Genomic DNA, 57671 nt, shown 5'->3' on the forward strand with positions numbered 1-57671 from the left:
CGGCCAGTTTGTTGTCGTCCATGGCCTTCAGGATACCGGGCATGTTGTAGATGATGCCGGAAACAACCACTTTGTGGCCGTCGAACTTGCCGGCAGGAGCAGCTGCCAGTTCCTTGTTCAGTTCTTCCAGCTTTGCGGTGTATTCATCCTTCAGCATGAAGTAAGCGGCACGGAGGATGGCGGCACGGGTGGAAGCAGGGATCAGATCAGGATGTTCGTTGGCCAGTTTGCAGAATTCACGGCGGGCAGCACGGCTCTTGTTGTACACTTTGATGGCATTCAGGATGGCATCATTGGTGATTTCATGGCCGCAGATTTCTTCCAGATGGCCTTTCACTTCGTTGTAGGCATCATAGGTGAACTGCTTGCCGGCTGCAGTCTGACGAACCTGGGGATGAGCCAGGAAAATAACGGGCATCTTGTCCTTCATGGCCACTTTGATGTTCTGGCTCATGGGACGCAGGGTGTCGCACAGAACCGGGGTGATGATCCCGGACAGGCCGTCCAGGGTCCCGTCCAGCAGCATTTCCAGGGACTGCTGAGCCAGGGTGCAGTAGAAGGAAGCACAGTATTCCTTGGAACGGATTTCCTGCTTGCCGTTGCAGCCCCATACGCCCATGGGAACCATGCCTGCAGCATAGACCAGTTCTTCAGGCACATAGTAAGGCATGCAGCCAATGGCTTTTTTGCCCTGGGCTTTATAGTTGGCCAGCATGGTCTTCGGGCTGGCAGATACTTTTTTGAACTCTTCAATAAGTGCACTGATAGCCATTGTTATTTCCCCTTCTTTTCATCATTTGCTTCCATGGCTTCGACCAAGCCCTGAACACGGGTCTCATACTGAGCCGCGTTGAAGTTTCTCGGGTCAGCCTGGTCACCGTCGAATCCAGCAGTGGGGATACCCATGTCTTTGGTGAAACGACGCTGCATTTCAGGCATGTAGCCGCTCCAGGGTTTGCAGGACCGGTTGTAATGAACCAGTACCCCATCAACCTTGTTGTCCCGGATCAGGCCTTCACGCCAGGCAACACCCTGTTCAATGCTGACAGAGTTCGGAGCCTTGCAGTAGGCTTTGACCAGTTCGTCCAAGTTGTTGTACACGAACCCGAAAGCAGGGGCATACACAACGCCGGTGATGTTCAGGCCGTTGGCTTTCAGCGGTTTGAACAGGTTCGGCAGTTTCGGCCAGCAGGGGATCCCTTCGAACATGATACGATGCTGTTCTTTGAAGGGAGCGGTGGAAGTGCCTTCCTTCACATGCTGTTCCAGTTCCTTGGCCAGCAGTTCGAAAGCTTCAGCAGCTTCCACACGGCCACGGGCGGTTACCACGTCAGCCATATGGTTGAACAGGTCGAACCCGTTGAACGGAGCCGGTTTGTACTGCAGATAGTCGCAAACCTTCAACCAAGCTTTGGCGGTACGGTTGGCGTTCTGGCAGCACTGTTCGAATTTGTCTTCATCGAACTTCTTGCCGGTGATTTCTTCCATTTGACGGATGGCCGTATCCAGCTGGGACCGGATGTATTTTACGTTGGCTTCGTTTACATGGTCGAATTCGTTGTAAGGAACGTCGATCATGATCAAAGGAATGTTGTGCCGACGGGCAATGTCTTCATACCATTTGGTCATGCAGTTGCAGATGTTGTTGCAGCACAGCAGGAAATCCGGCTGAGGCATGGTCATCTGACGGTATTTGTGCAGTGCGTTCTGACGGCGGGTCTTTTCTTCCCCTTCCGGCAGGGCAGCGATTTCATAGATGTTGTCTACCGTAGCATAGGGTTTCAGGGTCTTGGGATCGATCACGGGTTTGCCGTTTTCGTCGAAGACTTTCTTCCCATCGGCATCTTTCATCTGTTTCCCGCTGTTGGGGTTGATGACATAGTTGCCGTCTTTGTCCATCTTATTGGCACCGCGGAAACCTGCGGAATAAGCCAGGGAAATACGGGCATAGCCGCAGATATCGTTGTCGTACCCCATATCTTCAGCAGCCTGGCACATCACTTCGCCGTCACGGTTGGCAGCGATGCCGGCAGCCTGGTTTTCAGGATACCCTACATGCAGACCGAAAGATTCTGCCAGTTCGCAGGGGAACTTGGAAGAGGACCAGCCTACTTTTTCTCCTCTTTCTTTGGCTTCCCGCAGTTCTCTGTAAACCTTTTCAACAACATCTCTCAATGCCTGAACGCCAGGGCTTACTTTCTTTGGCATAATGATCCTTCCTTCTTTACATGGTATGCAGCTTATTTGGCTGCTTTTTTATACGCGTACAAAGCGGCACCCAGGGCGCCGTTGTACTGAGCCAGGGGAGAAGTCTTGATTTCCACACCAAGGCCTTCTTCCAGAGCCTCTCTCACGCCATAGTTCTGGGCCACACCGCCGGTCATCACAACATCCTTCACAACCCCCACCCGGTTGGCAAGGCCAATGACACGGCTGGCCACGGAACGATGGATCCCGGCAATGATGTCGTCCTTGTCGGTTCCTTTGGACAGCTGGCTGATGACTTCACTTTCAGCAAATACGGTGCAGGTGGAGCTGATGGCCACCCGTTTGGTGGATTTGGCTCCCAGTGCAGCCAGGTCAGAAACCTTCACTTCCAGGATATTGGCCATAACATCCAGGAAACGGCCAGTACCGGCAGCGCATTTATCATTCATCTGGAAATTGGTCATGGTCCCGTTTTCCACATGGATGACTTTCACGTCCTGACCACCGATATCGATGACCGTATGGACGTTGGGCCAGATAAAGCTGGCGCCCATGGCATGACAGCTCAGTTCGCTCATCTGCTTGTCGGCAATGCCTTCCAGCGAATTGCGCCCGTAACCGGTAGCCAGGGTAAAGGCCATGTCTTCTTTTTTCATGTGGGCATTTTCCAGGACTTCCGCAATAGAACGTGCGGGACCGGAAGTTCCGGTCCCCACGTCTACCAGGGATTTTGCCACGATCTCTTTTCCGTCTTTCAGGATAATGCACTTGGATGCAGTAGATCCAACATCGATTCCCAAGGTATAGATACTCATTAAAACAGTTCCTCCGTAAGGATTATTTCTTTACGAAAGTCTCGAACTCTCTGATGGCACGAGGCAGCAGCATCTGATGGAACGGGCAGATGCTTTCCGGATTCTGATAAGCAGCTTCCGTGAAGGCTTCCACATACCCGCGGATTTTGTTCATGTCTACGATTTCGTCTACCAGACCCAGTTCGGCGCAGACTTTCGGACGAGATTTGGTGTAGAAAGCCTGGATCAGGTTGTTCATCTTGTCGATGGTCGGCTGCAGATCCTTGCCGGCTTTCCGGTCTTTGGCCAGTCTCCGGGAGTACATGGCGGTAGCGGCGGTTTCACCGTTCATAACGGCGATTTCTGTAGCGGCCGTACCGATGGAGAAGGCGTTGGTATCGTTGCCCTGAGGCCCGCCCAGTACATAGTGTGCAGCAGCGGTGCCCTTTCTCAGGGTGATTTCGAATTGAGGGATGTGGGAAGTCTGGATGGAGTAGATCAGGGACTGGCCCAGACCCAGCAGTTCAGCCTTTTCCGCATCGTTGCCCACATCGATCCCGGTGGTGTCCTGGATCCAGACAATGGGCAGACGGTCTCTGGCGCAGAGAGTGACGAATTCATTCATCTTCACCAGACCCTGACGGTACAGCTTGCCGCCGATACCCACAGAGCCGGCAGCCTTGTATTCAGGGTAGTTCATCAACAGGCCCTGGACGTTGGCCACAACGCCCACCAGCAGGCCGTTGACTTTGGCCAGGCCGGTAACCATTTCAGGACCGTAGCCTTTCTTGTATTCCCGCATTTCGCTGTTGTCGAACAGACGGCCGATAACATTGTAGATGTCATAAGCCCGTTTGTCGTTCAGGGGAACCATGGTGTACAGATCGTCAGCCGGGAATGCCGGTGCTTTCGGATCGTCCACCCGGAAGAATTCAGGATCGTATTTGGGCAGCATGCCTACATACTTCTTGATCCCTTCCAGAACGCCTTCTTCGGAAGCATAGACTTCCCGGATGAAACCGGTTTCGGTGTAGTGGATGTCGACAGCTCCCGGAGGTTCGGTCTTGCCGGTACGGTCCACCATGTCAGCGATTTCGTTGGCATATTCCAGGTCCACATGGCCTTTGGGGTTCATGCCGCCCATAATGCCGGCGCCGCCTACAGCCATGTTGGCTTTTTCATGGGCAATGATCACCGTGGGGCTGATGGAATGATAGCCGCCGCCGGCAGGGTTGGTGCCGTAGATGCCCACGATGACGGGAATGCCCAGCTGGTTCAGTTCAGCGTTCCGGAAGAAGGGAGTACCGCCGCCACGACGGTTGGGGTATACCTTTTCCTGTTCGTCGAACTTAACGCCGGAGCAGTTCAGCACATACACCAGAGGCACGTGCAGGGTCTTGGCAGTGTCGGAAGCCCGCAGCAGGCATTCAGCCTGGCCAGGGACCCAGGCGCCGGCCAGCTTCTTGTTGTCGGAAGCCACCACTACGCACCATTTGCCGTTTACACGGCCCAGGCCCTTGACGATGGCCACGGAGCCGTTCTTGTTGCCCTGAGGATTGAACAGGGTGTTCAGGGGTCTCCAGGAGCCCGGTTCCACCAGTTTTTCAATTCTCTGGAGAGCGGTCAGTTCCCCTCTCTTGTTTACATCAGCATCTGCCTTGCCGGCTTCCTGAGCGGCTTTGATCAGCTGATGGATCTCTTCTTCGATCTTTTTCAGCTGTTCTTCATTGGCGGCATCCACCTTTTTCAGGGGTTTGCCCACCTGAGGCATTTGTTGGAAATATCTAGGCATAGAGTAAAAACCCATTTAACTTCTTCCTCCCGAATGTCTTATTTTGCTTCCGGAGCAGGGACTTTGATGAAAGCCTGGCCCGGGTCGATTTCTTCACGGATCAGTTTGATAACTGCCGGATCCGGAGCTTCCAGTTCCACAGCCTTGGATACATCCAGGTCGAACCCGGTGTTTTCCAGGACGTCTTCCGGAGAAGAAGTGGGATAGTAGGCAGCCAGATACATCCGTTTGGTCTTTTCGTCGAATTTCAGGATCCCTTTGTCGGTTACTACCAGCTGAGGTCCAACATCGCCGGGCAGACCCAGTCTTTCACGTCCGCCAGGGCCGTCGATCCAGCCCGGGCTGGTCACATAGTCGATTTTCTGCATGAATCTGCGTTTTTCATGCTGCATCATAATGATGGTGTTGGAATAGGTGGCAATGCCGTTAGCGCCGCCGGACCCGGTGAAACGGGTTTTCGGATGATGGTAGTCGCCGATGGAGGTGGAGTTCACGTTGCCGTAGGGGTCGATCTGAGCGCCGCCGATGAAGGCGATCAGACGGTTGGCCTTGTGCAGGTATTCGTTGATTTCGAAGCCGACGAACCGGACATTCGGCCAGATGCAGCCGCAGTGAGCCATGAACCGCAGGTCACCAACGGAACGGGGAACTTCCACAGGGGAGCAGTCCATCAGACCGCTTTCCACGATGATGTGGCAGTCAGGAGCATAAACTCTCTTGGCCACGCTGGCGCCGATCAGAGGCAGACCGGTACCAACCGTTACAACCTGACCATTTTTGATCTGTTTGGCAATGGTCACAGCCTGCATTTCCTTATTGGTATAATTCGTGTAATCAGCCATTGTTATTTGTCCTCCTTCGTCATGTCAATGTGATAGCCCAGACCGGGAACAACCTTCAGGTTGATCAGACGAGTGGCACCCAGTTTGTTCAGGTATTCGTCATGATCCTTCAGGTCGAACACCCATTCTTTGCAGAAAGCATCGAAGTCTTCCTGGGTCTTGGAGACCTGGTCATAGACTTTCAGGAACGGGTTGTCGTAGTCATACAGGCCATAGCACTGAGACGGATGAGCACCGTAAGGAGCCAGGACAACGGCATCTACGCACATGCCGGGAATGTCGTTCTTGGTGGGATCTCTTCTGATTTCTTCATTGGAGATGATCTCTTCGCAGGTAACGATGGTGTATTTGGCTGCTTCCGCAATATCCACATCCTGGAATTTGCCGCCCCAGATGCGTACGGTGCCATCAGGAGAAGCCTGCTGAGCGTGGATGATGGCCACATCGATCTGAGGAACAGGAACAGCCACCACTTTTTCACCCGGTTTGAAGGGGTTGTCGATGTATTTGAACTTGTCATCAGGAACTTTGTCCAGGGTCTTCCGGACTTCCTTGCTGATGCCCCATTCATCGGTGAGGCCGGAGCCCTGCATCAGGGTTACAGGCAGGAAGGGCAGGCCCAGAGCAGCGGCATGCCACATCATGTAGATAACATCCTGGGAATAGTCTTCCATGGTCAGCTTGCCGGCTTCGAACCATTTTCTGAACCGTCTGGAAACGTTGGTTACACCGGAGTTGGCGGTATAGCAGTTGATGTAGGCTTTCACACGGCCGTTGCCGATCAGCATATCCCAGTCGCCGCCGGCAGCACCGCCCAGACCGGTCAGGTCCGTGATGCCCTGTCTCAGGATTTCAAACACAGCCGCATAGGGTTTACGGTCAGTCGTAAAGCCACCCAGAGCAATGTGATCACCACTGTGCACATACTTGGCGATTGCGTCTTTTAACGTCATTACTTTACTCAAAGCAAAAACCTCCTTAAAATCCTTCCTAGTTTGTGAAACTGCCGGAATCCTCCTCTAAGAAATAACCATCCCCCTTTGTGAATATTTTTTACATTCGCATTCCGGCTGAACCTACTGTATTCAGTGTACGGAATGATTATAACACAAATAATTTTTTTTTTAAATCTCCCGGGAGATTATTTGTAGATTTTTTTGCAAATATATAAAAATTCTAATAACTTATGAGAAAATTTCTCTTTTTGCACCTTTTTTATTGCAAAAGTTACACAAAAAAGAAGGTGTTTTCTCTGAAACACCTTCTTTTTCTTCAACCATGCATTGTCAATACAGTTTTTTTTGCCGTTCCAGCCACTTTTGAGCCGCCTGGGCCAGCTGTTCCGGATTATTTTCCAGCATCCGGTCCTGGACCCGCCGGAGGAGCACCGGCATCAGCTCCTTCAACTGGTCCGGGCGGGCCCCCAGGGTCAGAGCGTCCTTCCCGGAAAAGTCCAGATCGGAGGTGTGGACGGGCATGAGATAGGCCATCTTCACCAACCGTTTTCCGTACATCTGGGCATGGATCACGTCATTCTGGGCCGCATTGGTGGCGGCCACATCCGCCACGCACACGGCCGTAAGCTGTTTGAAGGCTTCCGCCATCTCCTTGTTTACCCGGAAATGGCCGCTGCGGGCCTCCTTCCGGAGCCAGTGCCAGGTCTTGCTGTCCTCCTGGGCGCTGATGAACCCGAAGTGCATGTGGTTCTTCACCAGCCAGGCCACCCGGTCCACCACCTCCCGGGGCAGCTGGAGCCGTTCCAGGATCTGCCGGGCCAGGGCGGCGCCCACCACTTCATGGCCGTGGTCGCAGGGCTGTCCTTCTTTGTTGATGCCCCGGACCCCTTCCAGGCCCTTGGCCACGTCATGGAGCAGGATTCCCCATCCCACTTCCAGGCTCCGGTCCCCTTTGTCCAGGGCCACTGCCGTGTGCTTCCACACATCATAGGGATGGAACTGGGGGTTCTGGCCTAATCCCACCAGATGGATCAGTTCCGGCAGGATGGGCACCGTTTCATACTGGCCTTTCCGCCGGACCCGGCAGCTCTCCGCCGCCAGTCCGCTTTTCACCATCAGGTCCATGCCTTCTCCCGCATAGGTCCCCATGAGCAGCTTGTTCAATTCTGTCCGCACCCGCTCCAGAGACAGTCCCGGCACCTTCTTCAGGTTCCGGCCCATGGCAGGCAGGATGGAAGGATCCGGAGCAAAGCCCAGCTGTCCCACGAACCGGCAGGCCCGGAACATCCGCAGGGCATCTTCCGAGAACCGCCGGTCCGGATCCCCCACAGTGCGGAGAACCCGGCCCCGCAGATCATCCAGCCCCTGGAAGCAGTCGGTGATGTGTCCGTTCTGGTCCACCGCCAGGGCATTGATGGTGAAATCCCGCCGGCTCAGATCCTCTTCCAGAGTCCTGCAGTACCAGACTTCCGCCGGCCGGTGGGCGTCAGCGCTGCCGTAGGTTTCATTCCGGTAGGCGGCCACTTCCACCCCGTGGCGCTCCACCCGGAGGATCACCACCCCGAAGTTCTGTCCCAGCTCACTGACCACCGGGATCCCCGCGTCTTCCGCGGTCCGGAGGATCTGTTCCGGCCGGGCGTTGGTGACCACGTCATAATCGTCCGGGACCCGGCCCAGGAGCATGTCCCGGACAGCGCCTCCCACCACATGGGCTTCGAACCCATGGGACTGGAGCACATCCATAACGGTTTTCACATAGGATGGAATCGTCAGTTTCATTCCCGGTCACCCTCTCTTCCTGTCCCTTCCTGGTCTGCGGTCAGAAGGGTAAACACCCCGATTTCCAGGGATGGGTCGCTGGCCAGCTTCAGGGTGCAGTGGAATTCCCGTTCCATGTCCCCCAACCCCTGCTGGCGCAGCCAGCCGTATACCACAGGATGGACGGTAAGCAGCAGGCTGTGGCTCATCTTTCCCTGGAGGAACAGGCTCCGGAGCCGCCGGCGGATCTCCACATAGACGGTTTCCGGAGCTTCCACCCGGCCGCTGCCTCCGCACATGGGGCAGGTGGTGTACAGGATGCTGGACAGATTCTTCCGGGCCTTCATCCGGGTCATTTCCACCAGGTTCAGATGGGTCAGGTCGATGACCTTTGGCTTCATTTTGTCCCAGGCGAATTCTTTCTTCAGGATCTGGAGGATCTCCCCCTGTTCCTCTTCCCGGTCCATGTCGATGAAATCCGCCACGATGATGCCTCCGATGTCCCGGAGCCGGAGCTGCCGGGCGATTTCCCGGGCTGCTTCCCGGTTGGTGGCCATACTGGTGGCATCCCGGTCCGCTCCCGTGGAGAATTTCCCGCTGTTCACGTCGATGACGGTCATGGCTTCCGTATAGTCGAAGACCAGGTAGCCGCCCCCCGGCAGCCACACCACCCGGTCGGAAAGGCTTTCGATATCCTCATCCAGCCGGTAGAAGGTGAACAGGTCTTCTTTCCCCTTGTACAGCTTCACCTGGATCTGGGGCAGCCCCATGTCCCGGAGCATTTCCTGGAGCCGCTGACAGGTCTTCTCATCGTCCACGATGATCCGTTCCACCCGGTCCGTCACATAATCCCGGACCAGCCGGATGGCCAGGTCCAGTTCCCGGTACAGCAGCTGGGGTCCCCGGCCCACTTTGCTCCGGCGGACCAGCACCTCCCAGTTCCGGAGCAGCTGTTCCAGATCGGCCCGGATCTCGCTTTCCTCTGCATGGGCTGCTGCCGTCCGGAGCACCAGTCCCATATTTTCCGGCAGCAGCTCCCGGGCCCATTCCCGGAGCTCCTTCCGCTTGGTTTTGCAGCTGATCTTCCGGGACAGGCTCACCCGGCTGCCGTAGGGTTCCAGCACCACATACCGGCCGGGAAGGGTGATCTCCCGGGTCACCGCCGGACCCTTGTTCCCCCTGGCGTCCTTCACCACCTGGACCAAAAGCATCTGGCCTTCGGAGAGCTTTTCTCCCTTTTTCAGGGTCAGGAACCCGTTCTTCCCGGTGTTCAGGTCCACAAAGGCTGCCTGGATCCCGGGCACCACATTGCACACCCGGGCCCGGTACACATTGCCCACCAGGTTGTCGTTACTGCTCCGCTCCACCGCATAATCCCGGAGCCGGTCCTCTTCCACGGTGCCCATCCTGGTTTCTTCCGGACGGACACTGACAAAGATCGTATTCATGGCAGCCCTCAGCCTTCCCCGATCAGGGGAACCTTCCGGCCGGCTTCATCCCGGCTGTAAAGATCCACCCGGCGGATATCCGCCTGGACCACGGTGAGAGGGACCTGGAACTGGTCCTCCAGCACCTGGAGGAATTCCGACGCCTTCATGCTGCCGGTGGGGGTGATCCGGATATCAAAGGACAGGTCCAGGATTCCCTCCTGCCACCGGGCCTCCACCTGGGGAATGAAGTATTTCACATCGATGGTCTTGGGTTTCCCCTTGCCTTTTTTGTGGGTCTTGGTGTAGGGAACTTCCGGCGCAGCGGCAAAGGCGGCCAGCTGGGCAGAAGGATCGGCGGCACAGGGGACCTTCACCTGGTAGGAGGCACCCTGGGCCCGGGCCATGAGCTTGGGAGCCTTGTCATCGGTCAGGTCCCCCCGGACAATGTGGATGCCCATGGGCAGGGCCCGGGCGATCTTGTCCAGCAGCTCCTCCAGGGGCCGTTCTTCCGCCAGGCGGATTTCCGCAAACTCGCAGGAGCTGGTGACTCCCACGCTGAGGGCGGAGGCCAGGGAAAACTTCATATGGGGGTTGAACCCTTCCGAATAGGCCACCGGGATCCCGGACCGACGGAGGGCCTTTTCGATGCTCCTCTGGTATTCCAGATGGGAGATGAACCGGATCCCCGGTTCCTTGGTGATCTGCAGCCGCAGTTTCATACTTCTCCCTCCTTCCAGTCGATGATCTTCACGCCCAGTTTCTGGCAGACCCCGCAGCCGGTGCAGGTATCCCGGCGGCAGTCATGAGTCAGGGCCGCCTCCTGGGCTTTTTCGTATTCACTCCACAGGAACTGTCGGCTCACCCCGCAGCTGGTGTGTTCCCAAGGGAAGATTTCCTCTTTCCCCCGGGGCCGGCTGTTGTAGAAATCCGGGGTCAGGCCTGCATCGGCAATGGCCTGGGCCCACCGGTCATAATCGAAGAATTCCGTCCAGCTGTCGAATTTGGCGCCCCTCTGCCAGGCCAGGTAAATGGCCTTTCCCAGCCGCCGGTCTCCCCGGGCCAGGACCCCTTCCATCAGGCTGGTCCGGGAATCATGGTACTGAAAGTGGATGTTCTTCAGATTGGCAAAGGCGTTCTTCAGCAGCATGTGCTTCCGGTCAAATTCCCCCTTGGTGTTCTGGCCCACCCACTGGAAGGGGGTGTAGGGCTTGGGCACGAAGTTGGACACGCTGACAGTGACTTTGGCCCCCATGTGGCCGGTAACTTCCTTGTACTTCCACTGGACCTTCTGGGCCAGTTTGGCAATGGCCAGCACGTCTTCGTCCGTTTCCGTAGGCAGACCGATCATGAAGTACAGCTTCACCTGGGACCAGCCGTTTTCAAAGGCGGCCCCCACCGCGTTCATGAGATTTTCTTCCGTGACCCCTTTGTTGATCACATCCCGCATCCGCTGGCTCCCGGCTTCCGGAGCAAAGGTCAGGCCGCTTTTCCGCACCGCTTGGACTTCCTGGGCCAGCTTCACGGAGAAGCTGTCGATCCGCAGGGAAGGCAGGGACACGCTGACCCGGTCCTTCCGGAAATCTCCCAGCAGTTCCCGGATGAGAGGTTCCAGATGGGAATAATCCGCGGTGCTCAGGGAGAACAGGGAGATTTCGTTGTAGCCGGTGGCAGGTACCAGCTGTTTGGCCAGCTCCATCACCGTTTCCGGTTTCCGTTCCCGGACCGGCCGATAGATGATCCCGGCGTTGCAGAACCGGCAGCCCCGGCTGCAGCCCCGGAACAGTTCCAGCATGATCCGGTCGTGGACCGTGTCACTGTAGGGCACAATGGGATGGGTGGGGAAATCCAGCCCGTCCAGGTCCTGTTCCACCCGTTTGTACACCACTTCCGGCGCCGTGGGCTCCAGAGGCTTTTTCCCGGTAATAGTGCCGTCGGGACCGTAGGTGATTTCATAGAAAGAAGGTACGTAGACCCCCTGGATCCGGGACACCCGACGCAGGAAGCCAAGCCGGCCCCCGGGTTTGCCTTCCCGCTTCCAGTCCCGGTACAGCAGGGTCACTTCCTGGATGATCTTTTCCCCGTCTCCCAGCATGCAGAAGTCCAGGAAATCCGCCAGGGGTTCACTGTTGAACACGCAGCAGCCCCCGGCACATACAAAGGGATCCTCCAGGGTCCGGTCTTTGGCCAGGATGGGCACCCCGCCCAGGTCCAGCATGTTCAGGATGTTGGAATAGGACATTTCATACAGAAGGGTGAACCCCAGCAGGTCGAAATCCTTCAAAGGCCGGGTGTTTTCCAGGCTGGAGAGCACCAGCCCCCGTTCCCGCATTTTGGCTTCCATGTCCACCCAGGGGGCAAAGGCCCGCTCTGCCGCCACTTTGGGCAGCTTGTTGAGGATTTCGTAGAGGATCTTGTAGCCCAGATAGCTCATGCCGATTTCGTAGGTATCCGGGAAGGCCAGACAGAAGGAAACCTCCGTTTCCTCTTCCGGCTTTACGATGCTGCCGAATTCCATGCCGGTGTACCGGGCGGGTTTTTCCACAGCACTGAGTATGTCGATGGGTAAGTCTTTTCGCATAATATCTCCTTAATGAAAACGCAGGGTCTGGTGATGGGCATTGATGTTCAGCAGCAGGGTCACCATGAGCATATTGGTGGTAAGAGAGCTGACCCCGTAGCTCATGAAAGGCAGGGGCACCCCCGTGACCGGCATAATGCCGCTGGTCATCCCCACATTGACCAGGATGTGGAACAGGAACATAGAGACCACTCCCACGGCCAGCAGGGTTCCAAAATCATCGGACGCATGGAGGGCAATGGAAAGGCCCCGGTAGATCACCACCCCGTAGAGCAGCAGGATAATGGTAGTGCCGATGAAGCCGAATTCCTCCCCGGCCACTGCGAAGATAAAGTCCGTATGGTTTTCCGGCAGGAAGTTCAGCTGGCTCTGGGTACCGGCAAAAAGCCCCTTGCCGGCAAAAAGCCCGGAACCGATGGCAATCATGGACTGGATCACGTGATAGCCGCTGCCGTAGGGTTCCAGTCCCGGGTTCAGGAACACCCGGATCCGGTTCCGCTGGTACTCGTGGAGCATTTTCCACACCAGAGGCGCCGAAGCCAGTCCCAGGCCTCCCATGATCAGGAAATACCGGATCCGGAAGCCGCAGACGATCATGGTGCCCAGGAGGATGGCCAGAAACACCAGGGAAGTCCCCAGGTCCGGCTGCTTCATAACGAACAGGAAGGGCAGCAGCACATAGCCGAACACCGGCAGCCAGCTTCGGAAATCCGTCAAAAGGGGCAGCCGGTCGTCCACAAAGGAGGACAGGCTGATGATCATAATGGCTTTGGCAAACTCACTGGGCTGGATGCTGATGGGCCCCAGCTGGAGCCAGCGCTGGGCTCCCAGGGCGCTTTTCCCCACCAGCATCACCGCCAGCAGCATGAGGATGTTGAAGATGTACAGAGGCCGGGCCAGGCTCTTCAGGATCCGGTAGTCGAACCGCATGAGGAAGACCCCCAGCACCAGGTTGATGGCCGCAAAGCTCAGCTGGCGCAGGACGAAGCTGTACCGTCTGGGCCCGGGGATGTTGGCATGGGTGGCACTGCCGATGAGCACCACCCCGATGGCGATCAGCAGCAGGACGCTGATCAGCAGGGGTTTGTCGATATTCCGAAAATATTTTTTCAACGAAAAATGCCAGCGCATGGTTTCTCCTTATTTCTTGCTGCCCTGCCGCCGCACCCGGGGATCGGTGAACACGTATTCCAGGATGCTCTTGACAATGGGGGCTGCGGAAATGGTGCCGTAGCTGCCCTGTTCCACAATGCACACCACCACCAGCTGGGGCTTCTTGGCCGGGGCATAGGCGATGAACCAGCCGTGTTCCAGTCCGTGGGGGTTTTCGGCGGTACCGGTTTTCCCGGCCACCGGCACCGGCAGGTTCTTCAGGAAGGCGGCAGTGCCCCCTTCTTCCGTTACGGCTTCCAGGCCGTCCTGGATCAGCTTCAGGGTGGATTCAGAAATGGGCAGTTTCCCCTCTTCCTCCGGCTCGAAGGTCTTGGCCACGCTGCCGTCGTCATTGAGGATCTTGCTTACCAGATGGGGCTTGTACCGTTTCCCGTCGGTGGCCACGGCACTGAGCATTTCCGCCACCTGGATGGGGGTGGCCAGGGTGAAGCCCTGACCGATGGCAGTGTTGAAGGTATCCCCCAGGTACCATTCGTCATCAAAGACCTTCTTCTTGTATTCCGGGGTGGCGATGAGTCCCTGGGCCTCCCCGTGGAGGTCGATGCCCGTGGTCTGGCCGAAGCCGAATTCCCGGGCGTATTTGTCCAGCAGGTCGATGCCCACCCGGTTCCCCATTTCGTAGAAGTACACGTTGTCGGAAGCGGCCAGGGCCCGTTTGAAGTTGATGTACCCCAGGGCTTCCCCTCCGGCGTTCCGCATGTCGATGAGCCAGTGGCGGCCGGAGTCGTAGATCAGTTCATCCGGGGTCACTTTCTTTTCTTCCAGGGCCGCGGACCCGGTGACGATCTTGAAGGTGGATCCGGGAGGATATTCCCCGGCGATGACCTTGTCGGTCATGGGATGGAAGGGATCCGTATTCAGGTATTTCCAGTTCTTTTCGCTGATCCCGTTGACAAACCAGTTGGGATCGAATCCGGGACGGGACACCAGGGCCTTCACTTCCCCGTTGTTGGGATCCAGGGCCACCACGGCGCAGCCCCGGGCCCCGATGGCCTTCAGCTGCCGGTCCACCGCCTCTTCGGCGATCCGCTGGAGCTTGGCGTCGAGGGTGAGCACCAGCCCCTGGCCCGGTTTGGGATCCACTTTGTCCATGATCTGGACCACCCGGCCTGCCACGTCCACTTCTTCCCGGTAGCTGCCGTCTTCTCCCCGGAGATAGGAATCGTAGTAGTTTTCCAGGCCGAATTTCCCGATGATGTCCCCGGCCTTCAGTTCACTGTAGGCTCCCTGGGAGATCTCATAATCACTGATTTCTCCCACATAGCCCAGGGCATGGACTGCCAGTCCCTTGTTGGGATAATTCCGCACCGGCTGGACTTCCAGCATCACCCCGGGCAGATAGCGAAGGTTTTCCTCCACCTTGTCCACCACTTCCGGAGAGGCGTTCCGGACCAGACGGATGGGTTCCGAACTGCCTCCGGAGAGACGGATGGTCTCCTTGATGTCTTCCAGAGGCAGGTTCAGCAGCTGGCTCAGCCGTTCCAGGGTCTCTTCCCGGTACCCGTCGGTCCGGCGCACCAGGGACACCATGACCCCGGGCTTGTTGTTGGCCAGTTCTTCCCCGTTGCAGTCATAGATGATGCCCCGGGGGGCCAGGATCCGGGTATAGCGGGTCCGGTTCCCTTCCGCCTGCCGGCGGTAAGTGGATCCCTTGACGATTTGCAGATAGAACATCCGTCCGATGAGGATCAGGATCACCAGGATGCCGGTGACCATCATGAACTCCAGACGGTAAGCATATTTTTTATTCAGCACGGCAGACTCCTACAGATGATAGTAATAATCCATACGGCTGCGGACCCGTTTCTTCAGTCTGTGGTACAGGAACCACATGACAGGGGCCAGGACCAGGTTCCACCCCATAAGCTTCAGGGTCTGGAGGGCCAGGGGCAGGATCGGCAGCCAACGGCCCAGCATCACGCACAGGAACAGTCCCCGGGCCACCTGGAGCAGCAGGGTCACCAGAGCGGTGAGGATCAGATAGGTGGGCAGCCGGTCCACGAACATGTTCACCCGGTTCTTTCCGATCAGGTACCCCAGGGCCGCCCGGGTCACCATGTGCCAGCCGAAATAGCTGAAGGTGACAACGTCCAATAAAGCACCAATACCCAGTCCATACACTGCGCCGTTCCGTTTCCCCTGGTCCATGGCATAGAGCAGGAGAAACAACAGCAGCAAGTCCGGGGACTGGGTGGTGTTGAAAAAGAGGAACCAGTGATTTTCCAGAGTGAACAGAAACAGGGTGAAAAACAGCCAGGCAAGGGCAACGATCACCATTATTTCCCTCCTTTGCCGGACTGGGCATCCGGATCTTTCCCCTCGTTACGGAGGAAATCTGCAAACCCCTGGAAGTTGGTGATGACCCGGGCTTCTTCCAGATGGCTGTAATCCACGGAAGGAGCGATGGTGGCCATTTTGGTAAGGCCGCCGGTATCCATCTGGACATCTTCCACGGTACCGATCACCAGCCCTTCCGGATGGTAGCCGCTGTAGCCGCTGGTCACAATGGTGTCTCCGGGCAGGATGTCCGCATTCCGGCTGAGATTCCGCATTTCCAGCAGCAGATCCGGTCCGGCCACCCCGTTGACGATTCCCGCCGCCCGGGAATCCCCCCGGAGGTTCAGGCCCCCGATCCGGCTCCGGGGACTGGAAATCAGCAGCACCTTGGCCATGTGGGGATAGACTCCGTCCACAATGCCGATGAGCCCGGAGGCATTCACCACCGGCATGTTCACCTGGAGCCCGTCATCTTTTCCCCGGTCGATGAGGATCACATCCTTGAAATCTCCCAGATCCCGGCTGATCACCTTGGCGGACACCATGTTCCACTGGGGATGGAGGCTGCTGAACTTCAGCAGTTTCCCCAGCCGCTGGTTCTCCGCCTTCATGCCGATCAGTTCCGCATTGTTCTGGCGCAGCTCTTCATTTTCCTTTTTCAGGGCGGCATTTTCCTTTTCCAGGGCCGTCTTGGAGGCAAAATAATTCCCGGTGCCTTTGAAACCGCCGCCGATGCCTCCCACCACAAAGCTGATGGGCCGGGTCAGGGTGGTCAGCACCGTATTCACGGCAGGGAACCGGTGGAAAGCATCCCATACCAGCCCCACCACCAGCAGGATGGCCGCCGCCAATACCCCCAGTCTGACTTTCTGTTCCTTCCTCATTCGCACTGCTTCTCTCCATTTACACGTTCCGGCGGGGACGGGGTCCCTTCCGGAACAGATTCATATTCCCGGCGGCAATGCCGGTTCCCTTGGCTCCGCAGGTCAGGGCGTTTTCCGCCACCCACACTTTCAGGCCGGTTTCCCGGGCCAGGAGCCAGTCAAAATTCCGCAGCAGGGCTCCGCCCCCTGTAAGGACGATGCCCCGTTCCGCCACATCCCGGGCCAGCAGGTCTGGCAGCTGTTCCAGGAGGGCCAGGACACAGTTCACCATCTTGTGGACCGGTTCCCACAGGGCCTCCCGGAGCTGGTTCTGATCGATGGTCACCCGCCGGGGGAGCCCGGTGATCAGGTCCCGGCCCCGAAGGTCCATATAGGCCGGAGGCGCAGTCTCCCGGACCGTGCCGATCTCGATCTTCACCTGCTCCGCCTGGAGGGTCCCGATAAGAAGATTATACTTTTTCCGGCTGTACTGGACAAGGGCCTGGTCCAGGCTCCGTCCTCCCTGGCGGAGGAGCCGGCTGAGAGCAATCTTTCCCTGGGTGAGCACCGCCGCTTCCGTGGCCCCTGCCCCCATATCCACCACCAGGCAGCTTTTGGTCTCCCGGACCGGGATCCCGGCTCCCAGGGCTGCCGCCAGAGGGGCTTCCAACAGGTAAGCCTCCCCGGCTCCCGCTTCCATGGCCGCATCCAGCACCGCCCGGCGCTCCACGCTGTTCACCCCGCAGGGCACCGTAAGCACCAGCCGGGGCCGGAACAAAGGCCGTTTCCCCAGGGCCTGGCGGAGGAATCCCCTGAGCATCTGCCGGGTCAGGTCGAAGTCGGCGATGACCCCGTCCTGGAGCGGCCGGACCACCTGGATTCCCTCCGGGGTCCGTCCCAGCATCTGCCGGGCCTCCTGACCCAGGGCCAGGATCTTTCTCCGGCCCCGGTCCAGGGCCACGGCGGTGGGTTGGTCCAGTACGATACCCTCGTCCCGGAGACAGATCCGGGTATGGTCCGTGCCCAGATCCACTCCCAGATCCGTGGAAAAAGATCCCATTAGATCCAGCATGCCATGTTCCTCCTTTTACAACAATCCGTGTTCCTTGAAACTGTAATAGACCCCGTCTCCAATGATCAGATGATCCACCAGAGGGATCCCCATCACCTTCCCCGTATCCCACAGGGTCCGGGTCAGGCTCCTGTCCTCCCGGCTGGGGGTGGGGTCCCCGGAAGGATGGTTGTGGACCGCCAGGATGGCGGCTGCATGGTGGAGCAGCGCCGGGGCAAAAGCCTCCCGGGGATGGACCACTGAGGCATTGAGAGACCCCTCAGAAATGGGTTCGATGCCAGTGACCTTCCCCTTGCTGTTCAGCAGCACCACCAGAAAATGTTCATGATTCTCATACCGGAGCCGGGGCATCACCAGCATGGCTCCGTCTTCCGGACAGTGGATGGTCTGGAAGGGTTGGGTTTCCGCCCCTGCCAGCCGCCGTCCCAGTTCCAGGGCCGCCAGGATCACCGCAGCCTTGGCAGGCCCGATGCCGGCAATCCGGGTCAGTTCCCGGGGGTCCTGGGTCCGGGCCAGCCGGGCATCCTTCAGCAGATCCCCCGTCAGTTCCCGGGCAATATCCAGGGCCGAATGTTCCTTTCTCCCGGTGCCGATCAGGATGGCCAGCAGTTCCGTAATGGCAAGGGCTTCAGGTCCCTTGGCCAGGAGCCGTTCCCGGGGCCGTTCCTCCGGAAGCATCTCCCGGATCAGATAGTGTGTCATGTCTTGTCACGTCCAATTCTGCAAATAATTTCTTCAAAGGGGCAAGAGGGAGTCCCACCACATTGGTGTAGGACCCCTGGATGGAAGGAATGAACAAGGCGGCTTTCCCCTGGATGCCGTAGGCTCCGGCCTTGTCCAGGGGTTCCCCGGTAGCAATGTACCAGGCAATGTCTTTTTCAGAAAGAGGAGAAAACTCCACCTTCGTGGTCTCCACATGGGTCCGGACCTGTCCTTGGAAGAACAGGGCCATCCCTGTCAGTACCCGGTGGGTCCGGCCGCTGAGTTTCCGGAGCATGCGGGCTGCTTCCGCCCTGTCCCGGGGTTTTCCCAGGATCTCCCCGTCCAGGGCCACCACCGTGTCCGCCGCCAGGATGGGCACCCGGTCCCCCAGCCGGTCCCGGACTTCCCGGCCTTTGGCCAGCGCGTTGGCCAGCACCAGCTGTTCCGGGGTGGCATCGTTTTTTTCTTCTTCTCCCCGGCTCACCACCACCCGGGGCTCCAGGCCGATCTGCCGGAGCAGTTCCAGGCGCCGGGGTGAACCGGAGGCCAGTATCAGTTCCATAACGAGCATTCTCCTATAACTTGTGAAACAGAATCCCTGCCAGGATCATGCCCAGGATGGCTGCCAGATTGGGAGAAAATTCCACACCGGCGGTCACCTTGGCCACATAAAGGTCCATGGTGGAAGGGGGAATGGTCAGCACCTGATATTTCCGCACCAGGAAATCGGTGGCTCCGCCCAGAGGCTGGGAAGCCTGGAGACTGTCCCCCAGAAGGCCTCCCATGACGGCACCGGCTGCCAGGACCAGCAGCAGGGTCAGATGGTTTTTCCCCAACATGGTTTAAACCTCCACTTTTTTCCCTTTGGCGTCGTAAATCTCCCCATCGCTGAAATAGCCGGTGATGGTCCACTGTTCCACCTTGGTCCGGACACTCTTCTTGAAGTTCCGGGCATAGACCAGCCCCAGGGCCAGCCACACCAGAGTGCTGAGCACCACGATCTGCCACACGGGAGCAGAGAAAAAATGGGCTATGGCCCGGCCGAAAGCCGCACCGGCCAGGGCGGTGAGCACCGGGATCCCGTACACGATCATCTGGGCCTTCTTTTCATCCAGGGACTGTTTCCCCACGATCACCCGGGTGCCCCGTTTGGCTTCGCATGCATTCCAGCAGTCCAGCATCTTGGGCCGCTGTTCCCCCGGTCTCTGTTCGATTTTCACCTTGGCCCGCTGTTTGTTGACTGCGATGACCTTTCCCACATACACATTGTTGTTGCTCATACTATGACTCCTTTGTTATTCTGGAAATTCCAGGTACTGTTTGGGGAACCGCCGGGCCAGCCGGTCCATCAGCTCATCGCTGGATTTGAACAGCAGGCCGCAGAGTTTTCCATTCTCCCGGTACACCAGGATCCGCTGGGGATTGGGATCCACGGAAGAATACCGGTGGACATATTTTTTAATGGAGGTCTTCCGGAAAAAGCTCCGTTTGTAATGGTTGGAAAAACTTTCCAGGTCCTTCAGGTAAACGGTCATCCGCCGTTCCAGCCCCAGGCCGTACATGACCACGATCAGCTTGTCGCTGGTGAGCTGGATGCTGTACTGGAACAGGCAGCGCCAGCACCAGAGGATCACAAACAGCAGGTTGTACCCCCAGCCCATGATACTCAATTGGCCCAGAGCAAAAGTATGATACCCTTCATAGGCCCAGCTGAGGGCAATGAGAGCCAGGGTCCCCCACTGATACAGTCTCCGCTCCCGGCTGGTTGTCGAAAATTCCTTGTATGCTTCCAAAATATTCTCCTTTGGGCTTTTCCGCCGACAAAAAAACATATCCCTTTTATTATAGCAAAAATCCCCCCAATAGAAAGGTGTTTTCTGCAAAAAAAGAGCTGCTGCCGAAGCAACAGCTCAAAAAACTTTTGTTTTTTATTTGCCGCCCACCATGGCCAGCATGGTACCGGCTGCAACAGCCGTACCGATAACACCGGCCACGTTGGGGCCCATGGCGTGCATCAGCAGGAAGTTGCCAGGGTCAGCCTGCTGTCCCACAACCTGGGACACACGGGCAGCCATAGGCACTGCGGATACACCAGCAGAACCGATCAGCGGGTTGGTCTTGCCGCCGTCCAGCTTGCTCATCAGCTTGCCGAACAGCACACCGCCGGCGGTGCCGCCGATAAAGGCAACCAGACCCAGGCAGATGATTTCGATGGTCTGCAAGGTCAGGAAGCTTTCGGCCTTCATGGTCAGGCCGGTACCGGTGGCCAGCATGATGGTCACACTGTTCATCAGGGCATTTTGTGCCGTGTCAGACAGACGGTCCATACAGCCAGATTCGGTGAACAGGTTCCCCAGCATCAGCATCCCGATCAAAGAGCATACGGAAGGCAGCAGCAGGGAAATGAAAATGGTGGTGACAATGGGGAACACCACTTTTTCAAAGTGGGTCACCGTACGCAGCTGGGCCATTTTGATCTTCCGTTCTTCCTTGGAGGTGAACAGTTTCATCACAGGCGGCTGGATCAGAGGCACCAGGGACATGTAGGAATAAGCGGCCACGGCGATGGCGCCCAGCAGATGGGGAGCCATCTTGGAAGCCAGGTAAATGGAAGTCGGGCCGTCAGCACCACCGATGATCCCGATGGCGGAAGCTTCCTTCACATTGAAGCCCAGGAGCATGGCCCCCAGCAGAGCCACAAACACACCGATCTGGGCAGCAGCACCCAGCAGCAGGGTCTTGGGGTTGGCAATCAGCGGACCAAAGTCGGTCATGGCCCCTACGCCCATGAAAATCAGCGGAGGGAAGATTTCGTATTTGATCCCGCCCAGGATCAGCTGCATAACGCCGGGATCGGTTTCGAACCCGGTCCGGGGTACGTTGGCCAGAATGCACCCGAAGGCGATCGGGCTCAGCAGCAGGGGTTCAAAGCCTTTGACGATGGCCAGGTACAGCAGGATGCACCCTACCAGCATCATCACGGCATTGCCCCAGGTAAAAGCCACAAACCCACTGTCCTGGATGACAGAGGTCAGGGCTACCACAAAAGCATCCATGTTCTAAAATCCTCCTTTATGTTCGGAGACGATGATTAGAGAATAACCATTACGTCGCCGGTGGCTACGGTATCGCCAGCGTTTACGCGGACTTCGGAAACCGTGCCATCTTCAGGAGCCATGATTTCATTCTGCATCTTCATAGCTTCCAGGATCAGCAGAACATCGCCGGCTTCCACTTTGTCGCCGGGTTTTACGTTAACGGACAGAATCTTGCCGGGCATGGGAGCGGATACGGTTACGGAGCCGGCAGGAGCAGCAGCGGCCGGTTTGGCAGCGGGAGCAGGAGCAGCAGCAGGAGCAGCGGCAGGAGCCGGAGCGGGAGCAGCAGCAGGAGCAGCAGCTACAGGAGCCGGAGCAGGAGCAGCAGCAGGAGCGGCAGGGGCAGCAGGAGCTGCGGTTACAGCGCCGCCAACTTCTTCAACTTCTACGGTGTAAACAGTACCGTTAACGTTAACATTAAATTTTCTCATGAGAATGCCCTCCTAAACAGTTTTCAAGTTGTTTGATTTTGTGGATAATGAACCGTCCCTCAACAGTTCATCAGAAAGAATGATGGGGCAGATTCATCGGCTCCATTTTTCTTTTGTGTTCGGCGATGGCAGCACTCAGGGCAGCTGCAATCATATCGTCTTCATCCTGGACCAGGGCCAGGACAGCTGCCATGGCAGCCACTTTTTCCTCTTCCTGCCGTTTGCTGGCAGCAGCGGAAGGCGCTGGTTTAGCAACTACAGGCTTTTTTTTTCCCTGAACTTTCTTGGTGGGATCGACAGCATGGATCAGCACCATCAGGATTCCCAGCACAATCAGCACGCCGAATACGATGGTCATGTTGATCATCATAATCAGCCAAGGATTGTCGGTCATGAACGTTTCACCTCTCTTCCCTCATGATGAATGGTTTATATCAAAATCACAGAGGAATGTTACCGTGTTTCTTAGTTGGCCGGTCTTCCTGCTTTGATTTTAACATACGCAGCGCTTTGATCAGCGTGGGACGGGTGGTCTTGGGTTCGATGACCATTTCCACCATCCCGTGCTTGGCGGCATAATAAGGAGTGGCAAAGTTGGTGATGTACTCCTGGGTCTTCTGTTCCACATCCGGGTCTTTCCGGAAGATGATCTTGGCAGCCCCCTGGGGTCCCATGACGGCGATTTCCGCCGTGGGCCAGGCAATCACATGATCGGCACCCAAGTCCTGGGCACACATGGCCAGATAAGCACCCCCATAGGCCTTCCGGGTCACCAGGGTGATCTTGGGCACCGTGGCTTCGCAGTAGGCATAGAGCATCTTGGCCCCGTGACGGATGATGCCGCCGTATTCCTGGTCCGTTCCCGGCAGGAACCCGGGCACATCCACGATATTGATCAGAGGGATCCGGAAAGCATCGCAGAAGCGGATGAACCGGGCCGCCTTGTCAGAAGCGTTGATATCCAGGCACCCGGCCATGATCCGGGGCTGGTTGGCGATGATCCCCACCGTGGATCCGTCCATCCGTGCCAGGCAGGTGATGATGTTCCGGGCATACATCCGGTGAGGTTCCACATATTCCCCGTTGTCCACGATGCTGCGGATGACTTTGTACATATCATAGGGCATCTGAGGACCGTCAGGAATGATGGTGTTCAGGCTTTCATCCATCCGGTAAGCGCTGTCCCCGGTGTCATAGACCGGAGGATTCTCCCGGTTGTTGCTGGGCAGGAAACTGAGCAGGTACCGGATCTGTTCCAGGCAGTCCGCATCGTTTTCCGCCGGGAAGTCCGCCACCCCGCTGCGGGTGCAGTGGGTAAAGGTGCCTCCCAGGTCTTCCTGGCCCACTTCCTCGCCGGTCACGGTCTTCACCACTTCCGGTCCGGTAATGAACATCTTGGAATTCTTCTTCACCATGTAGATGAAGTCCGTAAGAGCCGGACTGTATACCGCACCCCCGGCGCAGGGACCCATGATGGCGGAAATCTGGGGAATCACCCCGGAAGCCAGGGTATTCTGCTTGAACATTTTCCCGAACCCGGCCAGGGCGTCCGTGGCTTCCTGGATCCGGGCACCGCCGGAATCTTCCATGCCCACGATGGGTGCCCCGGTCTTCAAGGCCATGGCCTGGACCTTGGCGATCTTGTTGGCGTGCATTTCCCCCAGGGATCCCCCTTCCACGGTGAAATCCTGGGCGTAAACGAACACCGTCCGTCCGTTAACCGTGCCGTAGCCTGTCACCACCCCGTCCCCGGCCAGATATTTCTTTTCCTGGCCGAAGTTGGAGCAGCGATGTTCTACAAATTTATCCAGTTCTACAAAACTTCCCTCATCTAAGAACGACTTTATCCGTTCCCGGGCAGTCATTTTACCGGCATCATGCTGTTTGCCGACTCTTTTGGCGCCTCCGCCTGCTTCGATTTTCTCGTAGCGGGCAAACATATCTTCAATTTTTTCCTGTGTGGTCAAAAATACGCACCTCCTTCAAGGATTCTTGGCTGCAGCGAAACCAAAACACGGTAATTGTAACATAAATATGACCCTGTTGCCACCGGTTTTCGGAAAATATCGCTGGAGAACCCTCTTATTCCTTCTCCATGGTGCCGTTTTTCAGCATTCTTTCATGGAAGGAGAAGGCTTCGGACAGGATGTGAGGGGTCTGGCTGTTGTGGCAGGCCACACAAGCCCGTTCGAAATAATCCTTCAGGATGGGCTGGTATCTGGGGCTGGCGATCTGGTCGATGATGATGGGTGCTCTTTCTTTGGGGGACAGGCCTCTCAGGTCAGCCACACCCCGTTCGGATACAATCACATCCACATCGTGTTCGCAGTTGTCGATATGGGAGCAGAAAGGCACTACAGAACTGATCTTGCCGCCCTTCCGTTCGGATTCGGCGAAGAAGATGGACAGATAGCCGTTCCGGGCAAAGTCCCCGCTGCCGCCGATGCCGTTCATCAGGTTGGTGCCGTTGATATGGGAAGAGTTCACGTTCCCATACAGGTCCACTTCGATGGCGGTGTTCATGGCGATGACACCCAGCCGGCGGACCACTTCCGGGTTGTTGGAAATTTCCTGGGGCCGGAGGATCAGATGGGATTTGTATTTGTCCAGGTTGCTGTAGAATCTCTTCTGGACTTCAGCGGACATGGTCAGGGATGCCCCGGAAGCCACCCGCAGTTTCCCGGCATCGATCAGGTCGAACATACCGTCCTGGATCACTTCCGTGTATACGGTCAGGTCTTCGAAATCAGAATGGACCAGGCCGTTGATCACCGCGTTGGCCACGGACCCTACCCCGGACTGGAGGGGCAGCAGGTTCTTGGGCAGCCGGCCGGCCTTTACTTCGTTTTTCAGGAATTCCACCAGGTTGCCCCCCATGGCCCGGGCATCATCGGTAATGGCCGCCAGTTTGCTGGGGGTATCGGGGATATCGCAGGGAACGATGGCTGCCACCTTGTCCAGGTCGCAGGGAATGTAGGGAGTCCCTACCCGGTCTTCCGGCCGTTCGATGGGAATGATCTTCCGGTAGGGAGGATCCAGGGGCACATAGCAGTCGTGCATCCCTTCCAGGCCCAGAGGCTGGGTTACGTTCACTTCCACGATGACTTTCTTGGCGCTCTGGACATAGCCGCAGCTGCCCCCCAGGCTGGTGGTGGGGATGATGCCGATCTTCCCTTTGCCCAGGTCCTTGATGGAGCAGGCTTCGATGATGGCCACATCCACATCCCGGTGATCCGGCAGGAAGCCGAACCGGGCCATCTGGTTGAAGGTGCTGATATGGGTGTCCAGATACCGGATCTGGCCGTTGTTGATGGCGTTCCGGCAGTTTTTGTCGGTCTGGTAGGGCATCCGGTTGCCTACGATCCCTGCCTCCACCATGGCCGTATCGATTTCAGGTCCAGGGAGCACAGTCCAGACATTGACTTTAAAGGGATGTTCCTTTCCTCTGGCAGCCAGAGCCAGGGGTACTGCTTTGGGATACCCGGAAGGGGTAAATCCGCTCATGCCCAGGTTCATGCCGTCTTGAATCATTTCTGCCGCTTTTTCAGCTGTGGTGATCTTGCTGAGTGCTGCGGCACAATGGACTCGATCCGTAATATCGATCATTTGCTCTTCCTCCTGTTTGCCTGATAGGCTTCTCGTCTGGAGATTCTATCTGAATATTTAAAAATAGAATCCACGTCATAAATAATAACAATATTTCCGCCAACTTGCAAGGAAAAAGGACATGACAGCTCTGGAAATTTAACCGGACAGCTGTCCTTTTTCTGTTATTTTTTGAACATTCTCTGATTTTTCCTCATTTTTCCTTTTTCTTTCGCAGGAAGATGCACCCCTCCTTTTCTCCATAGCCCCGGACCACGTCTTCCGCAAAAGCCCGGCAGGTGGGGGCTCCGCAGGCCCCGCAGTCCAGCTGGGGGAACTCTTTTTCCAGTTTCTTCAGCTGGCCCATCTTCTCCAGGGCCTCGCCGAAATCCCTGGCCAGGGGCGGATGGGGCCGGGGTTCCAGGGGCTTGATGTACTTCCAGGAAGCCGGGAAATCCTCGATGATCCGGCAGCGGGCCATGGCGGTCTCCCGGTCCGCATTTTCCCGGTTCCGCCGGCGGTCCACCCGCACCCGGAGATTCTTGGCGGCCACGTACTTGTTCACCGCCACACAGGGCCCTCCGATGCAGCCCCCTGCACAGCTGTAACAGCACACGTACCGCACATCGCTGAGTTTGGCCATGCTTACCTGTTCCAGCAGTTCGTCCACCTCTTCCGGCCCCTGGGCCGCCAGGGCATTGGTCAGGCCGGTGGATTCCAGTTCCCCCCGCCAGCTTCCCCAGCTGAGGCTGTAGGAAGAGCCCAGGGTGGCTTCCGGCACCTCATACCGGGTTTCCTGCACATGCTTGATGGCCTGGGTCAGAGGCCCATAGATGGAAGAAATGGTGAAGGATCCGGTGACCGCCGTGTGGGCCACGTCCACGGACTGGTGGATGTTGGTGCCCTTGGCGGGGCAGGGAGAAATGAACCAGATCCCCACTTCCTCCGGGGCCAGTTGCAGCCGCCGGGTGGTTTCCCGCCGGGTATAGATGGCCGCCGCTTCCGCCGGTGCCAGTACCGGGAGCACCTGCTTCACCAGTTCCGGATACTTGGTCTGGATCAGCCGGAGCACCGCCGGGCAGGCGGAGGAGATCAGGGGGAAGGGGCCCTTGTAATGGGCGATGTACCGCTCCATTTCGTCGCTGATATAGTCCCCGGCCAAAGCCACGTCGAACACCGTGTCGAACCCCAGTTCCCGGAGCCCCTCCCAGATCACGGAGGCGGCGATGTTCCCGTCGAACTGGGCGTAAAAGGAAGGGGTGGCCAGAGCAATGTTCACTTTGTACTTCTTCAGTTCCGTCAGCGGGTCCGCCCATCCTTCCATGGCCCGGGTGGGACAGCAGCGGATGCACTCCCCGCAGTCGATGCACCGGTCCGAAAGGATCACCGCTTTTCCCTGCCGGACCCGGATGGCCTGGACCAGACATTCCTTCACACAGATCAGGCACCCGGTGCATTTTTCCCGGTTGACTCGGACCGAATTGAGATAGGCTTCACTCACCGGTTTTCACCTGCTTTTCCTTCCCCTTACTCAGTGGGCCAGCCGGAACTCCAGGGTCACCCGGGTCCCTTTCCCCACCTGGGTATCGATTTTCATGGCATCGGAAACTTTCTTCATGTTGGGCAGCCCCATGCCGGCCCCGAACCCCATGGCCCGGATCTTGGCGGACGCAGTGGACCAGCCTTCCCGCATGGCTTTTTCCACATCCGGGATCCCGGGGCCATGGTCCTCGATGGTGATGGTGACCTTTTCCGGATCCAGATCGGCCCGGATCTCTCCCCCGCCCCCATGGATCAGACAGTTCATTTCCCCTTCATAGGTTCCGATGGCGATCCGCCGGATCAGTTCCGGAGCCAGTCCCAGCTGCTTGAGCATTCCTTTCAGGGATGTGGAAGCCGCCCCGGCCCGTTCAAAGTCATTGGGGATCACCGTGTATTTTTCCTCCATGACGGCTATTTCCGGTCCTTGCCGGAGCAGCCCCGGAGCCCCAGCTCATACAGCCGGCCGCAGGCCTCGAACATGGTGCACCGGGTGTAGAGCACCGGGATCCCCTTGCTCCGGGCCGCCAGCAGCACATCCTGTTCCGGATGCTTGTCCCGGACAAAGATCAGAGCCGCTGCATCGCTCACGTCCGCCGTCCGGACCACCTGGATGTTCAGGAGCCCGGTGAGCAGTACAAAATCTTCCTTGGCATAGGCCAGCACATCGCTCATCATGTCGCTGCCGCAGGCCTGGTTCACCGTCCGGTCCATCCCTTCCTGTCCGGAAACCACCTGGGCTTCCAGGACTTCCGCCACTTTCTTCAACGTTACCATGGTTCATTCCTCCTTTGATTTCTCAAAACAACGCTTCCATCTGCTTCCGTTCCCAGGTGTCCCGGTAGGGATCCAGCACCTGGAGGGCCCGGGTGGCATAGGACCCCAGGCTCCCTTCGTAATGGCGGGCGATCCCGCTGTCCGGATGGTCCTTCTTCAAAAGGGCGATGGCCATGTATACATAGCCTGCCTCCCGGGGATTGTTCATGTTCCCCAGTTTGTGGAGAGCATCATCCAGGAACCGGACCGCCTCCTTTTCCTTTCCTTCCCGCATGGACAAAAGGGCCAGGTAGGATTCCACTATGGGATGACGCCAGTAGAACACATACCGGGGGAACAGTTCATAGGCCTGGAGAAAATACTTTTTGGCCCGGTCGAACTGCCCCATATTGTAACAGGTGACCCCTGCATTGCAGGAAAAGACCACCCAGGAACTGTAGGCTTCCTGATCCCTGGCATAGTCCAGGGCCTTGTCGTAGCAGTCCAGGGCCTCCTGGAACTTTCCCTCTCCCCGACGGATCTCCCCCAGGTAGTTGTAGGCTCCGGCAATGTTCAGGGCATAGCGCCGCTGGACATTCTGGGTCACCATGAAGGTGGAGATGGATTCCTTCAGCAGCCGTTCTGCTTCCGGGAAATTCCCCTGCATGATCATGTTGAGGCCCTTGAGCCGGAGCAGGATCCCCATTTCCTTGTGGTAGTTGCATTCGTCCGCCAGGTTCAGGGCCACTTCCAGATAGTTCTTCATTTCTTCCGTGTTGCCGATCTGGATATCGTAGTAGATCATCTGCTTATAGCCCATGAGCATGTAGTCCCGGTTGTGGACTTCTGCCGCCTGTTCGATCAGGCTCAGAATGTTCCGGACCCCTTTTTCGTATTCTCCCACCCGGATGTAGTGCCGGCCCATCAGGTGCAGGTAGTTCATTTCCAGGTCCCGGACTTCCGGAGTCTCCCCGCAGGTCCGCTTGATGGTGTGCATCATCTCGTCCACTTCCGCCAGGAATTTGCCCAGATTGGACTCGATGTACCGGCTCTTGTCATCGTCGGGCATAATATCCGCACTGCTGAGCACAGGGAACAGTTCATTGCTGAAGTTCAGATAATACATAAGGATCTTCAGTTTGTACCGGCCCATGTTCACCAGTTCTCCGGCCTCCTGGTAATGGTATTCCAGATGGTGGTACAGCCGGATGTCCTGGGGGGAATGGGTAAGCCGCTTTTCCCAGAGTCCGGCGATGTAGCTGTGGAGGATCTTCTGTTTTTCCAGGGAGATCTGCTGGTGGATGTATTCTTTCAGCTTCTGCTGGACAATTTCATAGATCACTTCCGGCTGCTGGGGCACCGGCCGGATGAAGTTGTTGTTCCGGAGCACCTCCAGGTTTTCCAGGGCCTGGAGGCTGTTCATATGCATGTATTCCGAGATCATGGCCAGAGGCGCCCCGTCGTAGAACAGGGAAATGAAGTCCAGGATCTTCCGCTGGTCATCGGTAAGAGCGAAACAGTTGGATTTGAAAATATTCCGCATGTTTTCCGTCAGGTTTTCCAGACTGCCGGTGGTCTTGAGGGCCTTCAGGCATTCCCGGAGCAGGAACAGGTTCCCTTCCGATTCTTCCAGCAGCCGGTCCACCAGATGGTCATCCACCGGCACCGGCAGTTCCATGTCCAGGGCAAAGAGCCGGACGGTCTCCCTGTCCAGGGGGGCCAGTTCCAACAGCCGGAGCTTGTGGTACATGGAGACGGAGGTCTCGAATTTCTGATAGTTCTTGTCCTGGGAAGGCTGGGCGGTCAGCAGGAACATGAACCGGGAGGATTTCTTGTGGAGGATCAGACTGCTCAACAAAGACAGGCTGAGAGGATCCATCCACTGGATGTCCTCAAAGATAAACAGCAGCTGCCGGCTTTCCCCCACATTTTCCATCACCGTGTAGAGGGTGTGGAAAATGGCGTCGAATTTCAGCAGATCCTTGATTTCCGCCAGTCCCGCTTCCCGGTCCCCGCTCATGTCCATCTGGGGGAACAGTTCATACAGCCGGGAGGGATCCATGTTGGGCACCGGGATCTTTTCCCGGCGGATCAGGTTCCCCAGCCCCTCCACGATTCCGGTCCAGGGCCGGAGCAGGATGTTCTGTTCCGGTTTGAAGCAGTTGGTCTGGATCACCGTCACTTCCGGAGGCAGTTCCTCCACCAGGGCATCCTTCAGGATGGTCTTGCCGCAGCCGGCTTCTCCCCGGATCAGCAGGGTATCGCTGTTCCTGCCCTGGAGGAACTCTTCCAGCATCCTGTTCACCAGCTGGAGTTCCCGTTCCCGTCCGGTCAGGCTGCCTTTGGGCCGGGGTTTCAGGATCCCCTGCTCTTTTTTCTCCTGCTTTTCCTCATGGAGGGTCCGTTTCATCAGCTCTTCGATTTCCGGAGGCACATTGCTCTGGAGCTCTTCCCGGAACAGCTTCTTCATTTCCTCATACAGTTCCGTAGCCTGCTTCATGTTTCCCTGCTCACAATACGTCCGGAGCAGCAGGGTATAGATGGATTCATCGTAGGGATCATGGGCAATGAGCATCCGGCCGTACCGGGTCACCTTGGCCTGATTCCGGACAGCCACCGCTTCCTTCAGTTTCTGGAGCAGGGCATCCATGTACAGTCCTTCCAGACGGTCCCGTTCCGTCAGATACCAGTTTTCGTACTCTGCCGCATCCTTGATGAAGAACCCCTGGAGGAAGGCACCCTGATACAGTTCCAAGTTCCGGCCCGGATCCACCTCGAATTCCTTCACATCCACCTGGACCCGGATTTCCGGATTCACCTTGATAATGGCTTTCCGGGGCGAAATGAACACATCCGGTCCCAGGATCTTCTTGGTTTCGTAAATGGCATTCCGGAGATTTTTCCGGGCAATGGCATCGGGCTTGTCCGCCCACAGCACACCGCTCAGTTCATCCCGCATCACCGTGCCCTTCACCAGCAGGTAGTATACCAGTGCATTGACTTTATTATAGGGAAAGAAGATTTCCTTCCCGTCTTTCTGGATAACAGGAGCGCCTAAAAACCGCGCTTGGATCAGACTCGTCATGTTTCCACACCTCATCAGAGAAATTTTATGTAAAAATTACCAACTCCCGTAAGGCCCCTCAAATTGTCATAGTAACCAGTACTATTATAATATAAACGGAAAAGAAAGAAAAGAAGGGGGTGCTGCACCCAATGTGCAGCACCCTCTTCTGTTGAGCCAGGGCAGCCGGCAGGCTTACCGGACCACCACTTTTCCTTTTTTGATGACGGTTTCCACAATGTTGACCCCTGTATGGTAGGGAAGGAATTTGTAGGACGGATACTGGAGGATCACCAGGTCCGCCTGTTTCCCCGGCTCCAGGGAACCGATCCGGTCCGCCCGGTCCAGGGCCGCGGCCCCGTTCAGGGTCAGGGCGGTGATGGCTTCTTCCGCACTCATCTTCATGTAGATCACCGCCAGGCCGATCATGAGGGGCACCGAGAAGGTGAAGCCGCTTCCCGGGTTGAAATCCGTGGCCAGGGCTACGGCGCAGCCGGCGTCGATCATTTCCCGGGCCCGGGCAAAGGGTTCTTTCAGACAGAAGGCGGTGGTGGGCAGCAGGGTGGACACCACCCCGTTGTCCGCCATGGCCCGGATCCCTGCATCGGAAGCATGGAGCAGATGGTCCGCACTGGTGGCGTGGAGTTCCCCGGCCAGTTCCGCCCCGCCCAGGCTGACGATCTCATCTGCATGGATTTTCAGCTTGAAGCCCATCTTCCGGGCTTCCGTCAGCAGGTGCCGGCTCTGTTCAATGGAGAACACCCCTTTTTCGCAGAACACGTCGCAGAATTCCGCCAGGTGTTTTTCCGCCACTTCCGGCATTACATCCTTCAGGAGGAATTCGATGAAGTCATCCCCCCGGTCCTTGTATTCCGGCGGCACCGCATGGGCCCCCAGGAAGGTGGACACCAGCTCGATGGGCTGCTTTTCGTTCAGGTCCCGGACCACTTCCATCTGTTTGATTTCCGTATCATGATCCTGGCCGTAGCCGCTTTTGGCTTCCACGGTGGTGACCCCCATGGCCAGCATCTTCTTCAAAAAGTCCATGCTGTGGTCCACCAGCTCTTCCCGGCTGGCTTCCCGGGTGGCCTTCATGGTGTTCAGGATGCCCCCGCCCCGTTCCATGATTTCCATATAGCTCATGCCGCCCATCCGCCAGAGGAATTCATCGGGCCGGTAGCCCCCGAACACCAGGTGGGTGTGGGAATCCACGAACCCGGGGAGCACCGCCTTGCCGGTGGCGTCGATCTGTTTGTCCGCCGGCACCAGTTTCTCCCAGTCCGGCTGGTTCCCGATGCTGCGGATCTTCCCGTTTTCAATCAGGATGGACTGGTTCTCGTAGATCTTCAGCTGTTTCATTTCCCGGCCATGACGGGCGGTATTCCCTTCCGGGGTCACAATCTGGGCCGCATGTTTGATCAGCAGTCTGTCAATCATTGCCTTTCCTCCTTCAGTTCTGCCACAAAAGGGTTGCTGCACGGTATCCGTGCAGCAGCCCTTTGATTCTGTATGGTTCCTGTGGATCAGTCTTTGATCACATGGGCTTTGGGATAAACCTTGGCCACTGCGTCTTTGATCTGTTTTTCGTCGGTCAGGTACGGCAGGGTGATCTGCCCGATGCCGTGACGGGTCTTGTTGAATTCCACAGCCGTTTCCATGGCGTGTTCGTTCCGTGCCCAGGACCGGCGGGCCACACCGCTGATTACATCCCAGCTCAGGGAGCTGCGGATGATTTCATCCACCCGGTGGCTGCCATCCAGCACCAGACCGAAGCCGCCGTTGATGGCTTTGCCGATGCCCACGCCGCCGCCGTTGTGGAGGGCGCACAGGCTCATGCCTCTGGCTGCGTTCCCGGCGAAGCACTGGACTGCCATGTCAGCCATTACATTGGAGCCGTCCTTGATGTTGGAGGTTTCCCGGAAGGGAGAGTCCGTACCGGATACGTCGTGATGGTCACGGCCCATCATGACAGGCCCGATTTCCCCGTTCCGGACCAGTTCGTTGAATTTCAGGGCGATGTTCACACGGCCTACTTCATCCTGGTACAGGATACGGGCCTGGGTGCCCACCACCAGTTTGTTCTTTTCTGCATCCCGGATCCAGTTGTAGTTGTCCCGATCCTGGTACCGGCGGTTCACGTCGATGCAGCTCATGGCCGCCATATCGGTCTTGTGCAGGTCTTCCGGTTTGCCGGACAGGCATACCCAGCGGAAGGGTCCGTAGCCGTAGTCGAACAGCTGGGGTCCCATGATGTCTTCCACGTAGGAGGGCCAGATGAACCCGTCTTTGTCGTCCACACCGTTCTTGGAGATTTCCTTTACCCCGGAATCAAACACGGCTTTCATGAAGGAGTTGCCGTAGTCGAAGAAGTACACGCCCCGGGCGGTGATCTTCTTCAGGGCTTCGAAGTGGGCATGGAGGGTCTTGTCCACCAGTTCCCGGAACTTGGCCGGATCTTCTGCCAGCATCTTGGTCCGTTCCTCAAAGGTCAGGCCCTGAGGGCAGTAGCCGCCGTTGTAGGCGTTGTGGCAGGAAGTCTGGTCGGAAACCAGGTCCACATGGATGTTGTGGTCCACAATGTATTCCAGCAGGTCAACGATGTTGCCGTGGTATGCGAAGGATTTGCCCTTCTTTTCCGCCATGGATTTCTGGGCCATGGCAATGACTTCCGGCAGGGAATCGGAAACTCCGGAGATCCAGCCCTGATCCAGGCGGGTCTTGATCCGGGAAGCATCCACTTCCGCCACAATGGCGGTGCAGTTGGCGATTTCCGCCGCTTTGCCCTGGGCACCGCTCATGCCGCCCAGGCCGGAGGTGACGAACAGCTTGCCGCCCAAGTCCCCGTCTTCCGGGATCCCCAGTTTCATGCGGCCGGCGTTCAGGATGGTGTTGAAGGTACCATGGACGATGCCCTGGGGCCCGATGTACATCCAGCCGCCGGCGGTCATCTGCCCATAGTTGGCCACGCCCATTTCTTCGGCGATTTCCCAGTCATGCTGGTTGTCGTATTCCCCGATCATCAGACCGTTGGTGATGATTACCCGGGGAGCTTCCGGTTTGGAATGGAACAGGCCCAGAGGATGGCCGGATTCCATGACCAGGGTCTGGTCCGGAGTGATTTCTTCCAGATACCGTTTGATCAGCAGGTACTGCATCCAGTCATGGCACACGCTGCCGGTTTCCCCGTAGGTGACCAGTTCGTAAGGATACAGAGCCACTTCAAAGTCCAGGTTGTTGTCGATCATCACCTGGAAGGCCTTGCCTTCGGTGCATTTGCCTTTGTATTCATCAATGGGTTTCCCGTAGATCCGGCCTTCCGGACGGAAACGGTAGCCGTAGATCCGGCCCCGGGTGGTCAGTTCTTCCAGGAATTCCGGGATCAGTTCTTCATGATATTCTTCCGGGATATAACGCAGGGCATTTTTCAGAGCAATTTCAGTCTGTGCCGGAGTCAGACGGAAGCCACGGTCCGGAGCCCGACGGATGCCTTCCTGGAAAGGTTTGGGTTTGGGCAGCCCGTTGGGGAATTCCAGTTTAATGGTCATGGCTTTTCCGATTTCTTCATTCTTCATCATGTAATACCACTCCTTTGCGTCATGCTTCGTGCAGGAATCTGATTTCTCGACTTCATGGCTCCATTGTAAAGAAGATTCATCTGAAAAACGTCGAAAGGAAGCGTCCATAACAAATAAATTTCAGTTTTTTCACCAGAAGTTTTTAGACGTTTTCACGGAATTCCGTCAAAAGAGAATCAAAAAAGGGGGTGTGAAAAATTCACACCCCCGGTCGCGGGCCGCGGCCAAAGAGGTTATTCCCCCCACACTTCCTGGGCGATGGAGCGGACCAGGGCCAGTTTGGCCCACTGCTGTTCTTCGGTCAGCTTGTTGCCGATTTCGCAGGAAGCGAAACCGCACTGGGGGCTGAGGCAGAGGTTTTCCAGGGGCACATATTGGACGGCTTCGCGGATCCGGGCGATCACCTGGGCCCGGTCTTCCAGTTCCGGACGCTTGGTGGTGATGAGTCCCAGCACCACCTTTTTCCCGGGGGCCACTTCCTTCAGGGGTTCGAAGTTCCCGGACCGTTCATCGTCGAATTCCAGGTAGAAGGCATCCACTTTTTCCTTCCCGAACAGCAGGGGAGCAATGGGACCGTAGCCGCCCCGGGCTGCCCAGGTGGAATGGTAGTTTCCCCGGCACACATGGGTGTTGATCACCAGGTCATCAGGCCGGCCTTCCAGGGCCAGGTTGTTCAGCCGCAGGTACTCCTCCGCCACCTGTTTCAGAGAAACCGCTCCCTTCTGCCGTTTGTTCCAGTATTCCGTATCACAGAACATGCCCCAGGTGCAGTCATCCAGCTGGATGTTCCGGCAGCCGGCTCCATACAGATCCCGGAACACCTGCCGGTAGGCGGCGGCAATGTCCTGGAGCAGTTCTTCCCGGTCCGGGTATACCGCGTCAGTGATTTTCCCGTTGTCTCCCCGGTACAGCTCCGCCAGCAGCTGAGCCGGAGCAGGCAGGGTCTGCCGGGCCAGGGTGTTTTCGTCCTCGAACCCTTTCACATATCTGAAATGGTCCACAAAGGGATGGTCCTTCCCGCTGATTTTTCCGGTGACGATGGCAGTGCCCCGGGCGGTCTCTTCTCCGTGGAACAGGTAGCCCTGTTCCAGCTCGATATGGGTGATGCCCTGGAAGCCCCAGAAAAAGTCCAGGTGCCAGTAGCTCCGCCGGAATTCCCCGTCAGTAATGGCATGGAGCCCGGCGGCCTTCTGCTTTTCAATGAGTTTGGCGATTTCCTCGTCCTCCACCTGCTTCAGGTCCAGGGCGGCGATCTCCCCCCGGGCAAACCGGGCCCGGGCCTCTTTCAGCCGGTCCGGCCGCAGGAAACTCCCAACAATATCAAAACGGAATGGTGCACGCAAAGTCATGATTCAAAACCCCTCTCTTTATTCCGAGCATTTTGCTCTGTTTTGTTTCTTCATGGGTCTTATTGTAGCGGATGGAGAGGCGTTTGTATAATGGATAAAAAGTTGGGGTTGGTATAGATAAAAAGAATAGCGGAAGCTTTTGCTCCCGCTATTCTTTGGCTCCATTCCCGTGCTCCCGGAAATAATGGGGGGAATCTCCCCACTTCCCGAATCCCACCGTGTCTCCCACTGACGCCACCCGGGCGGACAGGCAGTTCCGGCACTGGTCCGGGCTGTCTTCCACACAGGGTTTGTTGTCATAGAGCAGGTAGTCGGGACGGAATTTGGGCAGGGTCACAATGGGCATCAGGATGTTGGCCCCGGCCTTGAGCCCCAGTTCCCGTCCCAGGGGGTTCAGGGCCTGGAGGGCGGTGGTGGCCGCTATGTTCACGTCTTTCAGGAACAGCCGGGTCACGGCGATCATGTTCAGTCCCAGGATGAACCGGTGCTGCTGGGCTTCCGGGGTGTTTTCCCCGGCGGCCACCACCTGTTTCCCCAAAGGAGTGTTGTGGTGGACCACATAGGGCCCCATGCCGATCATGTCGATGTCCATGTCCCGGTAGAACAGGATGTCGTCCGCCAGGTCTTCCAGGGTCTGGCCGGGCAGGCCGATCATCACTCCGGTGCCCACCTGGTAGCCCAGGTCCCGGAGGATGTCCAGACAGTGCTTCCGCACCGTCCATTCATGGTGCCCGTCCTGAGGATGGAGGGTGGCATACAGAGCCGGATTGCTGGTTTCGATCCGCAGCAGATACCGGTGGGCCCCCGCTTCCTTCCAGCGCCGGTAGGTATCTTCCGTCTGTTCCCCCAGGCACAGGGTAAGCCCCAGTTTCCCGTCCCCCAGCTTCTTGATGTCCCGGATCAGGCTTTCCACATAAGCGATGAATTCCTCATCCTGCCGTTCACCGGACTGGAGGGTCAAGGACCCGTACTGGTTGTCCAGAGCCCACCGGGCCATGGCCAGGATGTCCTCCCGGGAGGTGTCGAACCGTTCCACTTCCTCATTGTCCCGGCGGATACCGCAGTAGAGGCAGTTTTTGATGCACCGGTTGGAAAATTCCAGAAGGCCCCGGTAATAGGCCACCCGGCCCACGGAAGCGCTTTTCACCGCATAGGCGGCGTCGTAGAGGGCCTTCCGGTCTTCCGGGTCGGTAAGGCCCAGCAGGGCAATCAGGTCTGCCCGATCCAGGTTGTCTTTGTGCAGCAGTGTTTGGAGATCCATACAATTCCTTTCTTTACTCTTCCTTCTCTTTGATCAGGCCCCGCTTCTTTTTGCTGGCATACACGAAATAGTAGGGCAGGATCACCAGACAGCCCCCCAGACCCCAGATCAGCTGCATGGTCTTGGCATTGGACAGCATCCACAGGCTGGTAAGGATAGCAATCACGGGAATGGTGATGCCTCCGGGGATCTTGTAGGTCCGGGGACGGTCCGCCCATTTCTTCCGGAACACGATCACCGCCAGACAGGTGGGCAGGTACTGGGTGAACCGGGATACGGCGCTGATGGCCGCCAGGGTGGTGAAGCTGCCGCTCCAGGCCAGAGCAATGCTCAGCACCGCAATGACGATACTGGCCACATAAGGAGTCCCCCAGGGCGTCCGTTTGGCCAGCACTTCCGGCAGCATCCCGTCTTCCGACAAAGAGGTGCAGGCCCGGGGGGCAATGAAGGCTTCCGCCATATTGATGCCTCCCATGGAGAACAGGGTGCCCACCAGGATGATGTAGGATCCCACCGGACCCACCACCCGTCCGAAAGCGGTCTGGATGGGTGCCTTGTCCGCAGCCAGGTCCGGCCCCAGGATGCCGATGGAAATGGCCACCACCAGCATGTAGATCACCGTCACCAGCACCATGGTCAGGATGATGCCCCGGGGCAGGTTCTTCTTGGGGTCCTTGTAGTCTTCCGCTCCCACTGCAATGGCTTCAAAGCCCGTAAAGGCAAAGAACATGGTAATGGCGGCGTTGGCAAAAGCCCCGTCTTCCAGATGGGCCGGTACAAAGGGGGTGAAATTGCTGCCGTTGAGGAAGAAGATCCCCAGGGCGATGAACAGCACCAGGGGCACCAGTTTGGATACTGTCAGGATGTTGTTCAGATATTTGGAAGCCTTGACCCCTGCAATGTTCAGGGCGCTGAGGCCCCCGATCAGCACGGCTGCAATGATGTCCTTGGCCCCGTCCCCGGAAAGAGCCGGGAAAGCGGCTCCCAGGGCGGTGGCGAATCCTACGGCCATGGCGGCCCAGGCGATGATGGTCACCACCAGTTTCAGCACTCCGATCTCATAACCCCAGAAATCTCCGAAGGCCGCCTTGGCGTACAGATAGGGTCCCCCGTTCCGGGAAAAGAACCCGGCGGCTTCGGCAAAACACAGAGCCAGGGCCCCGGCCAGGAAGGCGTCGAACAGCAGGATCCCCAGGGAGGCCGGCCCCATCAGGGCATAGGCCCGGTTGGGCAAAAGGAAGATCCCGGTACCGATAATGGCGTTGATGCCCAGCAGCACAATGCTGAACAGTCCGAATTTCTCTTTTTTCTCTGTCATGTTATGCGTGTCCTCCTTTGGCGGCTGCGATGAAATCAGCGAAAATGGCTTTGGCCTGGGCATTGTTGATGGACATCATTTCCGGATGGAACTGATAAGCCATAAGATAGCCCTCACCGGTCCCTTCCATGATCTCCACAGTGCCGTCCTTGGCCCGTCCGGTGACGGCAAGGCCCCGGCCCACCTGGTGCACTGTCTGGTGATGGTGGGTATTGGTGACCCATTCCGTCCGGCCCAGGATTTTGGCAGCCCGGCTGCCGGCCTGGATTTCCACCGTATGGGTGGGAGTGGCCGGATCCTGGTTCTGGGAATGCTTCACAAAGGAGTTCTTGTCCAGGGACAGGTCCTGATACAGGGTCCCCCCGTGGCTCACGTTGATGATCTGGCAGCCCCGGCAGATGCCCATTACCGGGATCCCCCGCTTTTCCGCTTCCCTAAGGAGCAGCAGGTCGAATTTGTCCCGGGCCGGCCACACCGGACCGATCTGCCGGCAGGGTTCCTCTCCGTACAGGAGGGGATACACATCGTGGCCGCCGCTGAGCACCAGCCCGTCCACCCGGCTCATGATTTCCCGGGCGGCTTCCTCATCTTCCGTAAAGGGCACCAGGATAGCCACCCCGCCGGCTTCGTTCACCGAACGGATGTAGTCATCATTCACATAGGAGCGGTGGTACCCGGCAAAAACGCCGTGGTCATCCACCATATGGCTTCCGGAAACACCGATCAAAGGTCTTGTCATGCTGCATCTCTTCTTTCTGTAGTTGTTTTGTTTTTTACTGTTGTTTATTGTTTATGGAACAGCTGGTTGGCATAGCTGACGCTGGCCACTGCATTGGCCCCGTAGAAATCCGCGCCGATGGTCCGGGCGTATTCCTCGGTCATTACGGCACCTCCCACCATCACCCGGCACTCCGGCAGGGTCCGGCGGATCTGGCGGATGGTCTCTTCCATGGCTCCCACGGTAGTGGTCATCAGGGCACTGAGCCCCACCAGTCTGGCATTATGGTCCCGGGCGGCTTTCACCACTTCTTCCGGCGGCACATCCTTCCCCAGGTCGATGACCTGATAACCGTAGTTTTCCAGGAGCACCTTCACGATGTTTTTGCCGATGTCGTGGATATCCCCCTTCACCGTGCAGACCACAATGGGTTCTCCTTTTTCCGTGCTGGCTCCGGTGGCAATGGACTGCTTCAGGATCTCGAACCCGGCCTTGGCCGCATCGGCACTGACCAGCAGCTGGGGCAGGAACAGCTTTTTCTTTTCGAACAGATCCCCTACGATGTTAAGGCCAGGGATCATGGATTCATTGATGATGTCCAGGGCGGGTTTGCCTTCTGCCAACTGTTTCCGGACCCCGTTTTCCACCTGGCTGATGAGCCCTTTCACAATGGCTTCTTCCAGGGGATATTCCTTCTGGGCCCCTTTGGCCGCCGGTTTGGCACTGCCCTGGGATTTGGCCACGGCCACCATCTGAGGGGCGTCGGCAAAGTATTCCACATACTTCTTGCAGCCTTCATCCTTGCCGCTGAGGGCCCCGTAGGCAATGTAGGCGCCCATCATGGCGCCGCTGTTGGGATTGATGATCCCGGCGGACAGCCCCGCTTCCATGGCCAGGGCGAAGAAGGCGCTGTTCACCGCATCCCGGCTGGGAAGCCCGAAGGAAATGTTGGACACCCCCATGACCGTCTTGATGTGCCGGGCCTTCAGCTGCCGGATCACCTCCAGGTCGATCTGGGCGTTCTGTCCTCCGGTACTGATGGTCATGGCCAGAGGATCCATCACCATATCCTTGGCAGGGATCCCGTATTTCCCGGCTTCCGTGATTACTTTGTCCGCCACTTTCAGACGGCCTTCCGGGCTGTCCGCAATGCCTCCCTCATCCAGGCACAGGCCCACCAGGGCCGCCCCGTATTTTTTGGCCAGAGGCAGGACCTTCTCCATGTTTTCCGCCTTGCCGTTGACGGAGTTCAGCAGAGGACGGCCGTTGTACACCCGGAGCCCCCGTTCCATGGCTTCGATGTTGGAGGTGTCGATCTGGAGGGGAACAGAGGTAATGGACTGGAGGGTGAGGATCACCTTTTCGATGAGAGCCGGTTCATCCACCCCCGGCACCCCCACGTTCACATCCAGCACCTGGGCTCCCTTGTCCAGCTGTTCCAGGGCCAGTTGGCACACATAGTCCATGTTCTGGGCCTTCAGAGCCTCTTTCAGCCGGGGTTTTCCCGTGGGATTGATCCGTTCTCCGATGATCACCGGCATCCCTTCAAAATCCACCGCCGTGCCGTAGCCGGCAATGGCACAGGGAGCTCCGGAACGGGGAGCCGGCAGGGGAATGTCCCGGCAGGCCGCAATGAGCCGGGCAATGTGGTCCGGGGTGGTGCCGCAGCAGCCCCCCAGCACGGAAACCCCCGCTTCTGCAAAAGGCACCATGAGCGGTGCGTACCCGGCCGCATCGATGTGGAACACGGTCTTTCCGTCCTTCTGGACCGGCAGCCCCGCATTGGGGTTGGCCACCAGAGGGATGTCCACCGCCTTAAGGGCCCGGGACACCAGCTTCACCAGAGTGTCAGGTCCCTGGCCGCAGTTGAAGCCCACAGCCGCGGCTCCCAGGGCTTCCGCCATGACAAAGGCCGTGGTCACATCCGCCCCGTTCAGCAGCTTCCCATCTTCATCAAAGGTGAAGGTGCACACAATGGGCAGATCGGAGTTCTCCTTGGCCGCCAGGATGGCCGCCTTGGCTTCATAGCTGTCGCTCATGGTCTCGATGAGGATCAGGTCCGCTCCGGCGGCAGCCCCGGCCTTCACCTGGGCGGCGTACAGAGAGACCGCTTCCTCAAAGGGCAGGTCCCCGAAGGGCTGGAGCAGTTTCCCGGTAGGGCCCAGGTCCAGGGCCACGAACCCTTCCCGTCCTTCTGCGGCAAAGGCCGCCCGGGCATTTTCCACCCCGGTCCGGACCAGTTCTTCCACTTCCGGCTGGCCGTGGGCGGCACCGAACTTCAGGCCGTTGGCCCCGAAGGTGTTGGTTTTCAGGATATCCACCCCAGCCCGTACATAGGCCTGATGGATGGCCCGGACCTTCTCCGGATGGAGCAGGTTCCAGGTTTCCGGCAGTTCTCCCGGCTTCAGGCCGGCTTCCTGGAGCATGGTGCCCATGGCTCCGTCAAAAAACAGCCGTTTGGTATGCAGTGCTTCTGTAAAATTCATAGTTCCTCCTGACGAAAAGGACAGTCCACATTGCCGCAGGCAGCACATTTGCTTTTCTTCCCGCAGCGGCTTGCTTCCGGTCCCGCCGGTTTTTTCCCGCTCCGGTCGATGCCGATGACGGCGGTGACGCTTTTGGTGGGTGCCATGATGCCTCCGGCAGTCAGGGTGAGGCCGATGGTCTTGGGACAGTTCAGGAGACGGAAGATCTTCTGCTGTTCCGTCAGGTCCCAGTCCCCGTACCCCGGGGAAAACCGGCTCCGGTACTGCCAGGTATCCGGCAGATCCTGCTTCCACAGGACTTCCTGCTGATCCAGGTAACTTTCGATCAGGGAAGCAGCCACCGCCTGAGCCGCCGCCCCTTCGGCAATGCTCCGGATGCTGATCCGGCGCAGGGCCGTATCCACCCGGGCCCCCAGGGTAGCCCCGAACAGCAGCAGGGTGTCACAGCCCTCCAGGTGCCGGGCCAGACCGGAGCTGACAAATTCCGTTCCTTCTTCCAGGATCACCCGGCCCTTTTCCCGGTCCGTTCCCTGGAGCACCCGGCAGCTCCACTGCTGGATCACATTCCGGGGCTGGACTTCGTTCCGGAGCTGGAGAAAGGCACGGTCCACCGTCACTTTCGCCTGTTCATCCCCCGGCCGGGCCCCGAAATACCGGAGGGCTTCTTTTTCATCAAACTGGATCCGCAGGTTTCCCATACTGGTTCCCCTTTCAGCAGCGGATGATTTCCGACAGGTTGCTGCGGATGCCTCCGATGATGTCCGGCTTGTTCATGGTGTAGATGTGGATGTTGGTGAAGCCGTTGGCGATCAGATCCACGATCTGGCCGATGGCATAGGCCATCCCCGCCTGTTTCAGAGCCGCCGGATGGTCTGCGAACCGTTCCGCCATGGCCCGCAGAGGCGCCGGCACCGGGGTACCGCTGAGGGTGAAGATCTTTTCGATCTGCTTCAGGTTGGTCACCGGCATGATCCCGGCCACCACCGGCACGTTGATTCCCTTGGCCAGCATCCGGTACATGAAATTGTAGAACATGCTGTTGTCAAAGAACATCTGGGTCACCAGGAAATCACACCCGGCTTCCACCTTCATCTTGGTGTGTTCCAGGTCATCATCCAGGCCGGCTGCTTCCGGATGGCCTTCCGGATAGGTGGCCCCGCCTACGCAGAAATCCCCGTAGCTTTTGATCTTTTTCACCAGGTCGCTGGCATGGGCATAGTCCCCCAGAGGATGTTCCTGTCCCTGGGGCAGATCCCCCCGGAGAGCCAGCACGTTCTGGACATTGGCGGCCTTCAGCTGGTCCAGGACCCCTTCGATTTTCTGTTCATCGGCCCCCACACAGGTGAGATGGGCCAGGGCCGGCACCCCGCACCGTTCGATTTCAGACACCAGGGCCACGCTTTTGCCTACGGCAGTCCCGCCGGCACCGTAGGTAACGCTCATGTAGTCCACCCCCTGGATGGCAATGGTCCGGACGATTTCCTGGGCATGTTCCAGTTCACTGCCTTTTTTGGGTGGGAACAGCTCACAGGAGACGCAAACCTTCGGACTCTTTAAAAGATCTATGATTTTCAAAAAAGGTACCCCCTCACGCTGAAACAAAAGTATATCGTTTCATTTTAACGCAGGAGGTACCCAAAAAGCAAAGTTTTTTTCAGTTTTCAGCAACTGTCAGCCGGATCCCGGTGAACCTGCATTACAGTGACGCAGCAGGGGAGCAGGGGATTTATGCTTTTTTCACGTTTTCCCGTAAAATGGACAGTCCTTTTTCCAGCCGTCCCATGTCCTGTTCTGTGGACAGGGCCACCCGGAGATAAGCCTGCATTTCCCGCTTCCCGCACAGGAACCGGTCTGAATGGTAGACCCGGATTCCCTGCTGCTGGAAGGCCTGTTCCACTTCCGCTCCTCCCCGGGTATCCGGTATGGGCAGCCACCGGTAGAAGCTGAGGGGATGGCCCTGACCCTCCAGTTCCGGGAAATACCGGAAGAACAGCCGGTTCCGTTCCGCCGCCAGTTCCTGTTTCTTCTTCACCATGGCATTGGCGGTGCCGGTAAGGATCAGTTCCGTAATGATTTCCCCGTCCAAGGAGGATGTTTTCACATTCACATTGAAGAGAGCCTGGAGCAGGGCCTCCCGGAACCGGTCCGGATACACCAGGTAGGCCACCCGCAGACCGGCACAGAGGGGTTTGGAAGTGCCGCTTACATAGACGCTCTGTTCCGGCACCAGCCGGGCCAGGGGCCCTGCATAATCGGCCACGGTGCCGGCGGTGAAGAAGGCATGGATGTCGTCTTCCAGGAGGATCAGCTGTTCCCGGCGGATTACCTGGGCCAGGGCCTGTTTCCGCCGCTCCGAAATCATCCGGGTGGTAGGGTTGCAGCAGCTGGGCATCAGGAAGACTCCCTTCAGGGCATTCAGCCGGTGCTGCCGCTCCAACAGGTCCGCCCGCATCCCTTCCTCATCGCTGCCGATGGCCACCAGCTGGAGATGATGGAGCCGGGCCAGTTCGATGAAATTGGCATAGGTGTAGGTATCCACCCCGATCCGGTCCCCCGGATCGAACAGGGCCAGCAGGCTCATGGCCAGTCCGTTCTGGGTGCCGGACACCAGCATCAGATGGTCCGGATCCGTTTCCACCCCTATGTTCTTCAGCCAGTTTACCCCGGCCGCCTTCTGGTGGACCATACCGGTGGGAGAGGCATAATCCAGCAGCTGGGGGAACTGTTTCCGGCCGGCAATGTCCCGGGTGATCTCCCGGACCTGGTCCGTGAACACCTGAAAGGGGTTCTCGAACCCCAGGTCGATAAGGGCGGACCGGGGACGTTCTGTGGAAATGGTCACGGACCGGGCGGCGCTGGAGGCTACAAAGGTACCGCTGCCGGTCACCGCCTGGAGCAGCCCCTTCAGCTCGCACAGCTTGTAAGCCCGGGTGACGGTGGTAAAATTGATTCCCAGGAACCGGGCCAGTTCCCGCTGGGGCGGCAGCCGGGTGCCGGGAGCCAGGCAGCCGGAGGCAATGTCCTCCTTCAGCTGCCGGGCCAGGGACAGGTATACCGGCCGGGTAAGCTTGGCCCGGTCCGGTTTCCAGGACAGAGGGTAGTTGTAGAATCCGTTGATGGCCATAGGGACCTCCTGTAATTGTATTCCATACAATTATATGAAATATTGTATGGAGCATCAAGGGAATTTTCAGGATTTGTTTCCTATTTTAAAGAGCAATCGAAAAAATTCTCCGGTATGCCGTGAAGATTCCCTGTCAAAAAATTTTGTAATCCATACAATTTAGTCATTGATTGTACGGATTTTTAATGGTATGCTTGTGTTGCAAATGATACGAATTGGAGGTTATATCCGTGAAGCAAAGTACTGTTCCCTTCTCCCAGCCCTATGCTGTCCTGGTTCCCCAGCTGTCCCGTGACCGGCGGATCCAGGCCCTGCGCTGCGCCTTTCCCCACACCCTGCCCATCTTTGCCGGGTTCCTGTTCCTGGGACTCACCTACGGTGTCTACATGCATGCCGCCGGTTTTCCCTTCTGGTACCCCATGTTCATGAGCCTCCTGATTTTTTCCGGTTCCGTGGAATTTGTCCTGGTGAACCTGATGGTGGGAGTCTTCGATCCGGCCCAGGTCTTTCTGGTAAGCCTGATGATCAATGCCCGGCATCTTTTCTACGGGATCTCCATGCTGGACCGGTACAAAGGCACCGGCTGGAAAAAGCTGTACCTGATCTTCGGCCTCTGTGATGAGACCTTTTCCATCAACTACACCGCCCGGATCCCGGAGAACGTGGACCGGGGCTGGTTCATGTTCTTCATCACCTTCCTGAACCACATGTACTGGTTCCTGGGAGCCACCCTGGGAGGTCTGTTCGGAGGCTGCATCCGGTTCAACACCCAGGGTCTGGGCTTTGTGCTCACCGCCATGTTCGTGGTGATTTTCCTGGAACAGTGGCTGAAGGAAAAAAGCCATGTAAGCTCCCTGTTGGGACTGGGGATCTCCCTGGTGATGCTGAACCTGGCCGGTCCCAAGCACTTTATCCTGCCGGCCCTGGGCGCCATCCTGTCCCTTTTGCTGCTGCTCCAGGAGAACCTGGAGAAGAAAGGAGCCCGGCCATGAGTTTTCTCCAGCATCTTGCCATCCTGGTGCTGGCCGTAATCAGCACCCAGCTCACCCGTTTCCTGCCCTTCCTTCTGTTCCCGGCAGGGAAACCCACCCCGGCCCGGGTCCGCTACCTGGGCACGGTGCTGCCTTCAGCGGTGTTCGGCCTGCTGGTGATCTACTGTCTCAAGGATGTGTCCTTCACCACCGGCACCCACGGTCTCCCGGAACTGACCGGCATCGCCGTAGTGGTGCTCCTCCACCTGTGGAAGCGCCAGTTCCTGCTGTCCATGGCAGGGGGAACGCTGTGGTATATGGTGATGGTGCAGATGGGGGCCTTCACCTGAATGAAGGCCCCCATCGTGGTCAATTGTCAATGGTCAATGGCCCAATGACAAAATTTGCAAGCAAATTTTTAATTAACATTTAAAAATATAATCGCTGCTATATCAGACACAATATGGATTTTGCATAATAAAAGAACCCGTCCACTCAGGCGGGTTCTTTCCTTTAGCCATTGACATTTGACCATTGACCATTGACAGACCAACTTTATTCCGCCTTAAACAGCGGCAGATTGGCCAGTACGGTAATGTCCTTCCGGCCGATGGAATCTCCTTCGGCCAGGATGGCCATTTTTCCGTTCAGGGTGCCCCCGGCTTTGGCCACCAGTTCTTCCAGAGCCTTCATGGAGCCTCCGGTGCTGATCACGTCGTCCACCAGCGTCACCTTGTGGCCCCGGACCCGTTCAATGTCCTCATCCTGGAGGCAGAGCATCTGCTTGCCCTGGGTGGTGATGGATTCGTCCTCCACCACCAGAGGATGTTCCATATAGGCCTTGATGGATTTCCGGGCCACAATGTACCGGGGCATCCCCAGGATCCGGGCCATGGCCTGGACCAGGGGGATTCCCTTGGTTTCCGCCGCCATCAGGATATCTGTATCCGCCGGAACCTTTTTGGCCAGTTCCGCTGCGGTCTTTTCCACGATTTCCGTATCCCCCAGGATCACGAACCCGGCAATAGCCAGGGAATCCGAAATATTGATTACCGGCAGGGACCGTTTCACCCCTGCCACTTCCAGTTCATAATACCGTTTTGCCACCTTGGCACCCTCCCCGTTTTTTTCCTGTATTTTCCATTTATCCACAGGCTGGATGGCCGTTTTTTCCCGGTTTTCCCCCTGTCAGGACAATGTTATCCACATTATCCACAACACAAATGTTCATAAGTGGATAACTCTGTGTATAACTTACAGATCGTTGGTCATCCGGGGCGGCATGCTCCATTCCACCAGCACTCCGGTATTCACCCACAGACGGGTCAGGGCCTGCTGGCAGTCCTGCCAGCTGCGGCTGGGATCCACGGTCACTTCTCCGAAATGGTAGGTGCATTCATCCGTAGGGACCTGGAGTTTCCGGGGGCCCTGGAGAAAATCCCGCACTTTCTGGGCTGCTGCTTCCTCATCTGGGATAAAGACTGTCATCTCATGGGTTTCTTCGTTGTAATCCAAATATCCGTAATGTCCATTATAGTTTAAGGTAACACTTTGCACTGCCATTTCTCGCACCGCACCTCTCTTTATGATAAGTCATTATATCACAAAAGAGGGCTCTCCGTCATTCTTCCTTGCGGACCATGGGCTTCAGCCGCTGTTCCATGGGCATGGATTTTTTCGGGGCATGGGATTTGGCCCGGTCCATCATGGCCGCCTGGACGCTGATCCGCTTCCGGCCGTGAGGATAGGCCCGGCGCCAGGTACCGTTGGCCAGCATCACATGGGCCCCCACATTGTCCTTCAGGCACAGATCCAGGAATTCCTTCACCCGGTCGATGTGAGCCTTCCGTTCCACCGGGAACAGCAGTTCCACCCGGTCGTTCAGGTTCCGGGGCATCATGTCCGCACTGGACAGGTACAGTTCCTCACTGCCGTTGTTGGCAAAATAATACACCCGGCTGTGTTCCAGGAAGCGGCCGATAATGGACCGTACGGTGATGTTCTCGCTGACGCCCTTGATTCCCGGCCGCAGGCCGCAGATCCCCCGGACAATCAGGTCGATCTTCACCCCGGCCTGGGAGGCTTCGTAGAACTTCCGGATCACCGGCTGGTCGATCAGGGAATTCATCTTGGCGGCGATGTACCCGGTGCCCCCGTTCTTCACATGGGCGATTTCCCGGTCCACCAGTTCATAGATCTTTTCCCGGAGCCCGATGGGCGCCATCACCAGCTTGTTGAACACCGGCGGTTCCGAATAACCGCTGAGCACGTTGAAGAAGGCGGAGGCATCCTGGCCATACTGGTCGTTGGCGGTCAGCAGCCCCAGGTCCGTATAGAGCTTGGCGGTCTTGTCGTTGTAGTTCCCGGTGCCCAGGTGCACATACCGTTTGATCCCGTCCTCTTCCTTCCGGACGATCAGGATGATCTTGGAATGGGTCTTCAGGCCCATGAGCCCGTAAATCACGTGGCAGCCGGCTTTTTCCAGCCGCCGGGCCCAGACGATGTTGTTCTCTTCGTCGAACCGGGCCTTCAGTTCCACCAGGGCAGTGACCTGCTTGCCGTTTTCCGCCGCCCGGGCCAGCGCCGCCACCAGGGGAGAATTGCCGCTGACCCGGTACAGGGTCTGTTTGATGGCCAGCACCTGGGGATCGTCCGCCGCCTGGGCCACCAGCTTTACAATGGGATCGAAGCTTTCATAGGGATGGTGGAGCAGGATGTCATGTTCCCGGATTTTTCCGAACAGGTCGTCATAATCCGGCAGCTCTTCCGGCTGCTGCCCGGTGTAGGGAGTGAATTTCCACTGGTCCATCCCCGGCTGGTCGATGAACCTGTTCAGGAAGGTCAGGTCCAGAGGTCCCTGGATCTCATACACATCCCGGGGTTCCAGATCCAGGTTCTTTACCAGGAAATCCTTCAGGTACTTGTCGTCGGTGGCGTTGATTTCCAGCCGCACCGCAGCCCCCCGTTTCCGTTTCCGCAGGGACCGTTCGATTTCCTTCATCAGGTCCTGGGTGGCGTCTTCCTCCACTTCCAGGTCGCTGTCCCGGGTGATCCGGAAGAGCACCATGTCCACAATGGTGAGTCCCTTGAACAGATCCTGGCAGTGTTCCATGATCAGGTCTTCCAGGAACACATAGGCCCGTTCCCCTTCCTTCCCCACCAGGGAAATGAACCGGGGCAGCACGGAAGGCACCTGGACGAAAGCGATTTTCTGTTCCCCCTTCTGGTCCCGGAGTTCCACCGCGATATTCAGGGACTTGTTGGCCAGGAAGGGAAAGGGCCGGGCCGCATCCACCGCCATGGGAGTCAGCACCGGGAAGACCATTTCCTGGTAGTAGTTTTCCAGTTCCCGGCGCTGGTCTTCAGTCACATCCTTCACCCGGAAGAACCGGATGGCATATTTCTCCAGCTCATTGATCAGAGCGAAGAAATACCGGTACTTCAGTTTCATCTGGTTGTGGGCGGAAAGGGCAATGTTCCGGAGCTGGTCCTCCACATTCATCCCGGCAGCATCCACATGGTCCATCCCGGCGGCTTTCTGTTCGATCAGGCCGGCCACCCGGACCATGAAGAATTCGTCCAGGTTGGAGGCGGAAATGGCCACGAACCGAAGCCGTTCCAAAAGGGGCAGGTTCCGCACCCCCGCTTCCCGCAGCACCCGCAGGTTGAACTTCAGCCAGCTCAGTTCCCGGTTCACGTAATACTCAGGTTTGTTCAGATCGATTTTCATCATTTTTCCTCTGCTTTCTCTAAAACCGGCCGCAGGCCGAAGACTTCCTCAAAGAAACTCCCCCGTTTGCTGAAAGTCCATTCCTCCAGAGCCAGGTTTTCCCGGCTCTTGGCCCGGACCCGCAGTTCGTTTCCCCGGATCACCACTTTGCAGTCCCGGATCTTCTGCCGGCCGCTGATGTCCAGGGAATCCGCCAGCCGGAGGATGCCGGCCAGCTTGGCCACCAGAGGCGGGATCCCGCTGCCGAAATCCTTGGGTTCGCTGCCCTCCAGTTCCGGCCGGTCCAGAGTGTACAGGTAGGAAATCTGGGCAATGGTGTGGCACTGTTCCACGCTGAAGCCCAACAGATCCGCGCTGTCGATCAAATAGTAGTTGTACCGGTCATAGGTCCGCATGGAGGCGTATTTCCCGATATTGTGCAGGTAGGCCGCCGCCCGGAGGAGGCTCTTGTCCTCCTGGTCCAGGCCCTGGGACGGCGCCAGGGCGTCAAAGAGCACGCAGCACATGTTTTCCACCCAGGCCGCATGGGGAGCGTCGTAGTGGAACCGGTTTCCGATGTTCCGGACCAGGCTCATCTGGATGTCCAGCATTTCTTCCAGGAACTGCTGATCCAGCTGCCGGGCAATGTAGAGGATCTTCATCCCGTCCACGAACCGGTCCACCGGCATAAGGATCTGCTGGGCCCGGGACATTTCCATCAGCAGCTGGCACAGGGTAATGGCTGGCAGGGCCACTTCCGTTTCTTCCGGGGTCAGGCTGAACAGCTTCTCCAGCTGGCTTTCTTTCAGATGGTGTACCCGGTGGTAGAAGGCTTTCACTTCATCCGCCGTTAAGGAAACATTTTCCTTCCGGGTCCGTTTCTTCCCGAACAGGTCCAGGAGCACCTGGCTTTCCGTACCAGTGAGCACCAGCATGCTGATGGTCTCGTTTTCCAGTTCTTCCGCCACCACGCCAATCCGGTCCTGGAGATATTCCTTCAGGGCCTGTTCAAAATGGATGCTGGACCGTTCATTCCGGGTAAACTGTTCCTTCAGCCGGACCAGCCCTACATGGAGGTTCTGCTGGAACTTCACTTCCCGATCTTTCACATAGGTAAGACCCAGACCTCCGGAGGAAATGTCCGCCAGCAGCACCCCTTCCCGGGGCAGGGGCATTTTCCCATGGGTCTCCATGGTCCGCAGCAGGGACGCCATCTTGGTGTAGATTTCCCGGGACATGTTCACCACTTCGATCTGGAAGCCGGTCTTCACCAGCACCTGGTCCAGGAAATACTGCTGGTTCTCCGCTTCCCGGACAGCGGTAGTGGCCTGGAGGATATAGGATTTCACCCCGTACTCCCGCATCACCTGCCGGTACCCTTTCAGGATCTCCACAATCTGCAGCATGGTCCCAAAGGAGATCTTCCGGGTCTGGAAGGTTTCTTCCCCCAAACGGACCTTGCTGCGCAGCTCTGTAATGATCCGTATGTCATCCAGACCGGTGTATTCAATCAGCTGCATGGTGATGTTCTCTGAACCCAGATGGATCACCGCTGCTGACCGCAACTTTTTCTTAGCCATAAGTTCCTCCTTGCTTTGGGTATAACCCGGTTTGTCCTACCCTCTGTGTATCAATCGTGTTATACTATTTTTAGTTTAACACTTCTATTATAAGAAAAAAACAGTGTTCGCGGAGTATAGTTTTTTTATATACACGTGTGGATCGGGGGATTTTATGAAACGCATTGCCATTATCGACGTGGGGTCCAACTCGGCCCGTCTGGTGATCATGGAGATCCATGCTTCCAACGCCTGCAACCTGGTGTACAACCAGAAGGACCCGCTGCGGCTGGCCCTGAAAACGGACCGGAAAGGGTATCTGACGGAGGAAGCCTTCACTGCCACCACCAACTGTCTGAAGAATTTCGCCTCCATGTGCCGGATCTTCCACGCAGACGAAATCATCGCCGTGGCCACCGCCGCCATCCGGAACGCTCCCAACGGGGCCCGGCTGGCCAAGGCTGCTTCCCAGGCTTCCGGGATCAACCTGGAGATCATCTCCGGGAAAACCGAAGCCTATCTCAGCTATCTGGGCGTGATCAACACCATCGACGTAAAAGATGCGGTGATCTTCGACCTGGGGGGTGCTTCCACGGAAGTGATCCTGGTCCGGGACCGGAAGCTGGTGGACAGTGTCAGCCTGCCCATCGGCTGCGTGAACCTGACCAAGACCTTCAAGCTGAACAACACGGTGGATCCGGCCGCCCTGAACAAAATGCGCCGGGCCATCAACGACCAGATGCAGAAGGTTCCCTGGATTGCCGGCTGCGGCCTGCCTCTGGTAGGGGTGGGAGGCACCGCCCGTTCCGTAGGGAAGATCGAACAGAAACGGGCCAAATACTTCACCTCCAAACTCCACAATTACCAGTTCACCATCCAGGACTTCAAAGAATGGTACAAGACCCTGCCGGGCACTACCCTGGCCACCCGGCGGCGGATCCCCGGCCTGTCCAATGACCGGGCGGATGTGATCATTGCCGGTTCCTCCATCATCAAGGCCCTGGCAGACCGGAGCAAGGCCCGGAAGATGATTGTTTCCGGCTGCGGGCTCCGGGAAGGGCTGTTCTCCCAATACCTCCACGAACACACGGAACTGCCCCTCATTACCCCCAACATCCTGGAAACCGCCCGGGAAAACATGATCCATCTCTATTCCCCGGACGAAGACCACTGCCGGCTGGTGGCCAAATACGCCCTCCAGCTGTTCCAGGGCTGGCAGTCCCTCCACAAGCTGGAGCCGGCCCGGTGGGAACCTTTGCTGGAAACCGCCGCCCTGCTTCATGACATTGGCATCACCATCAACTACTACAACCACACCCGGCACAGCGGCTACCTGATCGAAAACGGCAAACTGTTCGGGCTGAACCATCTGGATGTGGTGTACACCGCCATCCTGGCCGCCTGGCACCACGGGGTGAACCGGGGCTATCTCCGGAACCGGCCTTACCGGAAGCTGATCCCGGAAATCGACATGAAACGGCTGAGCAACGCCGCTCTGCTCCTGGCCCTGGCGGAATGTCTGGATTACACCCAGACCGGGGCCATTGAAACCATCGAACCTGCCATCCTGAACGGAGGCGCTGTGCTCACCATCACCGCCACCCGGGCCCCCTCCGTAGAGCTCCAGCAGCTCCAGGCCATGACCAAGTGGTTCCGGAAGAACCTGGGATGTTCGCTGACGGTAGTTGTGAAGGAAATAGGATAAAAAAACGGGGCTGTTGCAAGAGCAACAGCCCCGTTGACAGAAATAGGGGGACTGCTTTGCAGTCCCCCTATTTCTGATGCTCATGGATCACGTCCAGGAAACTGGCGAAATCCATGGTCCTTTTTTTCAGCAGTACATCCACCCGCAGCTTCAGCAGGGGATGCTGGCTCATGTCCCTGGCTCTCAGCAGGGCCAGCCGCATCCGGGGTGACCAGTTCTTGTCCGGCCAGCTGTCCAGTACCCCCAGGGCCGTGCCCCGGCAGGAATCGTAAATGGAGGTCAGGGCCTTTTCCAGCAGGTCCTCCCCTTCCCCGGGATGTTCCTCCAGAGCCTGGAGCAGGGGCTCCATCACGTATTCCTCCTGAAGATACTCGTCTGCATGTTCCCGGGCGAACTTCATCACCCGGTTGAACCGCCGTTTATCCTGGGTATCCAGCAGGAACGGGTACAGCTCCGTCCGCCGGGGATCCTTCTTCAGCAGGTTCCACAATTCCCGGTGGATGTCCAGATCCAGGGCATAGGCCATATGGACCACGATCAGGTTCACCCGGCCGTCCGGTTCCAGCAGATTGGCCCTGATCTGGGGCAGCCAGTCCTGGGAGAACACCAGGGTTTCCAGCTCGCTGATCAGGATATGGCACTGGTTCATGGTCAGGTAATCCCAGCATTCATCCTCCACCATGGTCCGGAGCCCTTCCGCCATATTGATGAGGGCCGCTCCGTCCATCAGGTCGGTATGGTATTCCTGGGCATGCTTCAGGAACTTTTCCATTACCGAAAACAGGTCGATCACCGGCATCTTGTCATCTTCCGGTGCCTCCAGCTGCTGGAATCCCAACAGGAAGGCCAGGTAGTTCAGCAGGATATGGCTGATCCCCTGGAACTGGGGATGTTCCAGATGGGGTTCCGACAGAAGAGCCGGGATATTCACCCGGGAAAAGATCATCAGGGACACTGCCGGATAATCGATGGTCAGATCGCAGCCGTGGACCACCAGCCAGGCCTGGTCTTCCGGAGCAGCGAAATCATAGGCCTGCATGGCGCACAGCTTGCCCCAGCCGGAAGTGTGCTGGAGCATGTCCCACAAATCCTTCTGCTCCATCTGGTGGCTCAGTTCCAGCGCGTAGATCACAAAGCTGGTGAATTCCTCACACCGGGACAGGATCATCAGATCCTGTTTCAGCTGCCAGTTCACTGTCAAATCCTGCTCGTTGAGCATGTACAGACCGCAGATTACAATGGCCAGCTTCACCGTTTCCCGGCTGGAGGCTTCATACAGCCATTCCCGGGCCAGTTCCCACAAAGGCTGGGGAATCCGTTCCTCACTGAGGGCATCCACCAGGGATTCGTAGTAAAGGATGCAGGGGGTGGAAGAAATCCCCATGTACAGCATGGTGGCATTTTCCGGGGTGGGATCTTCCGCATAGGCCCGAAGCACCTGGTAAATCTGGTCCCCTACCGGATTGGCCGCCTCTTCCGCCTGGCTGTTGCTGGCCAGATAGGCGTCGGCAGCACCAGGTTCCAGCAGCACATCGCTGTCCCCGGCCACCACCGCCCGGTCCTCCAGATTCTCCCGGGTAAAGAACCCGTCCTCATCCAGATTGCTTTTGATATAGTCAAAAATGCTTTTTCCCTGTTTCCAGGGTTTCGTGCGTGTTTCCATTTTTCTCATCCTGTTTCTCAAAGTTGTAGCATGATGCAGAGAACTCATTATAACATAGAAAAGAGGCTGTTGCACGTTTTGTGCAGCAGCCTCTTTTGTCCGCCGTCAAGCTTGAGGAGCATCGGTCGTTTCTGGAACGACGGATACTTCCACCGTCTCCGTTTCTTCCTGTTTCATGGTCCCGTGGAGAATGGCCATGAATTCGTCTCCGGTGATGGTTTCTTTCTTCAGCAGGTACTGAGCCAGTTCGTCCATTTTTTCCCGATGGGCTTCCAGGATCTCCCGGGCCTCTTTGTGAGCCTTCTTCACCACGGCGAACACCGCCTCGTCGATCCGGGCGGCCGTTTCCGGAGCACAGGCCAGGGAGGTATCCCCGCCCAGGTAGGCATTGTTCACTGTTTCCAGAGCCACCATGTCGAATTCATCGGTCATACCGAACCGGGTAATCATGGCCCGGGCCAGCTTGGTGGCCTGTTCAATGTCGTTTGAGGCACCGCTGGTTACCAGGTTGAACACCACTTCTTCCGCAGACCGTCCCCCGGTCAGGGTCACGATCTTGTTGTACAGTTCTTCCCGGCTCATGAGCACCTTTTCCTGGGTATCCACCTGCATGGTGTACCCCAGGGCCCCGGAGGTCCGGGGGATAATGGTAATCTTGTGGACCGGTGCCGAATCCTTCTGGCTGGCCGCCACCAGGGCATGGCCGATTTCGTGGTAGGCAATGACCTTCTTCTCTTCCGGAGAAATCACCGCACCCTTTCTCTGGGCCCCGGCAATGACCACTTCCACGCTCTCCTCCAGGTCTTCCTGGATCACTTCCGAACGGCCCATCCGTACCGCCCGGAGGGCAGCTTCGTTGACGATGTTGGCCAGTTCCGCCCCGGAGGCACCGCTGGTAGCCAGGGCGATGGTATGGAAGTCCACCTGGGGATCCATCTTCACATCATGGGAATGGACCTTCAGGATGGCTTCCCTTCCCTGAAGATCCGGCAGTTCCACCGGCACCCGCCGGTCGAACCGGCCCGGACGGAGCAGTGCCTTATCCAGCACTTCCGGCCGGTTGGTGGCCGCCAGGATGATGACCCCTTTGCTGCCGTCAAACCCGTCCATTTCAGACAGCAGCTGGTTCAGGGTCTGTTCCCGTTCGTCGTTGCTGCCGAAGGATCCGTTGTCCCGTTTTTTGCCGATGGCGTCGATTTCATCGATGAACACAATACAGGGTGCCTTTTCCTGGGCCTGTTTGAACAGATCCCGGACCCGGGCAGCCCCCATGCCCACGAACATTTCAATGAACTCAGAACCGGAGATAGAGAAGAAGGGCACCTTGGCTTCCCCGGCTACAGCCTTGGCCAGCAGGGTTTTCCCGGTGCCGGGAGGCCCCACCAGCAGCACCCCTTTGGGCATCACAGCCCCGATGGCTTTGTATTTGGAAGGGTTGTGCAGGTAATTGACGATTTCCTGGAGGGCTTCCTTGGCTTCATCCTGACCGGCCACATCCTTGAATGTCTTGCCGGTCTGGGCGGCAATGTACACCTTGGCATTGCTTTTGCCGAAACTCATCATGTTGCCCCCGCCCAATTTAGGCCCCAGGTACCGCATGATCAGCTGGCCGATTACCATAAACAGCAGGAAGGGCAGGATCCAGTTGTTGAAGAAGGACATAATGGGAGATTCCTGTTTGGGGATTACCTGAGAGAATTCCACCTTGGCCTTTACCAGCCGGCTGACCAGTTCCGGGTCATCCACCCGTCCCGTTACGTAAATCTGTTCCTTTCCATCCTGATTGCACAAAAGGGCAATCCGATCCTTGGTGATTTCCACCTTGGTGGCTTTTCCCTCATCCACCATGTTCAGGAAATTGGTATAGCTGACCTCATGGACTTTCGGCTGAAAGAACATGGGACTGATGACCGTATTGATAATCAGGATCAGCAAAATGGCTGCGATGTAATACAGTCTGACTCTCTTCGACTGCTTGTCCGGATTTTTGTCATCCATGATATTTTCATCCTTTCCGCAGGGGTTCTGCATGCTTTTCTATTGATTATAGCACAAACCATTGTGAAAAATAACAGAACTTGATTTTCCGTTTAATTTTCTGAGAGTTCTGTACCATTGTCCATTATTTACAGACATTTTTGTCTTTTTGCCTTTCTTTTTTATTTACTTTTTGTTAAAATAGTCATAGTATTCAGTCCGTTATGCTTTTTGACCGTACCCAACCTGCACCGTTTTATTTCACTCAAAAGGAGGCACCATCCATGTCCAACGCAACCCAGAAGAAAAATCCCCAGGAAATCGGAGGTTTCCTGAGAGGGGTGGAAATCATCGGCAACAAACTGCCCCACCCTGCGATCCTTTTCTTCATTCTCTCCCTGATTGTCGTCGTCATTTCCCATTTTGCCGCATCCCAGGGCCTGACCGTCACCTATTTTGACGCCAGGGCCAAGGCGGAAGTCACCAAAAAAGCCGTCTCTCTGCTGAACGCGGAAGGGCTCCGGTACATGTTCGACACCGCCACCAAAAACTACACCGGATTCGCTCCTCTGGGCACCGTTCTGGTGGCCATGCTGGGGGTAGGGGTAGCCGAATGGTCCGGCCTGTTCAACACCTCCCTGAAAAAACTGCTGATGAATGCCAACCCCAAATTTCTCACCCCCATTGTGGTGTTCGCCGGGGTTATGTCCAACATCGCCTCTGATGCCGGATACGTGATCGTAGTCCCCATCGGAGCCATGATCTTCGCCATGGCAGGACGCCATCCCCTGGCCGGCATGGCCGCCGCCTTCGCCGGGGTATCCGGAGGCTTCTCCGCCAACCTGCTGATCGGAACCACCGATCCCCTGCTTACCGGGATCACCAACCAGGCCCTGATCGCCGCCGGCATTGACATGGTCCTGGATCCCACCTGCAACTGGTACTTCCTGGCCGCCTCCACGGTGCTGCTGACCATTGTAGGCACCTTTGTCACCGACAAAATCGTGGAAAAGAACCTGGGCACTTACACTGGAATCTACAAATCGGACAACCAGCCCATCACCCCTCTGGAAAACAAAGCCCTGAACTGGGCCGCCCTGGCACTGCTGGTTTATGTGGCCCTGATGGCGGTGCTCATGTTCCCGGAAAACGCCGTATTCCGCACCCTGGAAAAAGCCACCGGGGAGTACACCCTGAAAGCCTTCATGCACAACGGCCTGATTCCCGCCATCCTGCTTCTGTTCCTGATTCCAGGCCTGGTGTACGGAAAGATTGTGGGAAAGATCAACACTTCCCATGACCTGGTGGCCGCCATGACCGCCGCCATGAAATCCCTCA

Annotated in this window: 49 protein-coding genes (2 of these 49 cut by a window edge); 4 read left to right on the plus strand and 45 right to left on the minus strand. The window is 57.4% G+C overall.

Annotated features, from left to right (window positions below; translation table 11 throughout):
* The 39 genes from hgdB to ACZOF8_RS07625 form a co-directional block, all read right to left on the minus strand.
* Nucleotides 1-772: the 5' portion of a (R)-2-hydroxyglutaryl-CoA dehydratase subunit beta gene (hgdB, locus tag ACZOF8_RS07435; RefSeq protein WP_022487672.1), read on the minus strand. 368 nt of this gene lie to the left of the window's left edge; only the first 772 of its 1140 coding nucleotides appear in the window; the start codon lies at nucleotides 770-772; the stop codon falls past the left edge of the window.
* Nucleotides 773-774: 2 nt separating this feature from the next.
* On the minus strand, nucleotides 775-2208 hold the full coding sequence (gene hgdA, locus ACZOF8_RS07440; RefSeq protein WP_022487673.1) for a (R)-2-hydroxyglutaryl-CoA dehydratase subunit alpha: 1434 nt from the start codon (nucleotides 2206-2208) through the stop codon (nucleotides 775-777).
* Between the two features lie 32 nt (nucleotides 2209-2240).
* Nucleotides 2241-3023, minus strand: coding sequence for a (R)-2-hydroxyglutaryl-CoA dehydratase activase HgdC (hgdC, locus tag ACZOF8_RS07445; protein WP_022487674.1), 783 nt, complete (start codon nucleotides 3021-3023; stop codon nucleotides 2241-2243).
* Nucleotides 3024-3045: 22 nt separating this feature from the next.
* Nucleotides 3046-4809, minus strand: a complete 1764-nt coding sequence (gene gcdA, locus ACZOF8_RS07450) for a sodium ion-translocating glutaconyl-CoA decarboxylase subunit alpha (RefSeq protein ID WP_022487675.1) — start codon at nucleotides 4807-4809, stop codon at nucleotides 3046-3048.
* Nucleotides 4810-4832: 23 nt separating this feature from the next.
* Nucleotides 4833-5636 (minus strand): glutaconate CoA-transferase subunit B, encoded by an 804-nt coding sequence (gene gctB / locus ACZOF8_RS07455; RefSeq protein ID WP_022487676.1) that lies wholly within the window; start codon nucleotides 5634-5636, stop codon nucleotides 4833-4835.
* 2 nt (nucleotides 5637-5638) lie between these two features.
* Nucleotides 5639-6601, minus strand: a complete 963-nt coding sequence (gctA, locus tag ACZOF8_RS07460; protein WP_022487677.1) for a glutaconate CoA-transferase subunit A — start codon at nucleotides 6599-6601, stop codon at nucleotides 5639-5641.
* Between the two features lie 321 nt (nucleotides 6602-6922).
* Nucleotides 6923-8371 (minus strand): CCA tRNA nucleotidyltransferase, encoded by a 1449-nt coding sequence (locus tag ACZOF8_RS07465; RefSeq protein WP_154487849.1) that lies wholly within the window; start codon nucleotides 8369-8371, stop codon nucleotides 6923-6925.
* On the minus strand, nucleotides 8368-9798 hold the full coding sequence (locus ACZOF8_RS07470) for an Rne/Rng family ribonuclease (RefSeq protein WP_022487679.1): 1431 nt from the start codon (nucleotides 9796-9798) through the stop codon (nucleotides 8368-8370). The genes ACZOF8_RS07465 and ACZOF8_RS07470 overlap by 4 nt, the downstream gene beginning before the upstream one ends.
* Before the next feature lie 8 nt (nucleotides 9799-9806).
* A complete protein-coding gene (locus ACZOF8_RS07475) occupies nucleotides 9807-10499 on the minus strand; it encodes a TIGR03936 family radical SAM-associated protein (RefSeq protein WP_022487680.1) in 693 nt (230 codons plus the stop codon).
* The gene (locus ACZOF8_RS07480) at nucleotides 10496-12358 is read right to left on the minus strand and encodes a TIGR03960 family B12-binding radical SAM protein (RefSeq protein ID WP_022487681.1); all 1863 of its coding nucleotides are present in this window, start codon (nucleotides 12356-12358) and stop codon (nucleotides 10496-10498) included. Before ACZOF8_RS07480 ends, ACZOF8_RS07475 begins: the two co-directional genes overlap by 4 nt.
* A 9-nt stretch (nucleotides 12359-12367) precedes the next feature.
* Nucleotides 12368-13489 carry a rod shape-determining protein RodA gene (gene rodA, locus ACZOF8_RS07485; protein WP_022487682.1) on the minus strand — a complete coding sequence of 374 codons (1122 nt, stop codon included), beginning with the start codon at nucleotides 13487-13489 and terminating at the stop codon, nucleotides 12368-12370.
* 9 nt (nucleotides 13490-13498) lie between these two features.
* Entirely contained in the window at nucleotides 13499-15286 is a 1788-nt protein-coding gene (gene mrdA / locus ACZOF8_RS07490; RefSeq protein WP_279127964.1) for a penicillin-binding protein 2, read from the minus strand.
* A gap of 9 nt (nucleotides 15287-15295) precedes the next feature.
* Nucleotides 15296-15808 (minus strand): rod shape-determining protein MreD, encoded by a 513-nt coding sequence (gene mreD / locus ACZOF8_RS07495; protein WP_022487684.1) that lies wholly within the window; start codon nucleotides 15806-15808, stop codon nucleotides 15296-15298.
* On the minus strand, nucleotides 15808-16692 hold the full coding sequence (gene mreC / locus ACZOF8_RS07500; protein WP_154487850.1) for a rod shape-determining protein MreC: 885 nt from the start codon (nucleotides 16690-16692) through the stop codon (nucleotides 15808-15810). The genes mreD and mreC overlap by 1 nt, the downstream gene beginning before the upstream one ends.
* Before the next feature lie 19 nt (nucleotides 16693-16711).
* Nucleotides 16712-17743, minus strand: a complete 1032-nt coding sequence (locus tag ACZOF8_RS07505) for a rod shape-determining protein (RefSeq protein ID WP_022487686.1) — start codon at nucleotides 17741-17743, stop codon at nucleotides 16712-16714.
* Between the two features lie 15 nt (nucleotides 17744-17758).
* Nucleotides 17759-18445 (minus strand): RadC family protein, encoded by a 687-nt coding sequence (gene radC, locus ACZOF8_RS07510; protein WP_154487851.1) that lies wholly within the window; start codon nucleotides 18443-18445, stop codon nucleotides 17759-17761.
* Nucleotides 18372-19007, minus strand: a complete 636-nt coding sequence (locus tag ACZOF8_RS07515; protein WP_022487688.1) for a Maf family protein — start codon at nucleotides 19005-19007, stop codon at nucleotides 18372-18374. Before ACZOF8_RS07515 ends, radC begins: the two co-directional genes overlap by 74 nt.
* Before the next feature lie 13 nt (nucleotides 19008-19020).
* Nucleotides 19021-19284: a DUF4321 domain-containing protein gene (locus ACZOF8_RS07520; protein WP_022487689.1), complete on the minus strand. Its 264-nt coding sequence runs from the start codon at nucleotides 19282-19284 to the stop codon at nucleotides 19021-19023.
* 3 nt (nucleotides 19285-19287) lie between these two features.
* Nucleotides 19288-19725, minus strand: coding sequence for a SoxR reducing system RseC family protein (locus tag ACZOF8_RS07525; RefSeq protein WP_022487690.1), 438 nt, complete (start codon nucleotides 19723-19725; stop codon nucleotides 19288-19290).
* 15 nt (nucleotides 19726-19740) lie between these two features.
* The gene (locus tag ACZOF8_RS07530; RefSeq protein WP_022487691.1) at nucleotides 19741-20238 is read right to left on the minus strand and encodes a hypothetical protein; all 498 of its coding nucleotides are present in this window, start codon (nucleotides 20236-20238) and stop codon (nucleotides 19741-19743) included.
* Nucleotides 20239-20373: 135 nt separating this feature from the next.
* The gene (gcdB, locus tag ACZOF8_RS07535) at nucleotides 20374-21501 is read right to left on the minus strand and encodes a sodium ion-translocating glutaconyl-CoA decarboxylase subunit beta (RefSeq protein ID WP_012939171.1); all 1128 of its coding nucleotides are present in this window, start codon (nucleotides 21499-21501) and stop codon (nucleotides 20374-20376) included.
* Nucleotides 21502-21536: 35 nt separating this feature from the next.
* The gene (gene gcdC / locus ACZOF8_RS07540) at nucleotides 21537-21974 is read right to left on the minus strand and encodes a sodium ion-translocating glutaconyl-CoA decarboxylase subunit gamma (RefSeq protein WP_022487692.1); all 438 of its coding nucleotides are present in this window, start codon (nucleotides 21972-21974) and stop codon (nucleotides 21537-21539) included.
* Nucleotides 21975-22044: 70 nt separating this feature from the next.
* Nucleotides 22045-22368, minus strand: a complete 324-nt coding sequence (gene gcdD, locus ACZOF8_RS07545) for a sodium ion-translocating glutaconyl-CoA decarboxylase subunit delta (RefSeq protein WP_012939173.1) — start codon at nucleotides 22366-22368, stop codon at nucleotides 22045-22047.
* A gap of 46 nt (nucleotides 22369-22414) precedes the next feature.
* Nucleotides 22415-23914, minus strand: a complete 1500-nt coding sequence (gene mmdA, locus ACZOF8_RS07550; RefSeq protein WP_195839608.1) for a methylmalonyl-CoA decarboxylase subunit alpha — start codon at nucleotides 23912-23914, stop codon at nucleotides 22415-22417.
* A gap of 142 nt (nucleotides 23915-24056) precedes the next feature.
* Nucleotides 24057-25580, minus strand: a complete 1524-nt coding sequence (scpC, locus tag ACZOF8_RS07555; protein ID WP_022487694.1) for a succinyl-CoA:acetate CoA-transferase ScpC — start codon at nucleotides 25578-25580, stop codon at nucleotides 24057-24059.
* Nucleotides 25581-25773: 193 nt separating this feature from the next.
* Nucleotides 25774-27060, minus strand: coding sequence for a [Fe-Fe] hydrogenase large subunit C-terminal domain-containing protein (locus ACZOF8_RS07560; protein WP_022487695.1), 1287 nt, complete (start codon nucleotides 27058-27060; stop codon nucleotides 25774-25776).
* 30 nt (nucleotides 27061-27090) lie between these two features.
* Nucleotides 27091-27507 carry an ATP-binding protein gene (locus tag ACZOF8_RS07565; protein ID WP_022487696.1) on the minus strand — a complete coding sequence of 139 codons (417 nt, stop codon included), beginning with the start codon at nucleotides 27505-27507 and terminating at the stop codon, nucleotides 27091-27093.
* A 5-nt stretch (nucleotides 27508-27512) separates the two neighbouring features.
* Nucleotides 27513-27875: a DRTGG domain-containing protein gene (locus tag ACZOF8_RS07570; RefSeq protein ID WP_022487697.1), complete on the minus strand. Its 363-nt coding sequence runs from the start codon at nucleotides 27873-27875 to the stop codon at nucleotides 27513-27515.
* 22 nt (nucleotides 27876-27897) lie between these two features.
* On the minus strand, nucleotides 27898-30939 hold the full coding sequence (locus tag ACZOF8_RS07575; protein ID WP_288310893.1) for an ATP-binding protein: 3042 nt from the start codon (nucleotides 30937-30939) through the stop codon (nucleotides 27898-27900).
* A 174-nt stretch (nucleotides 30940-31113) separates the two neighbouring features.
* Nucleotides 31114-32355, minus strand: a complete 1242-nt coding sequence (hutI, locus tag ACZOF8_RS07580; RefSeq protein ID WP_022487699.1) for an imidazolonepropionase — start codon at nucleotides 32353-32355, stop codon at nucleotides 31114-31116.
* Between the two features lie 86 nt (nucleotides 32356-32441).
* The gene (hutU, locus tag ACZOF8_RS07585; RefSeq protein ID WP_370834549.1) at nucleotides 32442-34490 is read right to left on the minus strand and encodes a urocanate hydratase; all 2049 of its coding nucleotides are present in this window, start codon (nucleotides 34488-34490) and stop codon (nucleotides 32442-32444) included.
* Nucleotides 34491-34726: 236 nt separating this feature from the next.
* Nucleotides 34727-35842 carry a 5-methyltetrahydropteroyltriglutamate--homocysteine S-methyltransferase gene (locus ACZOF8_RS07590; RefSeq protein WP_022487701.1) on the minus strand — a complete coding sequence of 372 codons (1116 nt, stop codon included), beginning with the start codon at nucleotides 35840-35842 and terminating at the stop codon, nucleotides 34727-34729.
* Nucleotides 35843-35990: 148 nt separating this feature from the next.
* The gene (gene hydE / locus ACZOF8_RS07595) at nucleotides 35991-37103 is read right to left on the minus strand and encodes a [FeFe] hydrogenase H-cluster radical SAM maturase HydE (protein ID WP_022487702.1); all 1113 of its coding nucleotides are present in this window, start codon (nucleotides 37101-37103) and stop codon (nucleotides 35991-35993) included.
* Nucleotides 37104-37116: 13 nt separating this feature from the next.
* The gene (locus ACZOF8_RS07600; RefSeq protein WP_022487703.1) at nucleotides 37117-38421 is read right to left on the minus strand and encodes an APC family permease; all 1305 of its coding nucleotides are present in this window, start codon (nucleotides 38419-38421) and stop codon (nucleotides 37117-37119) included.
* Between the two features lies 1 nt (nucleotide 38422).
* Nucleotides 38423-39160 (minus strand): gamma-glutamyl-gamma-aminobutyrate hydrolase family protein, encoded by a 738-nt coding sequence (locus ACZOF8_RS07605; protein ID WP_022487704.1) that lies wholly within the window; start codon nucleotides 39158-39160, stop codon nucleotides 38423-38425.
* A 44-nt stretch (nucleotides 39161-39204) separates the two neighbouring features.
* Nucleotides 39205-41625, minus strand: coding sequence for a homocysteine S-methyltransferase family protein (locus ACZOF8_RS07610; protein WP_308664511.1), 2421 nt, complete (start codon nucleotides 41623-41625; stop codon nucleotides 39205-39207).
* A complete protein-coding gene (locus ACZOF8_RS07615; RefSeq protein ID WP_022487706.1) occupies nucleotides 41622-42323 on the minus strand; it encodes a vitamin B12 dependent-methionine synthase activation domain-containing protein in 702 nt (233 codons plus the stop codon). Before ACZOF8_RS07615 ends, ACZOF8_RS07610 begins: the two co-directional genes overlap by 4 nt.
* 13 nt (nucleotides 42324-42336) lie before the next feature.
* On the minus strand, nucleotides 42337-43200 hold the full coding sequence (locus tag ACZOF8_RS07620; protein ID WP_022487707.1) for a methylenetetrahydrofolate reductase: 864 nt from the start codon (nucleotides 43198-43200) through the stop codon (nucleotides 42337-42339).
* 151 nt (nucleotides 43201-43351) lie between these two features.
* Complete coding sequence (locus tag ACZOF8_RS07625) at nucleotides 43352-44749, minus strand: aminotransferase-like domain-containing protein (RefSeq protein ID WP_022487708.1); 1398 nt, start codon at nucleotides 44747-44749, stop codon at nucleotides 43352-43354.
* Nucleotides 44750-44973: 224 nt separating this feature from the next.
* Here ACZOF8_RS07625 and ACZOF8_RS07630 point away from each other — a divergent pair, with 224 nt between their 5' ends.
* Nucleotides 44974-45741 (plus strand): AzlC family ABC transporter permease, encoded by a 768-nt coding sequence (locus ACZOF8_RS07630; protein ID WP_374047554.1) that lies wholly within the window; start codon nucleotides 44974-44976, stop codon nucleotides 45739-45741.
* On the plus strand, nucleotides 45738-46070 hold the full coding sequence (locus ACZOF8_RS07635) for a branched-chain amino acid transporter permease (RefSeq protein WP_022487710.1): 333 nt from the start codon (nucleotides 45738-45740) through the stop codon (nucleotides 46068-46070). The genes ACZOF8_RS07630 and ACZOF8_RS07635 overlap by 4 nt, the downstream gene beginning before the upstream one ends.
* 205 nt (nucleotides 46071-46275) lie before the next feature.
* Here the strand turns inward: ACZOF8_RS07635 and ACZOF8_RS07640 are convergent, their stop codons facing one another.
* The 4 genes from ACZOF8_RS07640 to ACZOF8_RS07655 form a co-directional block, all read right to left on the minus strand.
* On the minus strand, nucleotides 46276-46827 hold the full coding sequence (locus ACZOF8_RS07640; RefSeq protein ID WP_279127995.1) for a phosphoribosyltransferase family protein: 552 nt from the start codon (nucleotides 46825-46827) through the stop codon (nucleotides 46276-46278).
* Nucleotides 46828-46974: 147 nt separating this feature from the next.
* Nucleotides 46975-47208 (minus strand): hypothetical protein, encoded by a 234-nt coding sequence (locus tag ACZOF8_RS07645; RefSeq protein ID WP_229778420.1) that lies wholly within the window; start codon nucleotides 47206-47208, stop codon nucleotides 46975-46977.
* A 133-nt stretch (nucleotides 47209-47341) separates the two neighbouring features.
* Complete coding sequence (locus ACZOF8_RS07650) at nucleotides 47342-49450, minus strand: RNA degradosome polyphosphate kinase (RefSeq protein WP_154487872.1); 2109 nt, start codon at nucleotides 49448-49450, stop codon at nucleotides 47342-47344.
* On the minus strand, nucleotides 49450-51009 hold the full coding sequence (locus tag ACZOF8_RS07655) for a Ppx/GppA phosphatase family protein (RefSeq protein ID WP_154487857.1): 1560 nt from the start codon (nucleotides 51007-51009) through the stop codon (nucleotides 49450-49452). The genes ACZOF8_RS07650 and ACZOF8_RS07655 overlap by 1 nt, the downstream gene beginning before the upstream one ends.
* A 154-nt stretch (nucleotides 51010-51163) precedes the next feature.
* Between ACZOF8_RS07655 and ACZOF8_RS07660 the strand changes: the two genes are divergently transcribed.
* A complete protein-coding gene (locus tag ACZOF8_RS07660) occupies nucleotides 51164-52693 on the plus strand; it encodes a Ppx/GppA phosphatase family protein (protein WP_154487858.1) in 1530 nt (509 codons plus the stop codon).
* Between the two features lie 67 nt (nucleotides 52694-52760).
* Here ACZOF8_RS07660 and ACZOF8_RS07665 read toward each other — a convergent pair whose 3' ends face one another.
* The gene (locus tag ACZOF8_RS07665; protein WP_154487859.1) at nucleotides 52761-54356 is read right to left on the minus strand and encodes a hypothetical protein; all 1596 of its coding nucleotides are present in this window, start codon (nucleotides 54354-54356) and stop codon (nucleotides 52761-52763) included.
* A 105-nt stretch (nucleotides 54357-54461) separates the two neighbouring features.
* Complete coding sequence (gene ftsH / locus ACZOF8_RS07670) at nucleotides 54462-56354, minus strand: ATP-dependent zinc metalloprotease FtsH (protein WP_022487717.1); 1893 nt, start codon at nucleotides 56352-56354, stop codon at nucleotides 54462-54464.
* A gap of 263 nt (nucleotides 56355-56617) precedes the next feature.
* On the opposite strand from ftsH, the gene ACZOF8_RS07675 reads away from it, so the two are divergent.
* Nucleotides 56618-57671: the 5' portion of an AbgT family transporter gene (locus tag ACZOF8_RS07675; RefSeq protein ID WP_022487718.1), read on the plus strand. It continues 494 nt past the right edge of the window; 1054 of the gene's 1548 nt are visible here — the first part of the coding sequence; its start codon is at nucleotides 56618-56620; its stop codon lies beyond the right edge, outside the window.

Source organism: Acidaminococcus sp. (genome assembly GCF_057597765.1).

Coding starts and splice junctions, on each gene's coding strand:
- hgdA (WP_022487673.1), bottom strand. CDS start 2,208: ATGCCAAAGAAAGTAAGCCCTGGCGTTCAGGCATTGAGAGATGTTGTT.
- hgdC (WP_022487674.1), bottom strand. CDS start 3,023: ATGAGTATCTATACCTTGGGAATCGATGTTGGATCTACTGCATCCAAG.
- gcdA (WP_022487675.1), bottom strand. CDS start 4,809: ATGGGTTTTTACTCTATGCCTAGATATTTCCAACAAATGCCTCAGGTG.
- gctB (WP_022487676.1), bottom strand. CDS start 5,636: ATGGCTGATTACACGAATTATACCAATAAGGAAATGCAGGCTGTGACC.
- ACZOF8_RS07465 (WP_154487849.1), bottom strand. CDS start 8,371: ATGAAACTGACGATTCCATCCTATGTGAAAACCGTTATGGATGTGCTC.
- ACZOF8_RS07470 (WP_022487679.1), bottom strand. CDS start 9,798: ATGAATACGATCTTTGTCAGTGTCCGTCCGGAAGAAACCAGGATGGGC.
- ACZOF8_RS07475 (WP_022487680.1), bottom strand. CDS start 10,499: ATGAAACTGCGGCTGCAGATCACCAAGGAACCGGGGATCCGGTTCATC.
- ACZOF8_RS07480 (WP_022487681.1), bottom strand. CDS start 12,358: ATGCGAAAAGACTTACCCATCGACATACTCAGTGCTGTGGAAAAACCC.
- rodA (WP_022487682.1), bottom strand. CDS start 13,489: ATGCGCTGGCATTTTTCGTTGAAAAAATATTTTCGGAATATCGACAAA.
- mreD (WP_022487684.1), bottom strand. CDS start 15,808: ATGGTGATCGTTGCCCTTGCCTGGCTGTTTTTCACCCTGTTTCTGTTC.
- mreC (WP_154487850.1), bottom strand. CDS start 16,692: ATGAGGAAGGAACAGAAAGTCAGACTGGGGGTATTGGCGGCGGCCATC.
- ACZOF8_RS07505 (WP_022487686.1), bottom strand. CDS start 17,743: ATGCTGGATCTAATGGGATCTTTTTCCACGGATCTGGGAGTGGATCTG.
- radC (WP_154487851.1), bottom strand. CDS start 18,445: ATGACACACTATCTGATCCGGGAGATGCTTCCGGAGGAACGGCCCCGG.
- ACZOF8_RS07515 (WP_022487688.1), bottom strand. CDS start 19,007: ATGGAACTGATACTGGCCTCCGGTTCACCCCGGCGCCTGGAACTGCTC.
- ACZOF8_RS07520 (WP_022487689.1), bottom strand. CDS start 19,284: ATGTTGGGGAAAAACCATCTGACCCTGCTGCTGGTCCTGGCAGCCGGT.
- ACZOF8_RS07525 (WP_022487690.1), bottom strand. CDS start 19,725: ATGAGCAACAACAATGTGTATGTGGGAAAGGTCATCGCAGTCAACAAA.
- gcdB (WP_012939171.1), bottom strand. CDS start 21,501: ATGGATGCTTTTGTGGTAGCCCTGACCTCTGTCATCCAGGACAGTGGG.
- gcdC (WP_022487692.1), bottom strand. CDS start 21,974: ATGAGAAAATTTAATGTTAACGTTAACGGTACTGTTTACACCGTAGAA.
- gcdD (WP_012939173.1), bottom strand. CDS start 22,368: ATGACCGACAATCCTTGGCTGATTATGATGATCAACATGACCATCGTA.
- mmdA (WP_195839608.1), bottom strand. CDS start 23,914: ATGTTTGCCCGCTACGAGAAAATCGAAGCAGGCGGAGGCGCCAAAAGA.
- scpC (WP_022487694.1), bottom strand. CDS start 25,580: ATGATCGATATTACGGATCGAGTCCATTGTGCCGCAGCACTCAGCAAG.
- ACZOF8_RS07565 (WP_022487696.1), bottom strand. CDS start 27,507: ATGGAGGAAAAATACACGGTGATCCCCAATGACTTTGAACGGGCCGGG.
- ACZOF8_RS07570 (WP_022487697.1), bottom strand. CDS start 27,875: ATGGTAACGTTGAAGAAAGTGGCGGAAGTCCTGGAAGCCCAGGTGGTT.
- ACZOF8_RS07575 (WP_288310893.1), bottom strand. CDS start 30,939: ATGACGAGTCTGATCCAAGCGCGGTTTTTAGGCGCTCCTGTTATCCAG.
- hutI (WP_022487699.1), bottom strand. CDS start 32,355: ATGATTGACAGACTGCTGATCAAACATGCGGCCCAGATTGTGACCCCG.
- hutU (WP_370834549.1), bottom strand. CDS start 34,490: ATGAAGAATGAAGAAATCGGAAAAGCCATGACCATTAAACTGGAATTC.
- ACZOF8_RS07590 (WP_022487701.1), bottom strand. CDS start 35,842: ATGACTTTGCGTGCACCATTCCGTTTTGATATTGTTGGGAGTTTCCTG.
- hydE (WP_022487702.1), bottom strand. CDS start 37,103: ATGGATCTCCAAACACTGCTGCACAAAGACAACCTGGATCGGGCAGAC.
- ACZOF8_RS07600 (WP_022487703.1), bottom strand. CDS start 38,421: ATGACAGAGAAAAAAGAGAAATTCGGACTGTTCAGCATTGTGCTGCTG.
- ACZOF8_RS07605 (WP_022487704.1), bottom strand. CDS start 39,160: ATGACAAGACCTTTGATCGGTGTTTCCGGAAGCCATATGGTGGATGAC.
- ACZOF8_RS07610 (WP_308664511.1), bottom strand. CDS start 41,625: ATGAATTTTACAGAAGCACTGCATACCAAACGGCTGTTTTTTGACGGA.
- ACZOF8_RS07615 (WP_022487706.1), bottom strand. CDS start 42,323: ATGGGAAACCTGCGGATCCAGTTTGATGAAAAAGAAGCCCTCCGGTAT.
- ACZOF8_RS07625 (WP_022487708.1), bottom strand. CDS start 44,749: ATGGCCATCAACGGATTCTACAACTACCCTCTGTCCTGGAAACCGGAC.
- ACZOF8_RS07635 (WP_022487710.1), top strand. CDS start 45,738: ATGAGTTTTCTCCAGCATCTTGCCATCCTGGTGCTGGCCGTAATCAGC.
- ACZOF8_RS07645 (WP_229778420.1), bottom strand. CDS start 47,208: ATGACAGTCTTTATCCCAGATGAGGAAGCAGCAGCCCAGAAAGTGCGG.
- ACZOF8_RS07650 (WP_154487872.1), bottom strand. CDS start 49,450: ATGAAAATCGATCTGAACAAACCTGAGTATTACGTGAACCGGGAACTG.
- ACZOF8_RS07655 (WP_154487857.1), bottom strand. CDS start 51,009: ATGGCTAAGAAAAAGTTGCGGTCAGCAGCGGTGATCCATCTGGGTTCA.
- ACZOF8_RS07660 (WP_154487858.1), top strand. CDS start 51,164: ATGAAACGCATTGCCATTATCGACGTGGGGTCCAACTCGGCCCGTCTG.
- ACZOF8_RS07665 (WP_154487859.1), bottom strand. CDS start 54,356: ATGGAAACACGCACGAAACCCTGGAAACAGGGAAAAAGCATTTTTGAC.
- ftsH (WP_022487717.1), bottom strand. CDS start 56,354: ATGGATGACAAAAATCCGGACAAGCAGTCGAAGAGAGTCAGACTGTAT.